Source organism: Burkholderia sp. Bp9143, from assembly GCF_003853645.1.
In the GTDB taxonomy this organism is placed as follows: Bacteria; Pseudomonadota; Gammaproteobacteria; order Burkholderiales; family Burkholderiaceae; genus Burkholderia.
On sequence record NZ_QTPO01000003.1, the window covers coordinates 1 to 54,715 of the forward strand.

Here is a 54,715-nt window from a genome sequence, read left to right on the forward strand (position 1 = left end):
AGAATCCCGGAGCGCGGGGAGAAGTTGAAGAACATCGGCAGCGTCGCGGCGCCGATCGCACCGGCGTCGGCGCCGAATGTGCCGCGCACGAGCGTCGGGGTGCCGCGGGCTTCCGGCGCGGTGGCGACGAGCGCCGCGCGCAGGCGGGTCGTCACCGCATCGAGCAGGCCGGCGTCGGTATCGGCGTCAAGCACGACCACCGGTGCATCGACGACGCACAGCACCGCGCGCAATGCCGGGGCGAGCGCGTCGACGCAGTCGTCGATCCATTCGTCGATCCATTCGTCGACGGCCGGCAGGCCGCGTGCGATGCAGGCCTCGAGGTCGGCGCGGTTCTCGACCGTCTCGCCGTGATGGCGCATGCAGCGACGCGCGGGCGAGCAGGATGTCCCACGGGCCGCGCGGCGGCGGCGCGGACGCCAGCCGGCTCGACGGCACGGGAATCACGGCGATGTCGCCGGCATTGCCGGTCACGCCGCGCGGGCAGTCACCGTCGATCGCGATCCCCCCACCGATTACCGGGCCGAGGAACAGATAGACGAAGTCGTCGCGCTGCCGGCCGTACCCGTAGAACAGTTCGGCGATCGCGGCCGCGTTGCCGTCGTTTTCGCCGAACACGGGCAGCGACAGCGTGCGCCCGAGGTCGCTCGCGAAGTCGACGTCTTCCCATGGACGGAACGTGTCGGGTGCGAGGCCGAGCTCGCGCATCCATGCGCCGAGGTTGTATGGCTGGGCGACGCCGACGCCAGTCAGGCGCGCGCGCTCATGCGCGGGGAGCAGATCCTGCATTGCATCGATGTCGCGCCGCACGATGTCGAGCACGTCGGCGGGCGGGGGAAGCAGCGTGTCGTGCGAGCGGCGGCCGAGCACGTCGCCCGCGAAATTGACGAGCGCCGTCTCGATGCGCATCCGGTCGAGATGGACGCCGATGCCGAACGCGCCGCGCGGATCGAGGCGGATCAGCGACGCGGGCTGGCCGCGCTGGCCTTCGGTGCGGCCGGCGAATTCGATCAGCTTCGCGTCGGCGAGCGACGCGATGATGCTGCCGACTGCCGTGCCCGTCATGCTCGCGAGACGGGCGAGGTCGGCCTTCGACGCGCTGCCCGCGCGGCGCAGCGTCTTCAACAGCAGGCGCTCGTTGTATCGGCGCACGTTGGCCGAGTCGCTTCCCTGGCCGATGTGCGGGCTTCTCATGGCGCCTCCTTCCATGGCGCATCGGTTGTCGACTCATTAAATAAATCACGTTGATTTATTTAGCCGCGTGAGCGACGGGATGTCAGCCTAGGGAAATCCCGATTTTGTTCGGGGATGAAGGCGGGGCTTGGGTTGGCTGGATGTGGGCGGCGACGCGCTACTGGAAATTTTCGAATTCGTCTGATGGATTTGCGGCTTGCAGCACGTCACGATTGCTGGCCGGGCTGCGTATGACACGACGGCCCGAACGCGGCGACGCCTGCCGGGCCGGGCAGAACCGGCTGCGTCGCATGTTCATTCGACACGGTGCGGCGGGCGCCGCCCCGCGTCTGCTTTATTCGGGAGAAAACACATGCATCGCGCGACACGTCCTTCGATATCGCTCCTCGATCCTTACACCGGCACCGAACCGCTGCCGCTTTACGCGACGACAGTGACCGTCACCGGTGGCGAATCGGCTCACGGACGATCGTCCGGACGTGCGCGATCCGTCACCGGCGAACTCGATGTGTCGTTGCGCCTGCCGGTTGAACTGGGTGGCGCGGGTGGCGGGACGAATCCGGAGCAGTTGTTCGCGGCCGGCTTCGCGGCATGTTTTCATGGCGCGTTGACGCTGGTTGCGACGAAACGCCGGATTCGACTGCCGGCCAATCTCGTGATCTCGGCCAATGCGACGTTTCAGCGCGACCCGGCGGATGGCTTGTTCGCGATCGCGCTCGATGTCGAGGTCGACATGCCGGGTGTTGGCGCCGATGATGCCCGTGAGCTCATCGCGGAGACCGAGGCGATTTGTCCTTACGCGAAAATGGCGAGGGAGGGGATTCGGCACACCGTGCGCGTTACCGGGGCGGTGTGAGTCGCGATGTGAGGGGATATTGCGTTTTCCGGAAGCGGAAATGAAAAAAGGTCGGCTAGAAGCCGACCTTTTCAAAAAACAGATGGTGCCCAGGAGAGGACTCGAACCTCCACGGTGTTGCCACCGCTAGGACCTGAACCTAGTGCGTCTACCAATTCCGCCACCTGGGCACGTTTCGCTTGCTGCGATGCGAAGACCGCTATTCTAGCGTGTCTGAAGGATCTGTCAACAGAATTTGAGGTCGCGAACGAAAATAATTTGATGGTTTGGTTGCGGTGCTGGAGGAGGGCGCATGCGGCAACGCATCGTGAATGCGTCGTGGTGTCGGGAGTGCGGACAAATGCTGCCGTGAGTGCTGCGCATCGCGATTCGGCGCCGGAAATGAAAAAAGGCCGGCTAGAAGCCGACCTTTTTAAAAACAGATGGTGCCCAGGAGAGGACTCGAACCTCCACGATGTTGCCACCGCTAGGACCTGAACCTAGTGCGTCTACCAATTCCGCCACCTGGGCACGTTTTGCAGTAGCTGCTTGCTGCAAAGAAATGAAATTATAGCGTGCTTGGAGAGTCTGTCAACACAATTTGGTCGATGGCGGTAGAAATATCGCGCGTTGCACGTTCGGGGTATCAGGCGCGGATCGGTTCCACGCGCTTTACGGTGAAATTCCAGCGCAGCGCTTCGCCCGTGTCGACGCGTGCGGGCAGCAAACCGGCTGCGAGGAACGTATCGGCGATCTTCTGCTGCTCGCCGAAGTTCTGCGTGACCACGTCGCGCACGAGATAGCTGCGTCGCGCGTTCGCGCGCGCGCTCGATCGTCTTCGCGTCGAGTCCCCAGATTGGCGCAAGGGTATCGGCAGCCTCTTGCTGGTGTTCGCGCAGCCATGTGCCAGCCTGCGACAGACGGTCGAAGACGACCCGGATGACGTCCGGACGCGCGGCAGCAAAGCTGCTTGATGCGAGGTAATAGCGCTGGTACGAAGCAAGCCCGTTGCCGTCGACCAGAATCCGCACGTCGGGATTCGCGTCGACGGACGCGACATACGGATCCCACGTGATCCACGCGTCGACGCTGCCGCGCTCGAATGCCGCGCGGCCGTCCGCCGGTGTCAGGTAGTGGATCGCCGTGTCGGCAGGGGCGAGCTTGGCGTGCGTGAGTGCGGCAAGCAGCAGGTAATGGCTGCCGGCAGCCTTCGTGACGGCGATGCGCTTGGCCCTGAGGTCGGCGAGCGTGCGCAGCGCGCTGTCGCGCTTGACGATAATGGCCTGCGCTTTCGGTGACGGCGCTTCCTGCGCGACGTACACGAAGCGCGCATGCGCGGCCTGTGCGAAGACAGGAACCGTGTCGGCCACGTCGGCGCTGAAATCGACTGCGCCGACGTTGAGAGCTTCGGTCAGCGGCAAGCCGCTCGCGAATTCATGCCACGACACGCGCAGGCCGAGCGGTGCGAGCGACTGCTCCAGCGTGCCGCGCGTCTTGAGCAGCGTAATGAGCGTCGACGATTTCTGGTATCCGATGCGCAGCGTGGATGGCGTGTTCTCTGCGTGCGTCCGGATGCCGGCGGCGCTCAGGCCGGCGGCCAGCATCGCGCGCGCGAACGCGCGGCGGTTCATCGACGTCATGGGGTGAACTCCTCGTTGGTTTCGTTGAAAGCAAGGCGGCTAACGTACCAACGGGGAGGGCAATCGATAACCGATTAATTCTGCTATCGATCGGAGCGGCGGGCATATGGCGCGGCCAGTACGCGCAATGTGAGGCCGGAAATGAAAAAAGGCCGGCTAGAAGCCGACCTTTTTAAAAACAGATGGTGCCCAGGAGAGGACTCGAACCTCCACGATGTTGCCACCGCTAGGACCTGAACCTAGTGCGTCTACCAATTCCGCCACCTGGGCACGTTTTGCAGTAGCTGCTTGCTGCAAAGAAGCGGAATTATAGCGCCCCAATTAATCGTGTCAACACTTTTTTGCGGTGCGCCGCAAACCGGCCGCTGCGGCGCCTGCACGCGGCATTCGCGTCATTTGGCAACACAGGCGGGTGATAGAATGGTCCGCCGCCGTCACTATAGAACTGTCTGACGGACACTTCTATGTTGATGCCGTGCACCATCAGTCAACGCAACGAGAACAATCATCGACAAACCCTTGAGCAAATATCCGTACCCCATTCCGAGCCGCGAAGAAATTCTCGGCGTGCTGCGTACGAGCGACGCGCCGCTGGCAGCCAACGACATCGCCGAAGCGCTGTCGATCAAGCGTCAGGAGCGCGAGGGGTTCTTCCGGCGTGTCGCTGCGATGGAACGCGACGGCCAGATCCGCCTCGACAAGCGGGGCCACTACCAGCTCACCCATCCGTCGAACTTCGTTGCCGGTCGCGTGCAGGGGCATCGCGACGGCTACGGGTTCGTGATCCGCGACGACGGCCAGGACGACCTGTTTTTGCCGAACGGCGAAATGCAGAAGGTCATGCACAACGACCGCGTGCTCGCGCGGATCGTCGGCTACGATCGCCGCGGCCGCCCGGAAGGGCACGTCGTCGAAGTCACCGAGCGCGCGAACAAGCGCGTGATCGGCCGCCTGCTCAACGAGAACGGCGCGCTGATCGTCGCCCCCGAAGACAAGCGCATCGGCCACGACATCCTGATCACGCAGAACGTGAAGAAGGCGAAGGTCGGGCAGGTCGTGGTCGTCGAACTGACCGACTTCCCGAGCCGCCATTCCCAACCGCTCGGCCGCGTCGTCGAAGTGCTCGGCGACATCGACGATCCGGGCATGGAAATCGAGATCGCCGTGCGCAAGTACGGCGTGCCGCACGAATTCAGCCAGCCGGCGCTCGACGAAGCCGCCGCGTTGCCGGACAAGGTACGGCCGGCCGACCTGCGCTTCCGCGTCGATCTGCGCGACGTGCCGCTCGTGACGATCGACGGCGAGGATGCCCGCGACTTCGACGATGCCGTCTACTGCGAGCCGACCAAGGTCGGTCGTGGCGACGGCTTCCGCCTGATCGTCGCGATCGCGGATGTGTCGCACTACGTGCAGCCGGGCAACGGCCTCGATACCGACGCGCTGGAACGCAGCACGTCGGTCTATTTCCCGCGCCGCGTGATCCCGATGCTGCCGGAGAAGCTGTCGAACGGGCTGTGTTCGCTGAATCCCCAGGTCGACCGCTGCGTGCTCGCGTGCGACATGGTGATTACCGCGCGCGGCGAGATCAAGGCGTACCAGTTCTATCCGGCCGTGATCCATTCGGCCGCGCGTCTGACGTACACCGAAGTCGCGGCCGTGCTGTCGAACACGAAGGGGCCGGAGGCCGCGCGCCGCGCGGACCTGCTGCCGCATCTGCAGGACCTGTACGGCGTCTACAAGGCGCTGTTCGCCGCACGCCAGAAGCGTGGCGCGATCGACTTCGACACGACCGAGACGTACATCGTCTGCAACTCGCAGGGCAAGATCGAACAGATCGTGCCGCGTCAGCGCAATGACGCGCACAAGCTGATCGAGGAATGCATGCTGGCCGCGAACGTCTGCGCGGCCGATTTCCTGAAGCGCAACAAGCACCCGGGCCTGTACCGCGTGCACGCGGGCCCGACGCCGGAGAAGCTCGAGAACCTGCGCGCGTTCCTGCGCGGCATGGGCCTGTCGCTCGGCGGCGGCGAAAAGCCGCATGCGAGCGACTACGCGGCGCTGATGGCGCAGATCCGCGACCGGCCCGACGCGCAGATGCTGCAGCCGATGCTGCTGCGCTCGATGCAGCAGGCCGTCTACAGCCCGGACAACATCGGGCACTTCGGTCTCGCATATGAGGCGTATGCGCACTTCACGAGCCCGATCCGCCGCTACCCCGACCTGCTCACGCACCGTGCGATCTACGCGATCCTGTCCGGCAAGAAGTACGCGCCGAAGGCGCCGGACGGCTTCGAGCTGAACACCGCGCTGTCGCCGCGCGCCCGCGCGATGCAGCAGGCCGACGAAGAAGCGCGCGGCCGTTCGCGCTCGAACACGGCGATCTGGGAAGAACTCGGCCTGCACTGCTCGGCGAACGAGCGGCGTGCCGACGAAGCGTCGCGCGACGTCGAGGCCTGGCTCAAGTGCTACTTCATGCGCGACAAGCTCGGCGAGGAGTATGGCGGGATGGTGAACGGCGTCACGTCGTTCGGCATCTTCGTGCAGCTCGATACGCTGTTCATCGAAGGGCTCGTGCACGTCACGGAACTCGGCTCGGACTACTTCCAGTACGACGAGATCAAGAACGAGCTGCGCGGCGAGCGCACGGGCATCCGTTATCGCCTGTCGGATCGCGTGCGCGTGCAGGTGAGCCGCGTCGATCTCGACGCGCGCAAGATCGATTTCCGCCTCGTGCGCGACACGCCGGTGAAGGCGCCGCGTCCGGCACCGGCACCGGCTGTCGCCGGCAACGGTAACGATCGCGGCGGCCCGCGCGTGCGCTCGTTGCCGCCGGTGGAGGACGCCGCGCCGCGCCGCAAGAAGGCGGCCAGCACACCGACCGCCGCGGTGAAGGAAGCGCGTGCTGCGCGCGCCGCGAAGAAGAAGGGCGGCGCGCCGGCGAAGACGGCCGCGAAGAAGACGCACGCCCGCAAGAAGTATTGAGCGTTGGGGCGGCGCACGCGCACGCCCTTGCAGTATCGAGAGACGCCGCGTTCTGCCGGTCACCGGCCGGCAACGCGGCGCTTTCCTTTTCCATGGATCGCGGCTGCGCACATCGCGCGGCCGCACGTTTGATCGAAGGTTGTTCCAGTCATGTCACGTCTGAAGGTTCTTTACGGTTTTCATGCGGTGACCGCACGTTTGCGGCACGATGCGTCGACGGTTGCGGAGGTGCTGTACGACCAGACGCGCCGCGATCGCCGCATGCAGGACTTCCTGCACACCGCGAAGGAAGCGGGCGTGCGGCTGATTGCGGCCGACGAAACCCGCCTGTGGGGCCTCGCGCATACCGAGCGCCACCAGGGTGTCGTCGCGCGCGTCGAGGACATCCCGCTCGCGCAGAACCTGTCCGAGCTGCTCGACGGCATCCAGGGCCCGGCGCTGCTGCTGGTGCTCGACGGTGTCACCGATCCGCACAACCTCGGCGCATGCCTGCGCGTCGCCGATTCGGCCGGCGCGCATGCGGTGATCGCACCGCGTGACCGCGCGGTCGGCCTGAACGCGACCGCGGCGAAGGTCGCGAGCGGCGCGGCCGACACGGTGCCATACATCACGGTCACGAACCTCGCCCGCGCGCTGCGCGAGCTGAAGGATGCGGGTGTGTGGATCATCGGCACGTCGGACGAGGCGTCGGGGACGCTGTACGACACGAAGCTCGACGGCCCCGTCGCCATCGTGATGGGTGCGGAAGGCGAAGGCATGCGTAGGCTCACGCGCGACACCTGCGACGAAGTGATGAGCATCCCGATGGCCGGCAGCGTGGAAAGCCTGAACGTGTCGGTCGCGAGCGGCGTGTGCCTGTACGAAGCGGTGCGGCAACGGCGCGTGAAGGGCTGACGCACGCGGTCTCGCGCGATGCGCGGGCCGCCACGACCCGAACGACGCGTGCCGCGACTACGCGCGGCACGCGCCTCACGGAACTCGCGGACCATGACCCTGTTTCGCCTCGGCGCATCGTGCGCCATCCTTGGCCTGCTGGCCGCCTGCACGTCGCCGTCGCTGGTCGAGCGCGGCACCTACTACGCCGATACGAGCCTGCATGCGCGCGGCGCCGATTCGCGGATTCGCTTTCTCGTGATGCATTACACCGAAAGCGACGAAGCGAAATCGCTGCGCACACTGACGGGCGATTCGGTCAGCGCGCACTACGTCGTGCCGCCGCAACCGCGCATCGAACACGGGATGCCGGTCGTCTACCAGCTCGTTCCAGAATCGAAACGCGCATGGCAGGCGGGCATCAGCGAATGGCAGGGCACGACTGAACTCAACGCAGCGTCGATCGGCATCGAGAACGTGAACCGCGGCCCGCTCGATCCGCAAAATAGCACCTGGCAGCCGTATCCACCCGAACAGGTCGACGCGCTGATCCGTCTGTCGAAAGACATCGTCGAGCGCTACCGGATTCCGCCGACGCGCGTGGTCGGACACAGCGATATCGCGCCGCAACGCAAGATCGATCCGGGGCCGTTGTTCCCGTGGCATGCGCTCGCGCAAGCCGGCGTCGGCGCATGGCCGGACGATGCGACCGTGGCCGCGCGGCTCGGCGGTCGCGATCCGTACGCGCTCGTCGACGTGCGCGAATTGCAGCTGAAGCTCGCGCGCTACGGCTACGAGGTGCCGACCGACGGCGTGCTCGACACACGGACGCGACGCGTATTCGCCGCGTTCCAGATGCATTTCCGTCCGTCCGACTATGCGGGCAATCCGGATGCCGGGACCGACGCGATCGCGCAGGCACTGCTCGACAAGTATTTCCCCGCGACGCCGGCAGTCGACAACGCGCCCGCCACCGGCGGGCCTTGACCGTCGGCGTGCCCGCGCCGCTCCCCGAGCGGAAAAAGCCCGGGCCGCCTTCCGAGTCCGGTAAACTGGCGGTTTTCCGCAATCCCGCTGTATTCCCACCTCATGACTCAAGACGAACTCAAACGCCTGGTTGGCCAGGCGGCCGCCGATTATGTGATCCAGAACGTGCCGGAAGGCGCCGTGATCGGCGTCGGCACCGGCTCGACCGCCAACTGCTTCATCGACGCGCTCGCGGCCGTCAAATCGCGCTATCGCGGCGCCGTGTCGAGCTCGATCGCGACGACCGAACGCCTGAAATCGCATGGGATCAAGGTGTTCGACCTGAACGAGGTCGAATCGCTGCAGGTGTACGTCGACGGTGCCGACGAGATCGACGCAAGCGGTGCAATGATCAAGGGCGGCGGCGGCGCATTGACGCGCGAGAAGATCGTTGCGTCGGTGGCCGATACCTTCGTCTGCATCGCGGACGGCAGCAAGCGCGTGCCGGTACTCGGCGCCTTCCCGCTGCCGATCGAGGTCGTGCCGATGGCGCGCACGGCGATCGGCCGGCGCGTGACCGCGCTCGGCGGCGTGCCGGTGCTGCGCGTGACGAAGGACGGCGCACCGTACATCACCGACAACGGCAACGAGATCATCGACGTGAAGGGGCTGCAGATCGCCGATCCGCGCGGTTTCGAAGCGCAGGTCAACGCATGGCCGGGCGTCGTGACGGTCGGCCTGTTCGCCGAGCGCGGCGCGAATCTGTGCCTGCTCGGCACGGCAAACGGCGTTGAAACGATCGTCTATCCCGATTAATCGCAACTGAATGAGAAGCAGTCCGTAATGGCGTCAAGATGCCGTAATGGATTGCATGTTTAAATTTGGCGATAATCGCGGCCCGGCAAGCGCAGAGCGCTTTCCGGGCTTTTTTTGAGGCCTTATAAATCACCCCGTCAAAAAGAGGGATAACCCTGTCAGGTGTTTACCAGATAGCGAAATATCCTCGAACTCATCAACTTATAGATCATAAGAACAGTCGTAACCAGGGCCGGCGGAACTGCGGAGCAGGTGTTCGCAAATCGACGCACGGGGAGGTGTCATGGAGCAGGGCAAAGACCGGTCACTGGTCGCCAAAGTGATGGATGGGCTTGTCGAAGGTATCGTCGAAGACAAGTATGGCGGCATTCTGCCGCCGCAGGACGTGCTGTCGAAAGAGTTCGACGTGAGCCGTACGGTGATGCGCGAAGCATTATCGATGTTGCTTGCGCGCGACATGCTCGACGTGCGTCCGAAAGTCGGCACGCGCGTTCGGCCGATGCGCGACTGGCGCATGATCGATGAAGACGTGGTGAGTTGGCGGTTTCGTGCGAAGCCGGATCCGCAGTTCATGCGTGACGTCATCGAATTCCGGATGCTGATCGAACCGCGCGCGACCGCGCAGGCGGCGGTCCGTGCGACGGCCGTCGACATCGCGGGCATCCGCGAGGCGTTCGAGGCGTTCAAGGTGTTGCAACCGGGCGACCCCGGCTACGACACGGCGGACGAACTGCTGCATACGCGGATCGTCCAGGCGAGCGGCAACCAGTTCTTCCAGCAGATGGCGGCAATCGTGCGCGGCGCGGTGCGGCTCGTGAATCCGCGCGTCGCGCAGAAGGATGGCGCGCACGACATCGCGGTCAAGGCGCACGCGCGCGTCGTCGATGCGATCGAACGTCGCGATCCGCGCGAAGCCGAAGCGGCGTCGCTCGCCCTGATCGATTTCAGCGCCGACGAGATCTCGCGCGATTTCTCCGTCGACGTGCCCGTACGCGCCTGAATCCGCTCGCGTCGCTTATCCGTGAGCCGGCGAGCCGTTTATCATGACGGCCGGCCGGCAGCGTGCCGGCCACCGTCCACGACCGACACGGAAGATCCGGATGAACGACCTCGACAATCGCCTGGTGCGCTTCGGCATCATCGGCGCAGGCAGCATTGCACGCCGTTTCGCGCAAAGCCTCGCTCACGTGCCCGGTGCCGTGCTCGCCGGCGTATGGGCACGCCGCGCCGACGCGGCGACCGCCTTCTGCGACAACTGCGGTGGCACGCCTGCCGCCAGCCTCGATGCACTTCTCGCGAGCGACATCGACGCGATCTACATCGCGACACTCCACGACAGTCACGCGCTCTACGCGCAGGCGGCGCTCGCCGCCGGCAAGGCCGTGCTGTGCGAAAAGCCGGCGACGCTGAACGCGGCGCAACTCGACGCGGTGCTGGATGCGGCGCACGCTGCCGGACGGCTCTTCATGGAAGCGATGAAGCCTCCGTTCTTTCCGTTGTACCGTCAGCTGCGTGCGCACCTGCATGACGATCCGATCGGCGAGATCCGGCTCGTGCGCGCGGGCTGCGCGTCGTCGTCGGTGCCCGGCGATCATTCCGTCTATCGTCTCGATCGTGCTGGCGGCGCGCTGCTCGATATCGGGATCTACGAAGCGTTTCTCGCGGTCGACTGGCTCGGTGCCGCACACGACGTGCAGACGCTCGGGCGCGTCGGCGCGACGGGCGTCGACGTATTCGCGAGCCTGAACAGTCGCCACGCGAACGGCGGCATTGCGCAACTCTTTTGCGGGCTCGACGTGATGGGACGCGGCGACGCGCTGCTCGCGGCGGCGGGCGGGCACGTGACGATTCACGAGAAGTGGTGGAACCCCGCGCGGGCGACGATTCGCTATGCCGATGGGCGTACCGTCGAACTCGATGTGCCGGTCGACGGCGGCGGCCTGAACTACGAAACCGCCCATTTCTGCGATCTGCTGCGCGCGGGCGAACTCGAGAGCCCGATCATGACGCACGACCATTCACGACAGATGATCGCGATGACCGATGCGGCACGCGCGGCGCTCGGCGTGCGCTATTCGGGCGAATAGGCAGGGAGGAAGGGGCCGGGCGCGCATCTGCGGCCCGGCGAAAGTGCAACGTGCTCAGTGCCGCGCGGGCAGCGACAGGCGCTTTTCGTACCAGCGCTGGACCCATTCGAGGATCTGGCACAGCACCCAGTAGACAGCGGCGGCGGCGAGGTACAGCGGCAACGGCTGATAGGTCGCCGCGATTACTTCCTGCGCGCTGCGCAGCAGCTCGGTCACGGTGATCACGGACACGAGCGATGTGTCCTTGATCAGGCTGATCAGGCTGTTCGATAGGCTCGGCACGGCGATGCGCAGCGCCTGCGGGCCGATCACGTAGCGCAGCGTCTGCCCCCACGACAGCCCGAGGCTGTATGCGGCCAGCCATTGGCCGCGCGCGATCCCGTTGATCGCGCCGCGCATGCTTTCGGACATGTAAGCGGCGACGTTCGCGGACAGCGCGATCACGCCGGCCGGCGTCGGATCGAGCGAGATGCCGAGGCTCGGCAGACCATAATAGATGACGAAGATCTGCACGAGCAGCGGCGTGCCGCGCATCAGGCTCACGTACGCGCGCGCGAGCCCCGCGAGCGCGTTGACCCAGATGCGTTCGAAGCCTTCGAGCGGCTCGCTTTGCCGGATGCCCATCATCGCGAGCACGACGGCGCCGAGCAGGCCGAACACCATCGACAGCACGGCGAACTTGACGGTCAGTACGGCACCCTGGGCGAGCACCGGCAGCGATTGGACGAGCAGGGACGTTGTCGACATGGAATACGAATCGAATGCGTGCGCGAAAGCGCAATCATAAACCGGACCAATAAAACAAAGGGCGGCATCGTTTCGGATGCCGCCCTTTCCGGCCCGCCATCAGGCGGGAAGCAGAGGCGTGCTTACTTGACCGGCTTCGTCACGTCGATGCCGAACCACGTGTCCGAGATCTTCGTGAACGTGCCGTCGGCTTCGAGTTGCGCCATCGCGTCGTCGATCGCCTTCTGGAACTTCGGGTTGCCCTTCTTGAACGGGATGCCCGACGGATTCGCCGAGCCGACGTTCGAGCCCGGGCGCAGCGGCAGCTGCGAGTTCTTCGTCAGGTACGCGAGCATCAGGCGGTCGTTCAGCGCCGCGTCGAGACGGCCGGCCGCGAGGTCGCGCAGGTACTCGGGCGCGCCCGGGTACGTCTTCACGTCGATGCCGGGCACCGACTTCGCCATGTCCATGTAGTTCGTGCCGAGCGCGACGCCGAGCTTCTTGCCCTTCAGGTCTTCGAGCGACTTGAACTGGCGCGTGTCGTCCTTGCGCTGGATCAGCTGCGCGGACGAGTACGTGTACGCGGGCGAGAAGTCGAGCGTTTCCTTGCGCTTGTCGGTGATGCCGACTTGGTTGGCGATCACGTCGAACTTGCCGGCCTGCAGGCCCGCGATGATGCCGCTCCATTCCGTCGTGACGAACTCGACCTTCACGCCGAGCTTCGCGGCGACGGCCTTCGCGATGTCGACGTCGAAGCCGACGAGTTCGCCTTGCGGGTTCTTCGAGTTGAACGGCGGGAACGTGCCTTCGAGGCCGACGCGCAGCGTGCCGCGTTGCTTCACCTGGTCGAGGAGGTCGGCCGCATGCGCGGTGGCGGCGGCGAACGACGTGCCGATCAGACCGGCGACCAGCAGCTTCTTCAGCAGCGAAATTTTCATCGTGTGAGTTTCCTTGCCCCAGCGGGGCGCTTGATTCTGACAGTGGGGTCGATCATAGCAAAAAAGCAATCGCCCACTAAATATCGTTTGTTTATGACTATATTACGCGGTGCCTTCGCGCGCGATGGCCTTCACGCATTCGGCCACCAGCGCGGGGCCGCGATAGATGAAGCCCGTGTACAGCTGGACGAGCGAAGCACCGGCCGCGAGCTTCGTGCGCGCGTCCTCGCCCGAGAAGATGCCGCCGACGCCGATGATCGGCACCGCGCTGCCGACTTCGGCATGCAGCTTGCGGATCACTTCGTTCGACGCGTCGAACACCGGGCGACCCGACAGGCCGCCTGCTTCGTCCGCGTGCGGCAGGCCCTGCACGGCCGCGCGCGACAGCGTCGTGTTGGTGGCGATGACCGCTTCGATCTTGTGGCGCAGCAGCGTGTCGGCGATTTCCTTGACCTGTTCGTCGTCGAGATCGGGCGCGATCTTCAGCGCGAGCGGCACGAGCTTGCCGTGCAGGTCGGCCAGACGCCGCTGCTTGTCCTTCAACGCGGCGAGCAGCGCATCGAGTTCGCCCGCGCCCTGCAGCTGGCGCAGGTTCTTCGTGTTCGGCGACGAAATGTTGATCGTCACGTAGCTCGCGAACGGATACACGCGCTCGAGGCAGTAGAGATAGTCTTCCGCGGCGCGTTCGATCGGCGTGTCGGCATTCTTGCCGATGTTCAGGCCGAGAATGCCGCGATAGCGGGCCGCCTGGACGTTCTTCACGAACTGGTCGACGCCGTGGTTGTTGAAGCCCATCCGGTTGATCAGCGCGTCGGCCTGCGGCAGGCGGAACATCCGCGGGCGCGGGTTGCCCGGCTGCGGGCGCGGCGTGACCGTGCCGACCTCGATGAAACCGAAGCCGAGCGACGCGAGGCCGTCGATGGCCGCGCCGTCCTTGTCGAGGCCGGCGGCGAGGCCGACCGGGTTGCGGAACGTGAGCCCCATCACGGTGCGCGGCGCATCGGGCACGCGAGCCGACAGCGCGCAGGCGAGGCCCGTGCGGCCGGCCGCGCCGAGCGCGCGCAGCGTGAGGTGGTGAGCGTCTTCCGCATCCATCTTGAACAGGGATGCGCGGGCCAGCGGATAGAGGGAACTGAACACGGGAATTGGGCGGACGGCCGGAATGAATGACAACCCGCTATTTTACCGGGAGTTGCGCGGCAAGGGCGGGCTTCGCTTCGCGCGCGCCGGCCTTGGCGCTTCTCGTGTGGTGCGGTGGCCCGCGCACGGGTAGAAACGGTGCCCGTTGCAACCGCGAAGCCGCGCCGCGGGGCGGCCTGTCAACCCGACCCGGAATGTCCGCCCGGCAGCGGCGCGCGGGCCAGTGCCGCATCGACCGGCGGCAGGTCGACCCGATCGGGATCGAGTACTTTCCAGCGGCCGTCGAGCAGTCCTTCGAGCGGATGGAAGTTCGCCTTGTAGGCCATCTTCGGGCTCTCGCGAATCCAGTAGCCGAGATACACGTACGGCAGGCCGAGGCTCTTCGCCTGCTCGATCTGCCACAGGATGTTGTAGGTGCCGTAGCTCGTGTGCTGGTCGTCGGGTTCGAAGAACGTATAGACCGACGACAGTCCGTCGCCGAGGATGTCGATCATGCTGACCATGCGCAGCTTGCCGGGCTCGCCGCCCGGTGCGTCGAGGTCGCGGAATTCGACGAGGCGCGAATTGATCCGGCTCTGCAGAAGGAACTGCTCGTACTGGTCGCGGCTGTCGCGATCCATGCCGCCGCCTGCGTGGCGCGCCGACTGGTAGCGCATGTAGAGCGCGTAGTGTTCCTCGTCGTAGTGCAGCGGCGAGACCGTCGCGACGAGCGCGCGGTGCCGCTTCCACATCCGGCGTTGCGTGCGCGACGGCGTGAACGCGCCGACCGGCACGCGCACCGGCACGCAGGCACGGCAGCCGTCGCAGTACGGGCGATAGGTGAACACGCCCGAGCGCCGGAAGCCGGCCTTCACGAGCTCGGTATAGATGTCGGAGTTGATCAGGTGGCTCGGCGTCGCGACTTGCGAGCGCGCGACGCGGCCGTCCAGATAGCTGCACGGATAGGGCGCCGTTGCATAGAATTGCAGCGCCGAAAGCGGTGAAAGCGGCAGCTCAGTCGGGTGAGTCATGGGCAGCTCTCGATGCAGGGAGGGAGTGCCGCGCTAGCGCTCGATCCCGGAGGGGGCCGCCGGTTCGGCAGGGCCCGTCAGTGCGGCGAGCACGCGCTTGTCGAACTGCCACGGAATCGGCGGTTCGGCTACCGCGCGGCGCACGTGAGCGACAAAGGCCTTGCGTGCGATCTCGCGGCCGCCGAGCGACGCTAGATGCGACGTATTCTGCTGGCAGTCTATCATCTCCAGCCCCTGCTCGCGAAGGTGGGCGACGAGCGTCGCCAGCGCAATCTTCGACGCATCGGTGGCATCGGCGTACATCGACTCGCCGAAAAACATCCGCCCGAACGCGACGCCGTAGAGTCCGCCCACGCGGCGCCCGTCGTGCCACGTCTCGATGCTGTGCGCATTGCCGGAACGGTAGAGCGACGTATACGCGTCGATGATCTCGGCCGTGATCCAGGTGCCGCGCTGCCCGCGGCGCGGCGCCTGCGCGCACGCGCGCATCACGCCCGGAAAGTCATGGTCGACACGCACTTCCCACGCGGGGTCGCGCAGCACGCGCTTGAGCGTCTTGCGCAGCGACGGGGACACCTTGAATTCGGCCGGCGCGAGGATCATCCGGGGGTCGGGGCTCCACCACAGCACGGGCTGGCCGTCCGAATACCATGGGAAGATGCCGCGCAGGTAGGCCTCGATCAGGCGGGACGGCAGCAGGTCGGCGCTCGCGGCGAGCAGCCCCGGTGCGCCGGTCGCCGGGCCGAGCGCGCGTTCGACAGGCGGAAACGGATCGTCCGGGCCGAGCCAGGGGACCATGGGTCGCGGGCTCAGCCGTTGCGCAGCGAGCGGAAGATATCGCCGGTGTGGACGCCGTAGCCGCCGGCGGCGCGATCGGCGAAGAAGAAGCGCAGCGTCTGGCTGACGGTCGGGAACGCAATTTCGTCCCACGGAATGTCGGCTTCGTCGAACAGCTTGACTTCGAGGCTTTCCTCGCCGGCCTCGTAAGCCGGATCGGTGAGCCGCGCCAGATAGAACAGGTGGACCTGATGCACGTGCGGCACGTTGAGCAACGTGAACAGGTTCTGCACCTCGACGCGTGCGCCGGCTTCCTCGAGCGTCTCGCGCGCGGCGGCCTCGGCCGTCGTCTCACCCATTTCCATGAAGCCTGCCGGCAGCGTCCAGAAACCGTAGCGCGGTTCGATCGCGCGACGGCACAGCAGGACCTGATCGCCCCAGACCGGCACCGTGCCCACCACGTTGCGCGGATTCTGGTAATGGATCGTGCCGCAGTGATCGCAGATGAAGCGCTCGCGGTTGTCGCCCGGAGGAATGCGCGCGATGACTTCGTGACCGCAGACGGAGCAGAATTTCATGACGAGTGGAAGGGACGAGGTGATGCGAGTGTATCACCCGGGCGGGGCATTCTCGAACGCGAGCGCATGTGCGCGGCATGCGGCTCGAAGCGCAACGTGCGATGTGCGGAATCGGGCGCGGAAAAACAAAAAGCCCGGCGTTGAGCCGGGCTTTTTGCATGAATCGGGACGTTGGTTGCGGGGGTAGGATTTGAACCTACGACCTTCGGGTTATGAGCCCGACGAGCTGCCAGACTGCTCCACCCCGCGTCCGTCGAAGAATTGAATTATATGGACTAACCCGAATGCTTGCAAGCACTTTCTGACAATCGCGCTGCAATCGCCGGCGGGACGCTTGCAGGGCCGGTACCGCAGGCGCGTGCGCTAGAATCGAGCGGTTTGCTTGTGTCGTTCATTCCTGCAGCGGAGTCGTGCGCGAAGCGCGTCGGTGCCGTTGCAATACTCACTCCTGCATCGACGGATTCATGGACATCGCTCACGATCTGCAATCGATCGGCGCGCAGGAACAGGCGCTCGTGTTTCCCCATTTCGACCCGGCTCGTGCCTGGGCGCTCGGCAACCGGATGCACGCGCTCGCGACGTCGCGCGGCCATGCGATCGCGATCGACATCGTCACGTTCGGTCAGCCGCTGTTCTACGCGGCGCTCGCCGGCGCGACGCCCGACAATGCCGACTGGGTGCGCCGCAAGCGCAACGTCGTCGCGCATTTTCGACGCAGCTCGTATGCGATCGGCCTGCGCATGCAGCAGGCCGGCGCCACGCTCGCCGACAAGCACGGGCTGCCGATCTCCGAATATTCGCCGCATGGCGGCTCGTTTCCGCTGACCGTCGCGGGGGCCGGTGTGATCGGCTCGATCACCGCATCGGGGCTGCCGCAGCGCGCGGATCACGAGTTCGTCGTCGAAACCCTGTGTGCCGAGCTCGGGCAGGACTATGCCGTGCTGGCACTTGCAAGGAGCTGAGCGATGCAGCTTCCGGGTTACGCATGGCTCGCGATCGCGATCGTCGCGGAAGTGGTCGGTACGTCCGCGCTGCGCGCGGCGGACGGTTTCACGCGCTTCTGGCCGTCGGTGCTCGTGGTGGCCGGTTACGGCATCGCGTTCTACTGTCTGTCGCTCACGCTGCGCACGATGCCCGTCGGCATCATCTATGCGGTGTGGTCGGGTGCCGGCATCGTGCTGATCACGCTCGTCGCGATGCTGCTCTATCGCCAGGTGCCGGACCTGCCGGCCGTGATCGGCCTCGGGCTGATCATCTCGGGCGTCGTGGTGCTGAACCTGTTCTCGAAGATGCAGGCGCACTGAGCGTGCGCCCGCGATACGCCGGATGGCTCTCATGACCGATTCCACCGCTGCTTCCGCCGAAGCCGCCCAGCCCGACGTGCGCGCGTATGTCGCGAACCGCATCGGCTATCTCGAACTGAACCGGTCGAAGGCGCTGAACGCGCTGTCGGTCGGGATGATCCGCCTAATGCAGCAGGCGCTCGATGCGTGGCGCGACGACACGGAGGTGGTCGCCGTCGTCGTGTACAGCCCGCATCCACGCGCGTTCTGCGCGGGCGGTGACGTGCGCTTCTTCCACGAAGCGTGGCAGCGCGGCGACCGCGATGCGGTCGACACGTTCTTCATCGAGGAATACACGCTCAACCATACGATCTTCACCTATCCGAAACCGTACATCGCGTTGATGCACGGCGTCGTGATGGGGGGCGGCATGGGCATTTCGCAGGCGGCGCGGCATACGGGCGGCCTGCGTGTCGTTACCGATTCGACGAAGATGGCCATGCCCGAAACGCGCATCGGCCTGTTCCCGGACGTCGGGATGAGCTGGTTCCTCGCGCGCACGCCGGGCGCGATCGGCCGCTATCTCGCGGTGACCGGCGCGACGCTGGACGCGGCCGGCGCACTGTATGCGCGGCTCGCCGACGTCTACCTGCCCGATGCCGCGCTGCCGGCGCTGCTCGATACGCTGCGCGGCGCGCACATCGACAACGGCGCGCAGGCCGTCGCGTGCGTGGCCAACGCGGCTGCCTCGCACAAGGTCGTGCCGACGCCCGACACGTCGGCGCTGGCCGACGCGCGTGCCGGGATCGACCGGTATTTCGCGCAAGCCGATATCGGTGCGATTCTTGCGTCGCTCGACGCCGAGCAGGATTGCGCCGAAGTCGACGGATGGGTCGAGAAGGCGACGCACGCGATGCGCAGCCAGCTGTCGCCGCTGTCGATGGCCGTGTCGCTCGAAGTCGTCGAACGGGCGCGCGGTGCGACGATGGCCGATTGCCTGCGGCGCGATCTCGACCTCACGCGTTCGACGTTCGCGCGCGGCGACGTGATCGAAGGCGTGCGCGCGCTGATCGTCGACAAGGACAACCAGCCGGTCTGGCGTTTCAGGTCGACTGCCGATATCGACCGGGCCGACGTGCTCGCGATGTTCGACAGCCCGTGGACGCCCGACACGCATCCGCTGCGCGACCTGAAGGACTGACGCGCCGCGGTATCGAAGCGAAAAGCAAAATGGCCGCCTGCATGTGCAGGCGGCCATTTCATTTGCGGATGCCGATCCGGCTCGGCGGCGGCGGGCCGGGGCCTCGCCGCAAGACGTGCATCATTCGTCGCCGGCGTCGTCCGACATGAACGCGCGCATGAACACGAGCGCGCCGAAGCCCCACACAGCGTTCGCCGCGAAACCGGCCGCGAGCACTGGCATCATGTTGCCCGACGGCCAGATCCCGCGCAGCGGATCGATCGCGAACACGCGGGCGGCCGTTAGCACGATGCCGCCGAACACCAGCGCGCCGATCCACGGCGCTTCGCGGTCAGGCGACACGCGCAGCAGCCACGCCATCGGGATCGCACAGCACGCACTGATCAGCGCGTTCGCGACAAATTCAGGAATGCCGAGCGGCGCGAACGGTTGCGTGGAGAACCCGGCGGCGGCGATCAGGTCGGCCGTGTGCAGGAGCGCGAGTGTCGCTTCGCGAAAGAAGAGGGCGGCCAGGAAGCCGGACAGGAACGGCAGGATGACTTTCTGCATCGATGAGTGCATTGCAGGCGCGGCCGGCCGGGGCTGTCCGCGCGAAGTTGTTCGGATAGGTGCGTCATTATAGGGCCCGGCCGACGCGATATTCGCTGGAGCGTCGTGCTAATCACGAAAGCGGAAAACCTAAGCTCAAAAAAATCGTTCCAAAGCCCTGCACCGATCCATAGACTGATTTCCCAGAAACAGCCGTGCAATCGCGTACTCGCCCGCGGCACGGCCTGACCGGCGAGCCATCCCGATTCGAACGCACACCATGCATGCGTCGCTCATTCGCGACGCGAGCAGGGCCTCGTTTTATCCAAATTCCGGCAAGGACAGTCAAGCAGGAGCAGCAGATGAATGTTTTCTGGTTTATTCCCACGCACGGCGACAGCCGTTACCTCGGCACCGCCGAAGGCGCGCGCGCCGCGGATTACGATTACTTCAAGCAGATCGCCGTCGCGGCCGACACGCTCGGCTATGAAGGCGTGCTGCTGCCGACCGGCCGTTCCTGCGAGGATGCGTGGGTCGTCGCGTCGAGCCTGATTCCGGCGACGCAGCGTCTGAAATTCCTGGTCGCCGTGCGTCCCGGCATCGCATCGCCCGGCCTTGCGGCGCGGATGGCCGCGACGTTCGATCGTCTGTCGGGTGGCCGCCTGCTGATCAACGTCGTGACGGGCGGCGATGCCGCCGAGCTCGAAGGCGACGGACTGTTCGCCGATCACGATACGCGCTACGAAATCACCGACGACTTCCTGAACATCTGGCGCGGGCTGCTGTCCGCATCGCACGACAACGGCGGGTTCGACTACATCGGCAAGCATCTTCAGTCGAAGGGCGGCAAGGCGCTGTATCCACCCGTGCAGCACCCGCATCCGCCGTTGTGGTTCGGCGGATCGTCGCCGGCCGCGCACGCGATCGCCGCGGATCACATCGACACCTATCTGACCTGGGGCGAGCCGCCCGAGGCCGTCGCGAAGAAGATCGCCGACATCCGTGCCCGCGCCGAGGCGCGCGGCCGCAAGATCAAGTTCGGCATCCGCCTGCACGTGATCGTGCGCGAGACCGAGGACGAAGCGTGGCGCGATGCCGAGCGCCTGATCAGCCGTCTCGACGACGAGACGATCGCCCGCGCGCAGAAGGCATTCGCGAACATGGATTCGGAAGGCCAGCGCCGGATGGCCGCGCTGCACGGCGGCAAGCGCGGTGGCCGCGAGGCCCTCGAGGTGTATCCGAACCTGTGGGCCGGTGTCGGTCTCGTGCGCGGCGGCGCGGGTACCGCGCTCGTCGGCAACCCCGAGCAGATCGCGGAACGCATGCGCGAATACGCGGATCTCGGCATCGAGACGTTCATCCTGTCCGGCTATCCGCACCTCGAGGAGTCGTACCGTTTCGCCGAGCTCGTGTTCCCGCTGATCAAGGGCAGCGGTGCGGCGCGGCCGTCCGGCCCGCTGTCGGGGCCGTTCGGCGAGATCGTCGGCAACAACTACCTGCCGAAGGCGAGCCAGAGCTGAACGAAGGAGGCCTGCGATGACAACGAAAACGTCGACGACGGGCGCCGCCGTGGCCGCCCGCGCCTGGCGCGGCATCGCGCCGTGGCTCGTGCCGCTCGCGCTGCTGGCCGCATGGGAGGTCGGCGCGCGCGTCGGCTGGCTGTCGACCCGCGTGCTGCCCGAGCCGGTGGCGGTCGTGCGTGCCGCGTGGTCGCTCGTGACGTCGGGCGAGATGTGGGCGAACGTGAAGGTCAGCACTTGGCGCGCGCTGTTCGGTTTCGCGATTGGTGGCGGCGTCGGCCTGGCGCTCGGGCTCGCGACCGGTCTGTCGAAAGCGGCGGAGGTCGCGCTCGATTCGACGATCCAGATGATCCGCAACATTCCCGCGCTCGCGATGATTCCGCTCGTGATCCTGTGGTTCGGCATCGACGAGAAGGCGAAGCTGTTCCTCGTCGCGCTCGGCGTGTTCTTTCCGGTCTACATCAACACGTATCACGGGATCCGCTCGGTCGACGCGAACCTGATCGAGATGGCGAAGAGCTACGGCGTGCGCGGCTTCGCGCTGTATCGCGACGTGATCCTGCCCGGCGCATTGCCGTCGATTCTCGTCGGCGTGCGCTTCGCGCTCGGGCTGATGTGGGTGATGCTGATCGTCGCGGAAACGATTTCCGCGCAGTCGGGTATCGGCTACATGACGATGAACGCGCGCGAATTCCTGCAAACCGATGTGGTGGTGGTCGGCATCCTGCTGTATGCGGTGCTCGGCAAGCTGGCCGACGTGCTGGCGAAATGGATCGAGCGCGTGACGCTGCGTTGGCATCCCGCTTATCAATCGGGAGCAAACGCATGAATGCGACGACTTCGGCGGCCGCCTACGGCCCGCTCGCCGGCGCAGACCTCGAGGCCGAACTTGCGCAGGCGCGCGTGACGGACGACGACGCACGGGATGCGGCGATCGTCGATCGGGACGGCGGTGCGTCCGTCGTTCCGCTTGCACGGCGGCGCACGGGCAGCCCGGCACAGGACGACGCGGTGACGCTGTCGGGTGTCGGCAAGCGCTACGGCACGCGCACCGTGCTCGACAACGTCGAACTCGGCATCGCGCGCGGCAGCTTCGTCGCGATCGTCGGCCGCAGCGGCTGCGGGAAATCCACGCTGCTGCGTCTGGTCGCCGGACTCGAAGCGCCAAGCAACGGGGCGCTCGTGACGCGCGGCGAGGGGGGCGGCACGCTCGACACGCGGATCATGTATCAGGATGCGCGATTGCTGCCGTGGAAGACCGTGCTGCAGAACGTGATGCTGGGCCTGGGTCGCGGGGCACGCGATCAGGCGCGTGCGGTCCTCGATGAAGTCGGGCTGCTCGAGCGCGCGAACGACTGGCCCGCGCAGCTGTCGGGCGGCCAGCGGCAGCGCGTCGCGCTCGCCCGTGCGCTCGTGCACCGGCCGCAACTGCTGCTGCTCGACGAGCCGCTCGGCGCGCTCGACGCGCTGACCCGCATCGAGATGCATGCGCTGATCGAGCGGTTGTGGCGCGAGCATCGGTTCACCGCGCTGCTCGTCACACACGACGTGCAGGAGGCCGTCGCGCTCGGCGACCGGATCCTGCTGATCGAGCAAGGGCGCGTCGCCCTCGATCAGTCCGTGCCGCTCGACCGGCCGCGTGCGCGCGCGTCGGCCGCGTTCGCGGCGCTGGAAGATCGCGTGCTGAAACGCGTGCTCGCCGGCCGCCCGAGCGGGGGCGATCAGGGCGCGGCGCCTGAAGTCGATGATGTACGACCGGTCGGGCAGATTCGCTGGGCCGTTTAAATCCGGGCGGCGCCGGCCGCCCGTTCTCAGACTTTTTTCTTCGGAGCGATCAACCCGATGAGCATCACTGCAATCAACGTACGCAACCAGTTCAAAGGCAAGGTGAAGGAGATCATTCGCGGGCCCGTGGTGTCCGAGGTCGACGTCGAGACGCCGTTCGGCATCGTCACGTCGGTGATCACGACTCGCTCGGTCGACGAACTCGAGCTGAAGGTCGGCGCGGAAGTCGTCGCGCTCGTGAAATCCACCGAAGTGTCGATCGCGCGCCTCTGAACGTGTTTTCGGTGCCGGCGCCGCGGACGGGCCGCCTGGTCGTCCGTGGCGCCCGGCTTTATTGTCGAGCGTTTGCCTCCGTATTCGGCGTCCGGACGAAGTGCTAGGATGGAGCGACACCGACGCCGGAGGCCAACGCATGACCCCCATCCTTTCTCCCGAAGCCATCGAGGCGCTGAAGTGGATCGACCAGTTCGGCGACAGCCGGCCGGTCCCCGCCGCGTTCGACGATGTCGTCTATGCGTTGCTGAACGAAGGGTTGATCTACCAGGCGGCAGCCGACCGTGTCGACCTGACCGCCGACGGCAAATCCATCTTGTCTAACGAATGCGATTGAGCGCACGGCACCGGCCGCCGAGGCGGCCGGGCGCTGCGTCGCCACGGAGCGAGCGATGGAACCGAGAGGCAGCGATCTCGGCGATTTCAGCGAGCCGTACCGCGGCTACGAGATCGAGGTGAAGACCGAGCAGGTGTGGGACGGCGAGCATGCGCACTACCGCGTGCTGCAGGGCGCGGCCGTGCGGATCGATTGGCGGCTCGTGAAAGTCGACGGGATTCTGCTGACCGAACGGCGCGTGATCGAGCGCGTACTCGACGAGGCGCGGCGGGCCGTCGACGCCGAACTGGGTGAGGGTGGGCCGGTCTAGTCAGGCTGCCGGGCCGGCCTGGTCGCGTTGCGGTAAAATGTTCGGTTGTTTCCCGCTCCGCTTGCTGCCCCGAATTCCATGTCCGCACCGTCCTCGCTTCCTCCCCGCCGCGTTTCCGTGGCGCCCATGCTCGACTGGACTGACCGTCATTGCCGGTCGTTCCATCGCACGCTGACGCGCGACACGTGGCTTTATACGGAAATGATCACGACGGGCGCGTTGCTGTTCGGCGACGCCCAGCGGCATCTCGCGTTCACGCCGAACGAATCGCCGGTCGCGTTGCAACTGGGCGGCAGCGAACGGGACGATCTCGCGCGCGCCGCGAAACTCGGCGAGCAATGGGGCTATGACGAGATCAACCTGAATTGCGGCTGTCCGTCCGAGCGCGTGCAGCGCGGTGCGTTCGGCGCGTGCCTGATGAACGAGCCGCAGCTCGTCGCCGACTGCGTGAAGGCGATGCGCGATGCGGTCTCGGTGCCGGTCACGGTCAAGCACCGGATCGGGGTCGACGCGGTCGAGGACTATGCGTTCGTGCGGGACTTCGTCGGCAAGGTGGCGGAGGCGGGCTGCGAGACATTCGTGGTGCACGCGCGCAATGCAATCCTGAAGGGGTTGTCGCCGAAGGAGAACCGCGAGATACCGCCGCTCAAGTATGACTATGCGTATCAGCTGAAGCGCGATTTCCCGTCGCTGGAGATCGTGATCAACGGCGGGATCAAGACGCTCGACGAAGTCGCGCAGCATCTCGAGCATGTGGACGGCGTGATGCTCGGTCGCGAGGCTTATCACAACCCGTATGTGCTCGCGGGCGTCGATGCGCGCTTCTATGGGTCGACCGCCGCGGTATCGACGCGCGAAGAGGCCGAGGCGAAACTGATTGAATACTGCGCGGCGGAACTGAAGCGCGGCACGTATCTCGGCGCTATCGTCCGGCACGCCCTCGGGCTGTATCGCGGTGTCGCGGGTGCGCGCGGCTGGCGTCGCGTGCTGTCGGACAACAAGAAGCTCGCGCGTGGCGATCTGGCCGTGTTCGACGAGGCGCGTACGCATCTGAACGACGCTCTCGAAAATTTTGAAAAAAATGCTTTGCAAGACGGAAAAGTCTTCGTATAATCTTGTTCTTCGCTGCTGAACACGAAACGAAACAGCGAAGAAACAAAGCAGTATCAGTGGTGGCTGTAGCTCAGTTGGTAGAGTCCAGGATTGTGATTCCTGTCGTCGTGGGTTCGAGTCCCATCAGCCACCCCAAAATTCTCAAACAAAACAGGCGCTTCGGCGCCTGTTTTGTTTTGCGCGGAAAACTTGAAGCAATAGCGTTAATTCGGGCCGCGTCATTTCCAGAGCATTCTGCTCGCAATCAATCCATCCATTTCGTCCAGGTCGATCGGCGTAGTCTCGATACTGCGATCGAGCGACTAGTCACGCCATTCGCGCAACGCCAAGCAATCAACGTTGCATCTGCTTGCGAGCCTGCACAGCAAAGCGACGGCCTTGTCACGTCCGCCGATTTGCAAATTGGCGGAATAAGCCAGCGACTTGGCGTGAACCGCCAATGCTTAACATGCTTTCATTCGTGTAATGTAATGACTTCCTCGTGCCCTCAGCTTTGCAGGGCCGTTCGGTCCCGATGAGCCGGAAGGCGTCGGGACATTTTTTTGCCGGCGGCGCTGATGCTCGACGGCGACGTCCGCGCGATCGGTTTCTACGAGCACAACGGCTGGCGACTGGCGGCCGTCGAAAGCCGCTTCATCGGTCGCACGGAGGTCACCGACCGGATCTACGTGATCGAGGTCCAGCAACTCGTCGGCACCGAATCCAAAGGCCATACGCTGCACGACCCGTTCCGGAGAAGATGAAGCGGCGCGTCCGTCACTCGCCGCAATACCGCACGAGCAAATCCGCCTCCGTTTCATGCACCTCGACAGGCAGGCTCGTCGCCCCTGCATACGCCAGATAGCGCGCGCGATGCTGACCGTTCCGGAACGACGCGATGCCGACTTTCGACAGGCCTGGAATGCCGAGCAGCGTCCGCGTTCTCGTCTCGCGAAACGTGATGAAGGGCATGTCGGGAATCCGGGCTGCGGCCGGGTCGAGGAAATCGCGGATGCCGGCGGCCTTGCCGGGCGCCCAGTACTGAACCGGCGGCAGCACATAGTCGGTCGTGTCGCGATCGGCGCACGCGAGCAGTTTCGTCAGGTCGACCGTCACGACGCGATGCCGCGAGTCGTCGGATGCGAATACCCGCTTGAGATGCGTATAGGCATAGGCGGCATGTCCCGGAAGCTGGATGATCCACACTTCGACGCCGTCATGTTGTGCCCGAGCGAGTGTCATTGTTTCCTTGGGTGGGCAAGCGATTTTTGTGGCCGGAGTGTAGCAGCGCGGCCGCGGCTACGGAGCCGGCAGATACCCGGAATCGACGGCGCGGAATCGTCCGCGAAAGAACGCGGCGCGAATCGGTTTCGGAGCGGGTACTGGACGGGCACTGGCCATGCATTTTCAATCGAGATCGACAGCTTGCGAGAATATCGCGATACTGCGAATCGGAATGACACGCGGTCCGGAATTCATACAAGATTCACGCAGCGCGTGACGCCGGACCGGCAAGTTGCATCATAAGAACCGAGAGGGCTGATTGGCCGGAGAAAATCATGTCGCCGGAACTTGAGATCGAATATCTCGATTACCGCTTCACCGCGACACTCGAAACCCGGGAAACGGGGCGGGTCGCCGCGGCCGACTGGCAACTGGATTCCGTTTCGCGAAGCAAGACGTTCGCGTGGGCCGTGTTCGACCGTTTTCTGAAGCGTAATGACTTCGCCGACGAGGATGACGCGCGCGCCAATATCGTCGACTGGCTGGAGCAGTTGGTCAGCCCGCAGGGCGCGCCGCTCGTCGAAATCACGGCGGCGAAGGCGGCTGCGGCCGGCGCTGTCGGTGCCTCCAGTGCGATCGCCAGCGATGCTTCCGCCGCGGAAATCGTCAGTGAGGTCGTCGTTGAAATCGCCAGCGATCTCGACTGGATCGATATGATTGCCGGATGGTTGACGGACGGCCCGGCATAGCGTCGGGTTCGCACCGTTCCGAAGCGCGCAATTTCGATCGTGAATCGTCGTTTCACGAAAATCCGGAAAGAAAGGCGCTGATTCAACGAAAAAATGGAATCACGCCGCTTTGACAGTGCAAGCGAGATACCGGTGACTGACGCGCGATTAAAAATCATCGATATAAATCAAAAAATCCGGATTCGAAACATGAACGGAAGAACGCTCTGACTGCCGGCGCGATCGTTGCTGCGGTCAGCGTGACAGGCTGTACCGCGATGCTGTTCGAAGATGGCCGATTCGGAGAGACGGTCGATCGATTCCTCGTCGACCAGGATGCCAAGAGTCCGATGGCGTGATGATGATCGGGGCCGTCGTTCTGGTTCCCGGTGATCGTCGTGGTTGCCGCGCCACTCGCCGGTGTCGCGCGCTCACCGTGACGTGATGCACGCGGCGCCAGGTACGCGGGCTTTGCGGTTGAAAGGGTGAGTTGCCGCACAGACGGTTGCATGGGCCACGATCACAATCTGGCCGGTTGACCGTTCTACCCCGGCCCGGTCAACCATTTCCCCGCTCGCTCGCGCAGGAGCGGGGGCTTTTTGCACGCACGGCGCATGCAAGCCGCGTCGGCGGAACCGGACAGGCGTTCGGCAGGGGGCGTTTCACGGGCGCCCCGGCATCCGTTCGCCTGATCCACATGAATCGCTTTCCTCGTAGCTGGGCGATTGCCTGGGCCCCTCGCCGGTTGCGGCTGGCGGCCTTGGTCCCGGCGGTACGCGGTCGCGCCGCCGGGATGCTTTTGCCCCGAACCCGTCGAGGTCCGACCGCGCGTAACGCGCGTGTCAGCGGGATCAGCCTGCCTGCTCGACGCTGGTTTCCCAACCGTCGTATTCGCCGCCGAGCGAGCGCACCTCGCGATTGATCTCGAGTGTATGGTTCGTGATGTCGGCCAGCGCCGTCGTTCCTTCGTGCGCGAACCGCACGGCCGATTTGCCGTCCTCGGTCGGCGCGACCGATTCGACCAGATAGCCTTTCGACTCGGCCCAGTCGGCGAACTGGTGCGCGTCGCTCGGTTCCGGGAAGTAGGCCCAGTGCATCACGCGCCGGCTCACGTCGCTCACGTCGCCTTTCTGCCGCAGCGCCTCGAGCACGCGCATGTCGCGCATCAGTCGCCAGTCGTCGTCGGTCGGGTAGAGCGTGCGCCAGTACGTTTCCTTGTCCGGATCGTCCTGATAGGCGTACTGAAGTGCGTAGGTCGTCTGTTCGGCCAGCGAGTCGACGATCTCGGCGGCGGCTGCTTCGTCGAACGGCACGTAGAACAGGAAGTCCTGGTTGCCGTCGACCGTGATGCGGCCGACCTGCACGCCGTTCTTCGCGGTCACTGCGGCGTCCAGCAGATCCTCGATCTTCGTGAGATCGGCGAACTCGTCACCGCTCGGCAGGCCGTCGGGCGTCGGATGTGCAAGCGTGACACGCACGTTGAGCAGCGAAGTGCGCGGGTCGTTTTCGGCGATTTCCGCAAAGCCGTGATTGAAGCTGATGAAGGCCTGATGGTCGCCCATTCTGGCAGGGAAGGTTCCCCAGGCGTCGGTCATGTGTTTCTCCCGTGCACGATTGTCTGTTGACGGTTGCAAAGCGTCCCAATGTATCATCGAAAATCGCGTTGGCCGAAGCCGCGTGCCTGGGTGATCGCGCGTCCGGCTGGCCCGGTGGCGGTTAGCATTCGCGTGCTGTCGCGCCATCGCCGGCTTCCATCGTCGGGCGCTCGTCCGGCCGCAACCGTTTCGAAGGAGATTCCGATGTCGATGTTCGCGGTGAATGGTGTCCGAATCGATGTGCTCAGTGCGCGTGTGACGCACGTTCGCTGGGCAGCCGTCAATCCGACGGACCGGTCTTGGGCGGCGACGCCGAGCGAGGCGTCGGTGGCGGAAGTGGCACGCGCGCTTGCGGCCGGCAACGACGTTCGCGCCGTCTTCGACGAAGTGGATGGGACGGCGGTGGGGCCGAGGCTGAAGCGCGTGCTGTATCGCGACGCGTCGGAAGGAATCGAACTGGACATCGATGCGACGAGCGAGGCGCGTACACTGCGTGACCTTCCGCAGATCTGAGCCGCGACCGGCGCGTGTTCCCGCGAGCCGATCACGAACGAATCATGCTGTCGCGTACGCATCCATGCCCGGATGCACCATCGCCCCGTGGGCGGCTGCGCTCTGTCTGATGCTCGCGGCCTGTCAGGCCGAAACCGCGCAGCCGTCCGTGCGGCCGTCGCCCGAGACGGCATCGGCTGCGGTTCCGGCATCGTCGCCGGCGGCGCCGATTCATGGGATCGGCCTCGCGTCGCACCTCGCCGGGCAGCGCCACCGGGCGGTCGATCAGTGCACGTCCGACGGCGCGGTCAGGGTGTGCAATCGACGGGGGTAGCCGACGCGATGAACGAAACAAGCGAAACGAACGATTCCGTCTGGCATGTCGATCCGGTTGCGGGAACGTTGACCGGCGCGTTGCCGGTGGTACTGTCGGTCGACAGCAGCAGTTTCAGGCGCAAGGCGATCGTCTGCGCGGTGCTGGCCGGGTTGGTCGCGTTCGGGTACGCGGCCGACCGGACGCTCTGGCCGGTGGCGGCACTGGCCGCGTTGCTCGCGCTCATCAGCGGCGGCTTCTTCTTCGTGTCGCGTCGCGAGATGGCGCTGCATATCGACGAAACCGGCTTCCGGCTGATCGGTTCCGTGCGCGAAAAGCCGGTCACGCCATGGCGCGACGTGACCGAGTTCGGGATCGTCAGCGTCGCGGGCAACCGTGACATCGGCTACCAGTTCTCGGCGCACTCGCCGCGCACCAAGGTGCCCGGCGGCGTGATGCTGCCGATCAACCGGTTCGCCGGCCTGCCGCTCGACGCGGTGGCCGTGTTGCTCGAAACGTGCCGCCGGCAGTTCGGCATGGCGGACGATCCCGTCGGCCGAACGGATTGATTCGGCATGCCGCGCGCGACCTGGCCGGCCTGTCGCGAACGAACACAAAAAATGTCGCCACGCGTGTCGATTTCCGTCGAGCCCGTCCGTCGTAGCATCGGAGGCGTGCGCATCGTGCGTCCGTCCCGATTTCCGACACGACAACCGACTGAAGGAGCGACACCCATGGCAACGTCCGTCAATCCGATCCCGGAAGGGATGCGCACGCTGACGCCGCATCTGATCTGCGCCGGCGCAGCCGCAGCCATCGACTTCTACAAGCGTGCGTTCAACGCAACCGAACGGTTCCGCCTGCCGGCCCCGGACGGCCGGCTTGCGCACGCGTGCCTCGCAATCGGCGATTCGACGCTGATGCTCGTGGATGAAATGCCGGAACACGGCGCACTCGGGCCGAAGACGCTGAAAGGCACGCCGGTCTGCCTGCACCTGTTCGTGCAGGACACCGATGCGGCGATCGCGCAGGCCGTCGCGGCCGGCGCGACGGTCACGATGCCGGCCGCCGACATGTTCTGGGGCGATCGCTATGGACAGGTGGAGGATCCGTTCGGCCATCGCTGGTCGATCGCGACCCACCAGTGCGATCTGACGCCCGATCAGATCGCGGAAGCGATGGCGAGCGCGCCGCCGTGCGGAGGCTGACCAAGCCGAGCGCATCGGACTGAACGCGGCTGCACGTATCGGCGCGCGGTTCGTCCGCGCTCAGGCGCCGGCGGCCTTGCCGCGCCGCTTGTCCTCGTACATGCGCCGATCAGCCGATTCAAGCAGGTCGGCCACCGCGCGATGTCGCGCGGGATCGTATGCGACGTGGCCGACACTGAACCGGATCGCATAGCCGCGTGCGTCGGCCGCGTTACGCCGATCGAGCGCCAGCGTGACGCGCTCGATCGGCTCGCCGACGTCGGCCGCGTCGGTAGCGCTCAGCAGCACGACGAATTCGTCGCCGCCGAGTCGGGCGATCACGTCGCTGTCGCGTAGCGCGCCGGTCAGCGTGTCCGCGAAAGCCTTGAGCGCGCGGTCGCCTTCGGCGTGGCCGAAGCGGTCGTTGATCGCCTTGAAGCCGTTCAGGTCGAAAAACAGCAGTACCGCGTGCCGGCCCATGCGCTCGCACAGGCTCAGCACGTGGCGCGCGAGAATCTCGAAGCCGCGCCGGTTCGTCAGTTGGGTCAGCTCGTCGGTTGTTGCGAGATGCAGCGCCGCGATTTCGCGTTCGGTCATGTGCGCGAGATCGCCGAGCAGCGCGAGTTCGTCGGCGGAGAGTTCGCGCGGCCGCGTGTCGATCAGGCACAGGGTGCCGACGGGTGCGCCGTTCGGCGCGGCGAGCGGCCGGCCCGCGTAGAAGCGGATGCCGGGCTGGCCGGTGACGAGCGGATTGTCGTGGAAGCGATCGTCGTTGCGCGCGTCCTGGATCACCATCGTATCGTTCGCGAGCAGCGCATGCGCGCAGAACGATACGTCGCGCGAAGTCTGCGTGGCGTCGAGACCCGGATGGCTCTTGAACCACTGGCGATTCTCGTCGACGAGGCTGACGAGTGCGATCGGGACGTCGAACAGCCGGCGCGCGAGGCGCGTGAGACGGTCAAACCGTTCTTCCGGCGGGGTGTCGAGGATCGACAGTGAATGAAGCGTCTCGAGCCGGGCCGCCTCGTCGACCGGTTTGGAAGCAATCTGCATGGGTCTTTGTCTCTGGTCCCGGCTGTGGAGCCGGTCATCGATCGGTTGTTGCGCGGCGCTTGTGCAAGCCGGACGGCACGCTCCTGTCGAGGCTGCTGCGCTAGACGAGCGTACGTCGAACAGTATCGCGCATTCTCCATTGCGCTGCCACGATGGATCGTGCGGGCTTGCCATGTCGATACGATGCGAACGCTTCACGTGTCGTGCGTTGCTGCCGCACATGCAATTTGATGTCCGGTGCCTCAAGCTGTTCGACGCGATGCCGTAAACAGGGCGAGATCAATCGTTCATCTATCGCACCATGGTTCGAATTCTGTACGCGGGGTATCTCGCGTTGGCGCTGTATCTGCTCTATCCGATGGTTCAGAACACGCTGACCGTCAGTGCGGACTGCGTACTCGGCGCGCTGCCTGACGGTACGCGCGATCGACCGAAGCCTTCGGCAAGCGATGCGCGTGCGCATGCGAGCCGGTGTGTCGCGACCACGCAGATCACGGAGCGATCGCCCGAGATCCACTGATTTCGACTGATGCCACCGATCGCGGCGCCGTCACGCCCGGTGTGCAGGCCATTCGGCCAGGTTGATCGGCACGTCATGTGCGCCGATCATTGACGACATCACGGCGCGAATGCATGCAACGACGCGTGTCGGCGGCGCCGCATGCGAACGGCGCTTGCGATCGCGTGCGGACGAAGCGTCAGTACGACGAGCGGTACGGGGTGCCCTGGTCGAAGCGGCTTTGCCAATGCGCAAGGTAGCGCGACGCGAGTTGCGCATTGTTCCAGACCACGACGACGTTTTCGGAGTTGCGGCTGGCCGCCGAAGCACTGTAATTGAACGAGCCGGTCTCGACATGCTCGGCATCGATCACGAGGTACTTGTCGTGGTGGATCGCATAGGCGTCGATCGTGCGCGTCGGAATGCCCGCGTTGACGAGCAGGTTCAGCGCCTGCTTGCTGCTCTTCGCGCGATTGCCCTTGTCGTCCACCACGACCGCGACATTCACTCCGCGCCGCTTCGCGGCGAGCAGCGCGCGCGTGACGGGCGGCGACGTGAACGAGTAGGCGGCCACGCGAATCGAGGTGCGCGCGGCGCCGATCGCCTTCAGCACGAGCGCCTCGGCACCGCCATCGGGCGAGAACGCCGATTCGACGACCTGCGTGGCGGGCGCTTCATGGGTCGGGGTCGGCAGCAGTTGCGCAATGAAGTCGATCGCCTGCTGCAGCAGCGATTCGTTGTGCGTCTTGCCGAAGGCGGCGAAGGGTGTGGCGAGCAGGGAAGCGGCGAGGCAGGCGGTGGCGAGGCGTTTGCGCGACAACATCTTGGACAGCGAATGATTTTGAGACAGCGGGCCGTGAGTGTAACGCAGACACGGCGGCGCGGTCACGCCCGGATGCGAATGGAAGGCATGATGCGGCAGCCCGTAGCGGTCGATGCTGTGCGGTTCATCATGCCGTGCGATACCTGCATCGGCTCGGTGGTCGTGCAGGGTGACGGAAGTCGATGATCGGCACGTGCGTGCGCAGACGGTACGGCAAGGTCCCCGCGTGACGGAATGCGCATACGTGCCGGTGCAGGTTCAATGCGCCGTGCGCTCGATGAGATTGGAACGGCAGACAGGGCGCGGCCACACGAATGAATGCGGCTGGGCAGGCGGAAACGCATGCAACACACGCACGCATGATAGCCGCGCCGCGCCGCCACGCGCGCGCAACAGGCGCTTTGCGTGACGCGTCAGGCATCGAGCGGTCCGGCCGCCTCGCGGGCGACCCATCCGGGCCCGGGTTCCGGCTGCACGTCGTGCGCGTCGAGCGGCTCGCCGCACGCCGAGCACACCGCGACCGCCTGCATCAGCTGACCACAGGTGCGATGACGCAATTGCACCGGCGGTCCCTGGCCGTCATCCTTCCAGCGGTCGCCCCAGGTCATCAGCGCGAGCAGGGCCGGGTAGAGGTCGAGGCCTTTTTTCGTCAACCGGTACTCGAAGCGCGGCGGGCGTTCCTGATACGCGCGCTTGACCAGCACGCCTTCGTCGACGAGGCGCGCGAGCCGCTCGGCCAGCACGTGGCGCGTGAGGCCCAGTTGCGTCTGGAATGCATCGAAGCGGCGGCAGCCGAGAAAGGCGTTGCGCAGGATCAGCATGGTCCAGCGATCGCCGAGCACGGCGAGCGTGCGCGCGACCGAACAGTTCAGCGTACCGATGTCATCCCATTTCATGATCGAGTCTCGTGCGACAGTTCAGCGGAGAAGCGGGTTCGATTATAGAACTTACCTTCGGTTGCAGCGGGCGTCGGCTGCGTTGACAAGCCCGGCGCGGTTGTCAATAATTAGTTCCAATTTAGAACTTACTAGCGCGGCGACGCACCTTCAACCCGGAGACAACCTGATGAATCCGCTTTCCCTGTCCGGTCTCGATCTGCTGCGTGCCGCGGCGGCCGGCGACGCGCCGCTCGCGTCGATTTCCGAAACGATTCCGATGCGTCCGCTGGGCGTTGAGCTCGGCTATGTGAAGTTTTCGGCGCGTGCGGACGGCCGGCACCTGAATCCGCTCGGCGGCGTGCACGGCGGGTTCGCCGCGACGGTGCTCGACTCGGTCACGGGCTGCGCGGTGCACTCGATGCTCGATGCGGGCGTCGGCTACGGCACGGTCGACCTGCACGTGAAGATGCTGCGTCCCGTGCCGCGAGACGTCGACCTGATCGCGGAAGGGCGCGTGATTCACCTGTCGCGTTCGCTCGGCGTCGCCGAAGGCACGCTGAAGACGCCGGACGACAAGATCGTCGCGCACGCATCGGCGACCTGCTTCATTCAGCGGCCGCAATGACGGAGGGCGTGGCGTCATCACGTCGGCTCGGCCATCCACCGTGGCCCGAACGACGCACACTCGCACGCGGAGCCGGCGTACCTGCACGAGCGAGTGCCGCGCACATTGAAGGCCGCCTGTAAGCGCACGCATAGGCCATCTGAGGCGTTCGCTTGAATGTGATAGCGTTTCTGCTTTCCACTGACGCCACAGGAACAGCATGGAATACCGCACACTCGGCGACTCGGGCATCGAGGTCAGCCTGATCGGTCTCGGCACGATGACGTGGGGCGAGCAGAATTCGGAGCGCGACGCCCACGAGCAGATCGATTACGCGCTCGGGCAGGGCGTCACGCTGATCGACGCTGCGGAGATGTACCCGGTGCCGCCGAAGCCCGATACCCAGGGCCGCACGGAGCAGTACATCGGTACCTGGCTCGCGCAGCATCGTGCGCAGCGCGACCGGATCGTGCTCGCGACGAAGATCGCCGGACCGGCACGGCAGCCGCACAATCCGCGCCATATTCGCGGCGAAGGCAACCAGTTCGATCGCAAGAACCTGACCGAGGCGCTCGACGGCAGCCTCAAGCGCCTGCAGACCGATTATGTCGACCTGTACCAGCTGCACTGGCCCGATCGCAGCACGACGACGTTCGGCCGCCCCGTGTATCCGTGGGTCGACGATGCGTATACGGTGCCGATCGAGGAAACGCTGGGCGTGCTCGCGGAATTCGTGAAGGCCGGCAAGGTCCGCGCGATCGGCGTGTCGAACGAAACGCCGTGGGGCGTCGCGCAGTTCCTGCGCGCGGCCGAGAAGCTCGGGCTGCCGCGCATCGCGAGCATCCAGAATCCGTACAGCCTGCTGAACCGCACGTTCGAGAACGGCCTGTCCGAATTCACGCATCGCGACGGCGTGGGCCTGCTCGCCTATTCGCCGCTCGCGTTCGGCTGGCTGTCGGGCAAGTACGAGAACGGCGCGCGTCCGGCTGGCGCGCGCATCACGCTGTTCGAGCGCTTCCAGCGTTACAGCAAGCCGCAGGCCGTTGAAGCGACGTCGCGCTACGTCGCGCTCGCGAAGCGCCACGGGCTGTCGCCCGCGCAGTTCGCGCTGGCGTTCGTCAACAGCCGGCCGTTCGTGCGCAGCAACCTGGTCGGCGCGACGTCGCTCGCGCAACTGAAGGAGAACATCGGCAGCATCGACGTGAAGCTGTCCGGCGAGATCCTCGCCGAGATCGACGCGCTGCACGAACGGCAGCCGAACCCCGCGCCGTAAACGGCGAGCGGCCCGCGCGGCATGGGTGCCGCGACGGGCCGCGTCCGGCGCGCATGGTCGCGCCGTCGTTTCCTGCATGAGCGCGGTCAGCGCATCCCGAGCCGCGTGCGCGCGACCAACAGTGCGATGAGACTCAACACCGCGCAACCCATCAGGTACAGCGCCGGCGACAGCCGGTTGCCCGTCGCGCTGATCAGCCAGGTGATCACGAACGGCGCGAAGCCGCCGAACAGCGTGACACCGGTGTTGTAGCTGACGGCGAGACCAGTCGCGCGGGTCTGCGACGGAAACAGCTCGGCCATCAGCGCCGGCAGCGCGCCGCAGTACGTCGCTTTCAGCAGCCCGATCCAGACCAGCGCGGCGAGCATCGTCGCGAACGACGCGTGATGCGTGAGCCATGCGAACGTCGGCCAGACGGTGGCGAGCATCAGCACGGCGGCCGCCGCCATCACGCGAATCCGTCCGGTGCGATCGGACAGATGGCCCACGAGCGGCGTGACGAGCGTCAGCACGAAGCCGGTCGCGAGCGTCGCCGCGAAGCCCGTCGATGCCGGCAGCCCGAGCTGCTTGATCGCATACGTCGGCATGTACAGCACCATGTAGTTGATCGCGGTCGAGATCACGAGCACGCCGATCGACAGCAGCACGCGCATCTTCTGGTCCGCGAACAGCTCGCGCACGGGCGCTTCGGAGCGCGCCTGCGTCTTGAACTCGATCCCCTCGTCGACGTAGCGCCGGATGTAGAGCCCGACCGGGCCGATCGCGAGGCCGAACAGGAACGGCACGCGCCAGCCCCAGCTTTCGAGTTGCGCGGTGCTCAGCGTCGACGTCAGCAGCGCGCCGAAGCCCGAGGCGAGTAGCGTCGCGAGCCCCTGGCTCGCGAACTGCCAGCTCGACATGAAGCCGCGCCGCTGCGGCGCGTGTTCGACGAGGAATGCGGTCGAGCTCGCGAATTCGCCGCCGGCGGAAAAGCCCTGCATGAGCCGCGACAGCATGATCCCGAGCGGCGCGAGGATGCCGATCGACGCATAGGTCGGCATCAGCGCGATCAGCAGCGTGCCGACCATCATCATCCCGATCGACAGCAGCAGCGACGCCTTGCGCCCCGCGCGGTCGGCGTAGGCGCCGAGCACGAAGCCGCCGATCGGCCGGATCAGATAGGACAGCCCGAACGTGCCGAGCGTGAGCAGCAGCGACGTCGCCTCGCTGGTCGTGGGGAAGAACAGCTTGGCGATCGTCACCGCGAAAAAGCCGTAGACGATCAGGTCGAACCATTCGAGCGCATTGCCGATCGACGCGGCGAAGATGATGCGCCGGATCTTCGCGGCGCTGGGTCGCGCGGCGTCCTGCGAGGTCAGGGTGGTCGTATTCATCGTGTGAGCAGGTCCCGAGAAAGGGGGGCGAAGCGCGTTACAGGGCGGCGCCGGCCGCGGCGGGTGCCGCGCGGCGAATGGGCGGCGCGGCCTCGCCGAGATCCCAGAAGAGGCCGGCCATCAGCTGCAGTCCTTCGCGCACGACGCTCGCGAGCAGGTGCTCGTCGGGCGCGTGCTGCGAGCACGCCGGATACGAGTGCGGTACCCACAGCGTCGGCAACCCGAGCGTATCGGCGAACACTTCGTTCGGCAGCGTGCCGCCGAGGTTCGGCAGGATCGCGGGCTTCTTGCCGGTCGTGTGCGCGAGCGACGCGACGGCCCAGCGTACCCACGGATCGTCCGGCGACAGGCGCGTCGCGGGTGCGCCGCGTTCGACGTCGATCTCGATGTCGGGGAAGCCGTGCGCATCGAGATGCGCGCGCAGGTGCGCATGCAGCGCCTCCCAGTCGGTGCCGACCACGAAACGCAGCTGGCAGTGCGCATACGCGACGGGCGGAATCGCATTGACCGGATGTTCGGGATTGCCGGCCTTGAACGCGAGGATCTCGAACGTGTTCCAGCCGAACACGCGCTCGGCGGCGGAGAGGCCTGGCTCGCCCCAGTCGGCGTCGAGCGCCGGATCGCCGGGGCCGCCGCCAACAGAGAGGTCGGCGAGCGCGGCGCGCACGGCGGCTGGAATCGGCGGCGGGCGCAGCCCCGCGACGCGGATCGCGCCGCGCGCGTCGACGAGGCTTGCGAGCGCGTTCGCGAGCACGGTCGCCGGGTTGCGCAGCAGGCCGCCCCAGTTGCCCGAGTGATGGCCGCCGTCGCGGGCGCGCAGGCTGAGCTTGAAGTTGACGGCGCCGCGCGAGCCGAGGAACACGGTCGGCCGTTCGGCGGTGACACGCGGCCCGTCGGACGCGATCAGCACGTCGGCCGCGAGCGCGTCGCGCTCCTGGCGGCACAGTGCGTCGAGGCCCGGCGACCCCGTTTCCTCGCCCATCTCGATCAGCAGTTTCGCGTTGAAGCCGAGCCGGCCGTCGCGCGCGTCGAGCACGCTTGCCAGTGCGGCCAGGTTGATCGTGTGCTGGCCCTTGTTGTCGGCGCTGCCGCGGCCGTACCAGCGATCGCCGTCGACGGTCAGCGTCCACGGCGACAGCGGCGCGCGCCATTGCGCGTCGTAGCCGCGCACGACGTCGCCGTGACCATAGATGAGCACGGTCGGAAGCGCGTCGTCCTCGTGTCGCGACGCCAGCAGGAACGGGCCGCCGCCGTCGACGGGGTTCTCGACGATCCGCGACGTGAAACCCAGGCGCGCGGCCTCCGGCGCGATCTCGTCGGTCAGATAGGCGCGCAGCGCGGCGCCCGAGCCGCGGTCCTGGCTCTCGGTGCGCAGGCCGACGCGGCGGCTCAGGGTCGTGAAGAACGCGCCCGATTCGAACTGGGTCAGCGCGTGCTGGATGGCGGCGGTACGGCTCAAGACGGGTCTCCTGTATCGGTTTTCCGGCGGGCGCGGCGCGCACGACCGAGAGTGCGATCGATTCTAGGAAGCCGTTTTTTTTGTCACAATGATCGAATTTCGAACATTTCGTTGCCGAAAAGGCAAAGCGGATCGGCCTGGACGACGGGCTCGGGGACAGAACGATGGCGGCTTTCCTGCATGGTCTTGCGCTGCGGTATTTCGTCGAAGTGGCGCGCACCGGGTCGATCAGTGACGCATCCGCGCGGCTGCACGTGGCCGTCTCGGCGATCAGCCGGCAGATCGCGAAGCTCGAGAGCGAGCTCGGCGCGCCGCTGTTCGAGCGCCGGCCGCGCGGGATGGCGCTGTCGGAGGCCGGCGAGCGGCTGCTGGGCTTCGCGCAGCGCAGCCTGCTGGAGGCCGAGCACGTGATGAAGGAAATCGGCGGGCTGGAGGCGCTGCACGGCAGCCTGCTGAAGGTCGCCTGCTCGGAAGGGTTCGCGATCGATTTCCTGCCGGGCGCGCTCGCGGGTTTCAAGGCGCGCCACCCGGGCGTCGATTTCTCGGTGTGGGTCGTGTCGCCGGCGGAGGCGACGCGGCGCGTGCGCGACGGCGATGCCGACATCGGGCTGACGTTCAGCCTGGCGCCGGAGCAGGGCGTGCGCGTCGAACACACGGAGCGTGCGCCGGTCTTCGCGCTCGTGCGGCTCGATCATCCGCTCGCGGCGCGCGACTCGGTGTCACTCGCCGATGTCGCACGGCACCCGCATGTGCTGCCCGAGGCCGGCACGACGGTGCGCCAGCTGATCGACATCGCATGCGTGCTCGACGGGCTCATGCTCGAGCCGGAGCTGACCAGCAACAACACCGCGGTGATGTACCGCTACGCGCAGCGTACCGGTGCGGTGATGTTCACGGGGCTGCTGTCGGTGCGGGACCGTATCGACGCGGACGGCTTTGTCGTCGTGCCCGTCACGAACCCCCAGCTGCGCGAGCGCAGCATCCAGGTGCAGACCATGGCGGGGCGCGATCTGCCCGCGTCGGTGCGCGCGTTTCGCGACCATCTGATCGACGTGATGAGCGCCGCGTCGCCCCCGCCGGTTGCCGCGCGCGGCCCGAGACGCCCGGGCGTGAGATAATCGCGAATCCGCCTTCCGTGCCCGTGCGGCTCGCCGAGCCGCATCGCCCCTGTTCGACGCCAAATTGAAGAACCTGATTGTCACCCTCGATCGCGCCGGCGAGTTCGACGAGATCATCGACGTGCGCACGCCGCTCGAATTCGCCGAGGACCATCTTCCCGGCGCGCTGAACGCGCCCGTGCTCAGCAACGAGGAGCGCGTGATTGTCGGCACGATGTACCGCCAGGTGTCGCCGTACGAAGCGACACGCGTCGGCGCGGCGATGGTCGCACGCAACATCGCGCGTCATCTCGACACCACGTTTGCCGACCGTCCGCGCAACTGGCGGCCGCTGATCTATTGCTGGCGCGGCGGCAAGCGCTCGGGGTCGATGACGACCTGGTTCAACCTGATCGGCTGGCAGGCGCGCCAACTCGACGGCGGCTACAAGGCGTACCGCCGCTCGGTGTGCGCGACGCTCGACACGTTGCCGACGCGGTTTCGCTACATCGCGCTCGTCGGTCATACGGGTTGCGGCAAGACGCGACTGCTGAACGCGCTGCGCGACGTGGGTGCGCAGACGCTCGATCTCGAGGCGCTCGCGTGCCACCGCGGCTCGCTGCTCGGCGCGCTGCCGGGCAAACCGCAGCCGTCGCAGAAGGGGTTCGATTCGGGGCTCGTCGAGACACTCGGGCGTTTCGACCCCGAATGGCCTGTGTTCGTCGAATCGGAAAGCCGCAGGATCGGGCTCGTGCACCTGCCGATCGCGTTGATCGACGCGTTTCACGCCGGACCTTGGGTGCAGGTCGACGCGGCGCACGACGAGCGCATCGCCTTCCTGCTTGAAGACTACGCCCACCTGTTCGACGATCCGGCGGCGTTCAAGGCGCAGCTCCATCGGCTGATCGGCCTGCACAGCCGTGACGAGGTGGCGCACTGGAATGCGCTGATCGATGCCAATGCGCGGGCCGACCTGTTCACCGAACTGATCGACAAGCATTACGATCCCGCCTATGCGCGCACCTACCGCGCCACGTACAACAAGCCGAACCGGGCGCTGACGTTCACGTTCCAGCCGAACGCGGCCGACGTGCGCGATCAGGCGCGCACGCTGCTGGCCCGGCTCGCGCAAGCGGGGCTGCCTGCGTCGGCCGCGCTGGCGGCGGGCACGGAATCCGCAACCGTTAAAAACCAATCGACCACCACACGATGACGACCACACGCACCCAACCCAGTCCGGCGCTCGGCTGGATGACCTTTCTGCTGATCGCGGTCGCGGGACTGTTCTACGTGAAATGGTTCCCGTACTACAACAAGGCATTCGTCGCCGCCGAGCATCATTCGATCGGCCAGTCGATCCTGATGGGCACGTCGGCGAGCGCCCCCGAGCCGTCGCTGAAGGCCGCGCTCGATTACGCATGGGCGTACGGCAAGGCGATCTGGCAGGCCATGGTGCTCGGCCTGCTGCTCGGTTCGGCCGTGCAGGCGCTGCTGCCCGCGCACTGGGTTGCGCGTGTGCTCGGTCGCACGGGCTTCGGCAGTGTCGCCGCGGGCGGCCTGCTGTCGCTGCCCGGCATGATGTGCACGTGCTGCGCGGCGCCGGTCGTCGCGGGCCTGCGCGCGCGGCACGCGTCGCCGGGCGGCGCGGTCGCGTTCTGGCTCGGCAACACGGTGCTGAATCCGGCCGCGCTGGTGTTCATGGGCTTCGTGCTCGGCTGGCACTGGAGCGCGCTGCGGCTCGTGCTCGGTATCGCGATGGTGTTCGGGATCGGCTATCTGCTGAACCGTATCGCGCGTCCCGAGGACCGCAGCATCGACGATGCGCAACTCGCCGCGCTGGTGGCTGAACAGGCCGCCGCAGGCAATCCGTTCGTCCGCTGGCTGAAACTGCTCGCACGCATGGCCGTGCGCCTCGTGCCCGAATACATCGTGCTCGTGCTGCTGCTCGGCGCGGCGCGCGCGTGGCTGTTCCCGCATATCGGCCCGGACATCGGCAACCACCTCGGCTGGATCATCGCGTTCGCGGTCGCGGGCACGTTGTTCGTGATCCCGACGGCAGGCGAGGTGCCGATCATCCAGGCGATGCTGTCGCTCGGCATGGGTGTCGGCCCGGCCGCCGCGCTGCTGATGACGCTGCCGCCGATCAGCGTGCCGTCGCTCGCGATGCTCGCGCGTTCGTTCAAGCCTTACATGCTGGCCATCGTCACGGGCCTCGTCGTCGTGTTCGGGATCGCGAGCGGGCTGCTCGCGATCGCGTTCGGGTTCTGACGAACACGCGGCCAGGACGGCGATCGGGCAGCGAGGCGCGACATGCCCGGCTGCCGGCGACCGGACCTGCGTGACGGCCGCCGCGGCGCGCGCTGACCGATCCCGCCGCGCGACCGTCGTATTCATCCGGCGCCGCCGCCTCACGCGTGCGGTGCCCTTTACAAGAAGCAAACAGGAAAACGCATGACCCAACCGAAGATTCATCCTCGACTCGAAAAGGCGCTGACGCGCGGCGATCTCGCGATCCGCCAGGCCAATTCCGCGCGGGCGACTGCCGTGCTGAATGCGCTCGGCACGATGATCATCGAAGCCTCCGCCACGATCGGCGTCGAGGCCAGCATCGAGATTCCGCAGGGCGATCGCATTTACGATCCGGTGAACGGCCTGTGGCCGCAGAAGATGCTGGTGTCGTTCGACGGTCCGGTCGACGAAGCCGACGCGGAAGAACTGCGTGCGGTGTATCTGGTCGCGGACGATCCGGGTACGCAGTTCCGCGTCGAATGGCATCGCGCGGACGGCAAGCTCGGCCGTCAGGAAGGCGGCCCGCTGGCGACCGTCGCGTTCCTGACCGACGTCGAGATTCCGTGGAGCGACGACGACGAGTAACGTCGCCGCCACTTCGTCACATCGAGCCGGCGCCGTGCGCGCCGGCCGTCAGCGCATCATCCGCCGCCGGAACAGCCACGCGGAGACGATGAATCCGCCGACCGCATAGCCGGCGAGCACCGCGAGGTGCAGGCCGACGTCCGTCGCCGGCCGGCCGAGCATCGCGGGCCGGATCAGTTCGACCGCGTTCGCGAGCGGCAGCACGTGTGCGGCGTGCTGCGCGATCGGCGGCAACTGCGTGATCGGGAAGAACACGCCCGACAGCAACAGCATCGGCGTCAGCACGAGCGTCTGATAGAACATGAAGAAGTCGTAGGATGGTGCGAGCGCGGTGACGATCATCGCGGTGCTCGCGAACGCGAGGCCGGCGAGTGCGATCACGGGCAGCGCCGCGAGCATCGACGGAAACCGCGCATAGCCGAGCAGGCCCGCGACGAGCATGATCGCGACACCCGACAGCAGCGCCTTGCTCGCTCCCCAGACAATCTCCCCGAGCACGATGTCGCCCAGCGCGAGCGGCGTGTGCATGATCGCTTCCCAGGTGCGCTGCACGTGCATCCGCGAGAAGCCCGAATACATCGACTCGAAGCTCGCGGACATCATCACGCTCGATCCGACCGTGCCGGCCGCGAGGAACGCGATATAGGACACGCCGTCAACGTGGCCGAGCATCAGGCCGAGCCCGAACCCCAGCCCGAACAGGTAGATCATCGGATCGGCGAGATTGCCGAACAGCGAGGCGAGCGCGAGCTTGCGCCACACGAGGTAGTTGCGCCGCCACACGGCGATCCAGTTGGTGGCATTCGCGGGCAGCGCGATTGCGAAGCGTGATTCGCGTGGCGGTGCGGACGGCGCGGCGGCGGAATAGTTGCGTACGTCCATGATCGATCAGTCCTGCATTTCGCGGCCCGTGAGCCGCAGGAACACGTCTTCCAGATTGGCCGGGCGATGCAGATAGCGCAATCCCGTGCGACCCTTGAGTCGCGCACTGAGCGGCTCGGGATCGGTCACGTAGCAGAACAGCGTCTCGCCGCTGATCTCGGTGTGCTTCGCGAACGGCGCCAGCTCGTCGCGCAGCGCGACCGGGTCGGGCCCGTAGATCTCGATCACGTCGCAGCCGATCTCCGATTCGATCAGCGCGTGCGGCGCGCCTTCCGCGATCTTGCGGCCTTCCTCGATCACGCACAGCCGGTCGCACAGGCGCTCGGCTTCCTCCATGAAGTGCGTGGTGATCAGGATCGTCTTGCCGCGCGCGAGCAGCGAACGCAACCGCTCCCACATCAGGTGCCGCGCCTGCGGATCGAGACCTGTCGTCGGCTCGTCGAGCACCAGCACGTCGGGATCGTTGACGAGCGCGCGGGCGAGCGTCAGACGGCGCTTCATCCCGCCCGACAGCTCGCCGACCTTCGCATCGGCCTTGTTCTCCAGCTTCGCGAATTCGAGCAGCGGCTGCACGAGCGCCCGGGAAGCCTGTGCCGACATCCCGAAATAGCGGCTGAACACGAGCAGGTTTTCGCGGACCGTGAAGTCGGGGTCGAGGTTGTCGAACTGCGGGACGACGCCGACGCGCTGGCGCGCATGCCGCGCGCGCGACGGAACCGGTTCGCCGCACAGCGAAATGGTGCCGGCGTCGGGATACGCGAGGCCGAGCAGCATCTTGAGCGTCGTGGTCTTGCCGGCGCCGTTCGGCCCAAGCAGGCCGTAGCATTCGCCGGCCTGCACGTGGAAGGACAGGTCGTTGACGACGAGCTTGTCGCCATAGCGCTTTTCGACGTTCCGGAAATCGATCGGTGCAACGGACATGGGCAGGTTGTCGCTGTGAGCGGGAGCGGACACATTTTGCGGCCGGCCGGATGGGCATGCCGGCCGGCGAACGGATCGGGCGAATGCGTGTCACATGGGCATGATCGAGGCGAACGCAGTCGAGGGCACGAACGGGCCATTCTAGTGCATCGGCGGCGTCTCTTCCGGGCATGCCCGCGCGGCACGGTGCATGCGCACACGGATCGTGCACCGCATCATCGCCGACGCGCCCCGCGCGGCGAATCAGCGTTTTCCATCCCTTGCGTCCGGAATTGCGGCGCACCATGATGAGTGCATAGGGTACGTAGTCGCGATAGGGAGGTTTCATGGCTAGCTACAACAAGATTCTGCTGTGCTACGACGGCACGCTCGAAGGACGCAAGGCATTGCGGTGCGGTGCCAATCTCGCGCTCGATCTGAAGGCGGAAACGCATTTGCTGTCGGTCGTCGACATGCGCTCGAGCATCGCGCAAAGCGCAGGGCTGCTGACCGACGTCGCGTGTGGCCGCTTCGAGGAAACCGCACGCGAGATTCTGCAGGAAGGCGTGAACTGGTTGCGCGAGCGTGGCGTTCAGGCGGAAGGCCATTTCGCATTCGGCTATCCGATCGACGAAATCGCGAATCTCGCGACGGAGTTGAAGGCCGACCTCGTCGTCGTCGGTCATCGGTGCCGCAGCGGATTGTCGAGATGGTGGATGGGGTCGGGCAACACGCAACTGCTCGATCGCGTGAACTGCAGCATTCTGGTCGCGTGTTCGTCGGCGGAAGAGCAAAAGGCCGAGATGGCGCGCGAACGCGAGGCGGCCACCGCGAGCGGCAAGTGACGCAGTGATCGTGTGACCGGCCGGGTTGTCCTGCGATCCGCGCCGGTTGCTCGCCGTGCCGCCCAGCGGCATCTACCCCGATCGCAACCGCTCAGGCGTGCAGGTCGATCGCGGACAGCTTCCACGAGAACAGGCCGAAGCGGTGGAAGATCGCCGCATAGCGCGTACCATCGACGCTGCGCCGGTAGGTCACGACAAATTCATCGATATTCCGGTAGCCGGCACTCGTTTGCTGCGGATGGCCCGCGTCGCCCGGGCTGGCCGGCGCGGGTGCGGGCGCGGCGGCCGGCGCAGATGTGGCCGAGACGGACGCATTGCTGCCCGGCACCGGGAGGCTCGCCGGATTGACCGGCGGGGCGGCCGGTGCGTTGCCAGGCACACCACCCGACGGCGGGCCCGACCATTCGGGTGGCCGTTCGCCTGGATTGCCACGCGGGGGAATGCCGCTCATCAGCGCCGCCACACCTTCCGGTGTCGCGTACGCATCGACGAGCGGGCCAATCAACGCAGATCCGATCAGCGCGCCAATCACCGCGAACGGATTGTCCTTCTTCACAGCGTCGATCCGGCGCATCAACTCTTCCGTGACCTGCTGCTTCAGGCTGATGCGCAGCGACGGAAAATCGACATATTCGCTGACCGATTGCGCATCGCGCGCATCGATCGCCGATTTCAGGCGACCGAGCGCGACATACGGCGATGCGTATGCATAGCCGATCGCCACAAGTACGGCGACGGCCAGCAGGATGATCAGCAGGGGCTTGAGCCGCCACGCGCGGCCCGAAGATCCAGTCACGATGCCTCCGGTGCGGACAGGTTCCGCAATCAGAGACCGCCGTGCGTGGCCGATCGTTCCTCGGCGATGCAGCGATCGATCATCCGGCACACGGCATCGATCGTCCCGACCATGATCAGGCGCGACCGGCCGTGATAGACGCGCACGGGCGCACGGCGCGCCGGTTCCGCGTGATTCAGGCCGGCGTTCAGCGAGACCCGCGCGAATGCGGGAAGCGCTGACGGCAGCAGCGACGCCTGCCGTTCAACTGCGACTTCTTGGCTCACCACGGGCGCCGCGGCGGACAGCGGCGCGCAGGGCGTGCGGCCGCGCAGGTGACGCAGGCGACCGAATTGACGGAAAGGCAGCAGACGGGAAAGGCGTTCCATGATGTTCTCCTCAGCGAGACCGATTGTCAGAGTTCGCCCGAGCGGATCAGCCCGACGGCGATGCCTTCGAGCGCGAATTCCGCGCTGCCGGCCTTGACGAAGATGTTTTCGTAATCCGGGTTTTCGGCGATCAGCTCGAGGCCGCCGGGCCGGCGCATCAGGCGCTTGACCGTGACGTCGTCGCCGAGCCGCGCGACGATGATCTGGCCGTCCTTTGCTTCCGTGCGCTTCTGCACGGCGAGGAGGTCGCCGTCGAGAATGCCGGCGTCGCGCATCGACAGGCCGCGCACCTTCAACAGGTAGTCTGGCTTGCTGGTGAACAGCGCGGGATCGCACGCGTAATGCTGCGAGATGTGCTCCTGCGCGAGGATCGGGCTACCGGCCGCCACTCGGCCGACGAGCGGCAGCGACAGTTGCATCAGGCCGGCGTGCGGAAGCGTGAACTGGTGCGGGGCGTCGTCGATGCCGAGCAGGCGGATGCCGCGCGACGCACCGGCGGCCAGCTCGATCACGCCCTTGCGCGCCAGCGCGCGGAGGTGTTCCTCGGCCGCATTCGGCGAGCTGAAGCCCAGCTCTGCCGCGATCTCGGCGCGCGTGGGCGGGAAACCGGAGCGCTCGATCGCGCGGCGGATCAAGTCGAACACTTGCTGCTGACGGGCGGTGAGTTTGGTCATGGCTGAACTGTATGGATAGACAGTGAGCTGTATTTTTATACAGTACTTCGCGAATTTCAAGTGTTACTTGAGGTTCGACGCGATCGCGCCGGTTCCGGCGCGATTTCGTGGCGTCCGGACGCCGGTTCGTCTGCCGCAACCGTCCATCCCGTCTGCGTTAGCACTTTTGAATATTAAAAAATGAAGAACGATTATTTTTAATCATGTAACCCGTTCGCTAGACTGGCCCGACATCGCAATACCGACAACACTGGAGAACCAAGGATGGCGAAGCGCAATACGGGGCTGGCGGGCGGAGTGGGCCGCCTGATCGCAACACTCGCGCTGGGCGCGGCGACGGCGCTGGGCATCGCGGCGCATGCCGAGGCCGATACGACGTTCCTGAACGTGTCCTACGACCCGACGCGCGAGCTGTACCAGGACTTCAATCAGGCGTTCGGCAAGGAGTGGAAGGCGAAGACGGGCGAGACGGTCAACTTCAAGCAGTCGCACGGCGGCTCGGGCGCGCAGGCGCGCTCGGTGCTCGACGGCCTGCAGGCCGACGTCGTGACGCTCGCGCTGGCCTACGACATCGACGCGCTCGCCAGCAAGGGGCTCGTCAACAAGGACTGGCAGAAGCGCCTGCCGGACAACGCGTCGCCGTACACGTCGACGATCGTGTTCCTGGTGCGCAAGGGCAACCCGAAAGGGATCAAGGACTGGGACGACCTGACGAAGCCGGGCATCTCGATCGTCACGCCGAACCCGAAGACGTCGGGCGGTGCGCGCTGGAACTACCTGGCCGCGTGGGCGTACGCCGTCCACAAGCCGGGCGGCAACGAGCAGGTCGCGAAGGAATTCGTGACGAAGCTCTACAAGAATGCGGGCGTGCTCGACTCGGGCGCGCGCGGTGCGACGACGAGCTTCGTGCAGCGCGGGATCGGCGACGTGCTGATCGCGTGGGAGAACGAGGCGTTCCTGTCGATCAAGGAATTCGGCACCGACAAGTTCGAGATCGTCGTGCCGTCGGTGAGCATCCTGGCCGAGCCGCCCGTTGCCGTGGTCGACAAGGTGGTCGACAAGAAGGGCACGCGCAAGCTGGCCGAGGCCTACCTGAAATTCCTGTATAGCCCGCAGGGCCAGGAGATCGCGGCGCGCAACTACTACCGTCCGCGTTCGAGGAACGTGCCGGCGAACCTGACGAAGCAGTTCCCGAAGCTGAAGCTGTACACGGTCGACGACACGTTCGGCGGCTGGACGAATGCGCAGAAGACGCATTTCGCGGACGGCGGTGTGTTCGACTCGATCTACAAGCCGCAGTAACGCCAGGCAGCAACCCATAACGACAGCGGTGCGCCACGATAGCGCGCCGCATCCCCGATTGCCCGCCGGCGCGACGCCTCGCGCCCGCGTTTGCGTCGGACCCGTGAGCAGCAACGACCCAGCAAGAGCATCCGATGACGACGTACACCTTTCGCAAGCCGAGCGCGCTGCCCGGTTTCGGCGTGACGCTCGGCATCACGGTGGCCTATTTGAGCCTCGTGGTGCTGATCCCGCTCGCCGCCACGTTCCTGAAGACCGCGACGCTGTCGTGGGACCAGTTCGTCACCGCCGTCGCGTCGCCGCGCGTACTCGCGTCGTACCGGCTGACGTTCTCCGCCGCGCTCGGCGGCGCCTTGATCAACGCCGTGTTCGGCTTTCTCGTCGCGTGGGTGCTGGTGCGCTACACGTTTCCGTTCAAGCGCCTCGTCGACGCGATCGTCGACCTGCCGTTCGCGCTGCCGACGTCGGTCGCCGGCATCTCGCTCGCGGCGGTCTATGCGACCAACGGCTGGGTCGGCCAGTATCTCGCGCCATTCGGCATCAAGATCGCGTTCACGCCGGCCGGCGTGCTGGTGGCGCTGACCTTCATCGGGCTGCCGTTCGTCGTGCGCACCGTGCAGCCGGTGCTCGAGGATTTCGAGCGCGAGCAGGAAGAGGCCGCCGCGTGCCTTGGCGCAACGCGCTGGCTGACGTTCCGCCGCGTCGTGCTGCCGGCCGTGCTGCCGGCGCTGCTCACCGGCTTCGCGCTGGCGTTCGCGCGCGCGCTCGGCGAGTACGGGTCGGTGATCTTCATTGCCGGCAACGTGCCGATGAAGTCCGAGATCACGTCGCTGCTGATCATCACGAAGCTCGAGCAGTACGACTACGCGGGCGCGACCGCGCTGGCGGTCGTGATGCTGGTCGTGTCGTTCCTGATGCTGCTCCTGATCAACACGCTGCAGTGGTATCTGCAGCGCCGCACGAGCAAGGGCGCGAGCGGCCCTGTGCCGGCGACCGTCACCGTTGCCGCCGCCGCAGGAGGCCAGCAATGAGCCAGGAGTCCAGTGCCGTGCTGAACAACCCGTCCGCCGCGCGCGTGCGCGCCACGAAACAGCTCGACCCCGTCAGCGAGCCGCGCGCCGTGCGCTGGCTGCTGATCGGCGTCGCGCTGGCGTTCCTCGCGTTCTTCCTCGTCGTGCCGCTCGCCGCGGTGTTCTTCGAGGCTCTGCGCAAGGGCGTCGGTTTCTATCTCGAGTCGCTCGCCGATCCCGACGCATGGTCGGCGATCAAGCTGACACTGACCGTCGCCGTGATCGCGGTGCCGCTGAACCTCGTGTTCGGCGTGTGCGCATCGTGGGCGATCGCGAAATTCGAATTCCGCGGCAAGGCGTTGCTGACCACGCTGATCGACCTGCCGTTCTCCGTGTCGCCGGTGATCTCGGGTCTCGTCTACGTGCTGCTGTTCGGCGCGCAGGGCTGGCTCGGGCCGTGGCTGCAGGACCACGACGTGCAGATCATCTTCGCGGTGCCGGGCATCGTGCTCGCGACGATCTTCGTCACGTTCCCGTTCGTCGCGCGCGAACTGATCCCGCTGATGCAGGCGCAGGGCACCGACGAGGAAGAGGCCGCGCGCGTGCTGGGTGCATCGGGCTGGCAGATCTTCCGGCGCGTGACGCTGCCGAACGTGAAGTGGGGCCTGCTGTACGGCGTGATCCTGTGCAATGCACGTGCGATGGGCGAGTTCGGTGCGGTGTCGGTCGTGTCCGGCCACATCCGCGGCGTGACCGACACGATGCCGCTGCACGTCGAGATTCTGTACAACGAATACAACTTCGCGGCGGCGTTCGCGGTGGCGTCGGTGCTGGCGCTGCTCGCGCTCGTCACGCTCGCGCTGAAGCTGCTCGCCGAGCGTCACCTCGCCGCCGAACTGGCCGGCGCACGCGATGACGTTCCCGCTCATGCCGGCCCCGTCGCCGCCATTTCGTCGAAATCGTAAAGAGGCAACCAGAATGGGTATCACCGTCCGTCACCTTCAGAAGCGCTTCGGCGATTTCACCGCACTCGACAACGTGTCGCTCGACTTCCCGCCGGGCGAACTCGTCGCGCTGCTCGGGCCGTCCGGCTGCGGCAAGACCACGCTGCTGCGCGTGATCGCGGGCCTCGAGCACGCGGACGCCGGACAGGTCGTGCTGCAGGGGCTCGACGTCGCGTCGGTCGGCGCGCGCGATCGCCAGGTCGGTTTCGTGTTCCAGCATTACGCGCTGTTCCGCCACATGACCGTGTTCGAGAACGTCGCGTTCGGGTTGCGCGTGAAACCGCGCCGCGAGCGGCCGTCGGAAGCCGTGATCCGCGACAAGGTGCACGAGTTGCTGAAGCTCGTGCAGCTCGACTGGCTCGCGCAGCGCTACCCGTCCGAGCTGTCGGGCGGCCAGCGCCAGCGGATCGCGCTGGCCCGCGCGCTCGCGGTCGAGCCGAAGGTGCTGCTGCTCGACGAGCCGTTCGGCGCGCTCGACGCGAAGGTGCGCAAGGAGCTGCGCGGCTGGCTGCGGCGCTTGCACGACGACCTGCACATCTCCACGATCTTCGTCACGCACGACCAGGAGGAGGCGCTGGAAGTGGCCGACAGGATCGTCGTGCTGAACCGCGGTCACGTGGAGCAGGTCGGCAGCCCGCAGGACGTCTACGATCATCCGCAAAGCGCATTCGTCTACGAGTTCCTTGGTGCGGCGAACCGGCTGCCGGGCACGGTAGCCGGGCGCGGCTTCGTCGCCCAGGGGGCGGCGGCGCCGATCGCGGTCGACGCCGATTTCGCGGGCCCCGCGAACGCGTACGTGCGGCCGCACGACCTGCAGCTGTGGCCGGCCGGCGACGGCCATCGCGACGGCATCGCGGTCGACGTGCGCCGCGTGATCCCGCTCGGCGGCTCGGTGCGGGTCGAACTCGAGGCGCGTACCGGCGGCGCACTCGAAGCGGAACTCGATCGCGACGCATGGCGTGCGCTCGCGCTGCAGGTCGGCGACGGCGCGACGGCCGTGCCGCGCGCGGTCCGCGTATTTCCCGCACACTGACGCCCGAACCCGGTCAAGAGAAGAGGGCGGCTACCGCTCCGAATCGACATTCGAACAACGACAGCCCAAGAGGCATACCCATGAATTTTCAGCAATTGCGTTTCGTGCGCGAAGCCGTGCGCCAGAACATGAACCTGACGGAAGTCGCGAACGTGCTGTATACGTCGCAGTCGGGCGTGTCGAAGCAGATCAAGGATCTCGAGGATGAACTGGGCGTCGACATCTTCATCCGGCGCGGCAAGCGGCTCACGGGGCTCACGGAGCCCGGCAAGGCCGTGCACCAGCTGATCGAGCGGATGCTGCTCGACGCGGAAAACCTGCGCCGCGTCGCACGCCAGTTCGCGGATCAGGACAGCGGCCACCTCGTCGTCGCGACGACGCACACGCAGGCGCGCTATGCGCTGCCGAAGGTGATCCGCCAGTTCACCGACGTGTTCCCGAAGGTGCATCTCGCACTGCGCCAGGGCAGCCCGCAGCAGATCGCGCAGATGATCCTGAACGGCGAAGCCGACCTCGGCATCTCGACCGAGGCGCTCGATCGCTATCCGGACATCGTCACTTTCCCGTGCTATTCGTGGCACCACACGGTCGTCGTGCCGAAGGGGCATCCGCTCGTCGGCCGCGAGAACCTGACGCTCGACGAGATCGCCGAGTACCCGATCATCACGTACGACCAGGACTTCACGGGCCGCTCGCACATCGACCAGGCATTCACGCAGGCCGGCGCCGTACCCGACGTGGTGCTGACCGCGATCGACGCGGACGTGATCAAGACCTACGTCGAGCTCGGGATGGGGATCGGCGTCGTCGCGGCGATGGCCTTCGATCCGCAGCGGGACACCGGGCTCGTCGCGCTCGACACGCAGCACCTGTTCGAGGCGAGCACGACGCGCGTCGGGTTGCGCAAGGGCGCGTTCCTGCGCGCGTATGCGTACCGGCTGATCGAGATGTTCGCGCCGCACCTGAACGAAGCGGAAATCGCCGGACTGCTGCGCGAAGCGGTCTGACGGCCGGACGCGTTGCATGGGGTCGCCATGACGGCGGCTTTGTATCCGCCATGTCGTGGTGTGCCGACCCGTCGAACCTTCGATCGAAGTCGTCGCTGACAATCCGGGTTGCCGCGAGCGGCGACCGTCATGCATTCGCCGAGCAACAGAAAAACAAGATGCGCGTGCGAATGCGCGCTTCGACCACGTCGAGCGCGTCATTTGTATGATTTAATGCGCCGGAACGCCGGTCGGCAAACTGCGTCGGCGCTGCCGCGCGGCCGGTATCACGCGCCGCAGTCGGCACGTGCAACCGCACGCTCCGAATAAACCCTTAAATATTGATCAGACGGGTTGCGCGTCGAACCGAAACGGTACAGCATAGCTTCCACTTCGCTGGCGTCCCGCCGGCGGTGGCGCGTCGACGACAGCACGCGCCAGGCAGTCGGCCGTCTGCCTCGCTTCCATCCCGTGGTACCGACAAGCAGCATCGATGGCCAATGTCCGGGTAGTGTGACGCAAACGTTTGCTCGCATTAAAACAACAATCCGGCCCGTCGGGCCAGCCGCCAGGAGATGTGTATGAATGTCCTCTTTCGCCGTCGCTTCCTGACCGCCGCGCTTGCCGCCGTCGCGGTCGCTGCCGCACCGGCCGTCCATGCGCAAGCTACGGCCAAGCCGAAGGTCGCGCTCGTGATGAAGTCGCTCGCCAACGAGTTCTTCCTGACGATGGAAAACGGCGCGAAGGAATACCAGAAGCACAACGCCGGCCAGTTCGACCTGATCACGAACGGCATCAAGGACGAGACCGACACCGCGAACCAGATCCGCATCGTCGAGCAGATGATCGTGTCGAAGGTCGATGCGATCGTGATCGCGCCGGCTGATTCGAAGGCGCTCGTGCCGGTCGTCAAGAAGGCGGTCGACGCGGGTATCACCGTCGTGAACATCGACAACCGGCTCGACCCGGACGTGCTGAAGTCGAAGAATCTGAACGTGCCGTTCGTCGGCCCCGACAACCGCAAGGGCGCACGCAAGATCGGCGACTACCTCGCGAAGCGGCTGAAGGCGGGCGACCAGGTCGGCATCCTCGAAGGCGTGTCGACGACGACCAATGCGCAGCAGCGCACGGCCGGCTTCCAGGATGCGATGAAGGCGGGCGGGATGAAGGTCGTGTCGGTGCAGTCGGGCGAATGGGAGATCGACAAGGGCAATGCGGTCGCGTCCGCGATGCTGAACGAATACCCGAACCTGCGGGCGCTGCTGTGCGGCAACGACAACATGGCGATCGGCGCCGTGTCGGCCGTGCGGGCGGCGGGCAAGCAGGGCAAGGTGTTCGTGGTCGGCTACGACAACATCAACGCGATCAAGCCGATGCTGAAGGACGGCCGCGTGCTCGCGACTGCCGACCAGTACGCGGCGAAGCAGGCGGTGTTCGGCATCGACACGGCGCTCAAGGCGATCGCCGAGCATCGCAAGCAGGCCGACATGTCCGGCGTGGTCGAGACGCCCGTGGATCTCGTGACGAAGTAACGCCGCCCCGTCACGGCCGCCGCCCTCAAGAATCCGGGCCGGCGGCCGTTATACGGAGTGAGCGCGATCACGGCCACTGCATGCACTTGTGAGCGTCATACCCGCGCGCCGCGTGCGCGCGGCCGCAACCAGGATCGCGATGGAACCGACCTTCCAACCCTCCCGTTCAGCCGTTCCCGTGCTGTCCGTCTCCGGTGTGGGCAAGACCTACGCCGAACCGGTACTCGCCGACGTCTCGCTGACGCTCGCGCCGGGTGAAGCGCTCGCGCTGACGGGCGAGAACGGCGCCGGAAAGAGCACGCTGTCGAAGATCATCGGCGGGCTCGTCGATCCGACGACCGGCACGATGCAACTCGGCGGCCAGGCCTATGCGCCGGCGAGCCGCACGCAGGCCGAGGCGCTCGGCGTGCGCATGGTGATGCAGGAGCTGAACCTGCTGCCGACGCTGACGGTCGCCGAAAACCTGTTCCTGAACCGTCTGCCGCGGCGCTTCGGCATCATCGATCGCGCGCGCCTGCGCGACGATGCGCGTGCGGCGATGGCGCAGGTCGGGCTCGACGCGGTCGACCCCGATACGCCGGTCGGCGCGCTCGGCATCGGCCACCAGCAGATGGTCGAGATCGCGCGCAACCTGATCGGTGACTGTCGTGTGCTGATCCTCGACGAGCCGACCGCGATGCTGACCGCGCGCGAGGTCGAGCTGCTGTTCGAGCAGATCGACCGGCTGAAGGCCCGCGGCGTGGCGATCGTCTACATCTCGCACCGGCTCGAGGAGCTCGCGCGCGTCGCCGAGCGTGTCGCGGTGCTGCGCGACGGCCGGCTCGTGCACGTCGGCGACATGGCCGCGACGACGTCCGACGGGCTCGTCACGCTGATGGTCGGGCGCGAGGTCGGCGAGCATATCGATCTCGGCGCGCGCCATATCGGCGCGCCGCGACTCGTGGTGTCGGGCATGACGCGCGGCACGGCCGTGCAGGACGTGTCGCTCGAAGTGCGCTCGGGCGAAATCTTCGGCATCTC

Annotated in this window: 55 protein-coding genes, 5 tRNA genes and 3 pseudogenes (1 of these 63 cut by a window edge); 38 read left to right on the forward strand and 25 right to left on the reverse strand. The window is 66.2% G+C overall.

Features of this window, described 5'->3' with window-relative positions:
* A pseudogene (locus DIE23_RS02630) lies at positions 1–1,194 on the reverse strand (ROK family protein); the annotation flags it as partial.
* Positions 1,195–1,546: 352 nt separating this feature from the next.
* Between DIE23_RS02630 and DIE23_RS02635 the strand changes: the two are divergent.
* Positions 1,547–2,050, forward strand: a complete 504-nt coding sequence (locus DIE23_RS02635; protein WP_124610670.1) for an Ohr family peroxiredoxin — start codon at positions 1,547–1,549, stop codon at positions 2,048–2,050.
* 83 nt (positions 2,051–2,133) lie between these two features.
* On the opposite strand, the gene DIE23_RS02640 is transcribed toward DIE23_RS02635, so the two are convergent.
* The 4 genes and pseudogenes from DIE23_RS02640 to DIE23_RS02655 all read right to left on the reverse strand — a co-directional run bounded on the left by DIE23_RS02640 (position 2,134) and on the right by DIE23_RS02655 (position 3,939).
* A tRNA-Leu gene (locus DIE23_RS02640) sits at positions 2,134–2,220 on the reverse strand.
* 253 nt (positions 2,221–2,473) lie between these two features.
* Positions 2,474–2,560, reverse strand: a tRNA-Leu gene (locus tag DIE23_RS02645).
* Positions 2,561–2,675: 115 nt separating this feature from the next.
* Positions 2,676–3,669: pseudogene (locus DIE23_RS02650) on the reverse strand (aliphatic sulfonate ABC transporter substrate-binding protein).
* A 183-nt stretch (positions 3,670–3,852) separates the two neighbouring features.
* Positions 3,853–3,939, reverse strand: a tRNA-Leu gene (locus tag DIE23_RS02655).
* Positions 3,940–4,188: 249 nt separating this feature from the next.
* On the opposite strand from DIE23_RS02655, the gene rnr reads away from it, so the two are divergent.
* The 6 genes from rnr (at position 4,189) to DIE23_RS02690 (ending at position 11,393) form a co-directional block, all read left to right on the forward strand.
* Positions 4,189–6,651: a ribonuclease R gene (rnr, locus tag DIE23_RS02660; RefSeq protein ID WP_124610671.1), complete on the forward strand. Its 2,463-nt coding sequence runs from the start codon at positions 4,189–4,191 to the stop codon at positions 6,649–6,651.
* A gap of 150 nt (positions 6,652–6,801) precedes the next feature.
* On the forward strand, positions 6,802–7,545 hold the full coding sequence (gene rlmB, locus DIE23_RS02670) for a 23S rRNA (guanosine(2251)-2'-O)-methyltransferase RlmB (protein WP_124610673.1): 744 nt from the start codon (positions 6,802–6,804) through the stop codon (positions 7,543–7,545).
* Between the two features lie 93 nt (positions 7,546–7,638).
* On the forward strand, positions 7,639–8,511 hold the full coding sequence (locus tag DIE23_RS02675) for an N-acetylmuramoyl-L-alanine amidase (protein ID WP_124610674.1): 873 nt from the start codon (positions 7,639–7,641) through the stop codon (positions 8,509–8,511).
* A 102-nt stretch (positions 8,512–8,613) separates the two neighbouring features.
* Positions 8,614–9,306 carry a ribose-5-phosphate isomerase RpiA gene (gene rpiA / locus DIE23_RS02680; protein WP_059467600.1) on the forward strand — a complete coding sequence of 231 codons (693 nt, stop codon included), beginning with the start codon at positions 8,614–8,616 and terminating at the stop codon, positions 9,304–9,306.
* 283 nt (positions 9,307–9,589) lie between these two features.
* Entirely contained in the window at positions 9,590–10,306 is a 717-nt protein-coding gene (locus DIE23_RS02685) for a FadR/GntR family transcriptional regulator (RefSeq protein WP_124610675.1), read from the forward strand.
* Positions 10,307–10,406: 100 nt separating this feature from the next.
* Entirely contained in the window at positions 10,407–11,393 is a 987-nt protein-coding gene (locus DIE23_RS02690; protein ID WP_124610676.1) for a Gfo/Idh/MocA family protein, read from the forward strand.
* Positions 11,394–11,447: 54 nt separating this feature from the next.
* Here DIE23_RS02690 and DIE23_RS02695 read toward each other — a convergent pair whose 3' ends face one another.
* From DIE23_RS02695 to DIE23_RS02725, 7 genes are all read right to left on the reverse strand, one after another.
* A complete protein-coding gene (locus tag DIE23_RS02695; RefSeq protein ID WP_124610677.1) occupies positions 11,448–12,140 on the reverse strand; it encodes an amino acid ABC transporter permease in 693 nt (230 codons plus the stop codon).
* 122 nt (positions 12,141–12,262) lie between these two features.
* Positions 12,263–13,057 carry a cystine ABC transporter substrate-binding protein gene (locus DIE23_RS02700; RefSeq protein ID WP_124610678.1) on the reverse strand — a complete coding sequence of 265 codons (795 nt, stop codon included), beginning with the start codon at positions 13,055–13,057 and terminating at the stop codon, positions 12,263–12,265.
* Between the two features lie 102 nt (positions 13,058–13,159).
* On the reverse strand, positions 13,160–14,197 hold the full coding sequence (locus tag DIE23_RS02705; RefSeq protein ID WP_124610679.1) for a quinone-dependent dihydroorotate dehydrogenase: 1,038 nt from the start codon (positions 14,195–14,197) through the stop codon (positions 13,160–13,162).
* 179 nt (positions 14,198–14,376) lie between these two features.
* Positions 14,377–15,207, reverse strand: coding sequence for an arginyltransferase (locus DIE23_RS02710; RefSeq protein ID WP_124610680.1), 831 nt, complete (start codon positions 15,205–15,207; stop codon positions 14,377–14,379).
* 33 nt (positions 15,208–15,240) lie between these two features.
* On the reverse strand, positions 15,241–16,005 hold the full coding sequence (gene aat, locus DIE23_RS02715; protein ID WP_124610681.1) for a leucyl/phenylalanyl-tRNA--protein transferase: 765 nt from the start codon (positions 16,003–16,005) through the stop codon (positions 15,241–15,243).
* A gap of 11 nt (positions 16,006–16,016) precedes the next feature.
* Positions 16,017–16,562, reverse strand: coding sequence for an NUDIX hydrolase (locus tag DIE23_RS02720; RefSeq protein WP_124610682.1), 546 nt, complete (start codon positions 16,560–16,562; stop codon positions 16,017–16,019).
* A 172-nt stretch (positions 16,563–16,734) separates the two neighbouring features.
* A tRNA-Met gene (locus tag DIE23_RS02725) sits at positions 16,735–16,811 on the reverse strand.
* A gap of 215 nt (positions 16,812–17,026) precedes the next feature.
* Between DIE23_RS02725 and DIE23_RS02730 the strand changes: the two genes are divergently transcribed.
* From DIE23_RS02730 to DIE23_RS02740, 3 genes are read left to right on the forward strand one after another with little or no spacing between them, the layout of a single operon-like run.
* Entirely contained in the window at positions 17,027–17,524 is a 498-nt protein-coding gene (locus DIE23_RS02730) for a heme-degrading domain-containing protein (protein ID WP_124610683.1), read from the forward strand.
* A gap of 3 nt (positions 17,525–17,527) precedes the next feature.
* Positions 17,528–17,866, forward strand: a complete 339-nt coding sequence (locus tag DIE23_RS02735) for a multidrug efflux SMR transporter (RefSeq protein ID WP_124610684.1) — start codon at positions 17,528–17,530, stop codon at positions 17,864–17,866.
* 31 nt (positions 17,867–17,897) lie between these two features.
* Positions 17,898–19,046, forward strand: coding sequence for an enoyl-CoA hydratase/isomerase family protein (locus tag DIE23_RS02740; protein WP_124610685.1), 1,149 nt, complete (start codon positions 17,898–17,900; stop codon positions 19,044–19,046).
* Between the two features lie 120 nt (positions 19,047–19,166).
* Here DIE23_RS02740 and DIE23_RS02745 read toward each other — a convergent pair whose 3' ends face one another.
* Positions 19,167–19,595 (reverse strand): hypothetical protein, encoded by a 429-nt coding sequence (locus tag DIE23_RS02745; RefSeq protein WP_124610686.1) that lies wholly within the window; start codon positions 19,593–19,595, stop codon positions 19,167–19,169.
* Positions 19,596–19,936: 341 nt separating this feature from the next.
* On the opposite strand from DIE23_RS02745, the gene ssuD reads away from it, so the two are divergent.
* The 9 genes and pseudogenes from ssuD to DIE23_RS40675 all read left to right on the forward strand — a co-directional run.
* Entirely contained in the window at positions 19,937–21,094 is a 1,158-nt protein-coding gene (ssuD, locus tag DIE23_RS02750; RefSeq protein ID WP_124610687.1) for an FMNH2-dependent alkanesulfonate monooxygenase, read from the forward strand.
* A 16-nt stretch (positions 21,095–21,110) separates the two neighbouring features.
* Positions 21,111–21,923, forward strand: a complete 813-nt coding sequence (gene ssuC / locus DIE23_RS02755) for an aliphatic sulfonate ABC transporter permease SsuC (RefSeq protein ID WP_124610688.1) — start codon at positions 21,111–21,113, stop codon at positions 21,921–21,923.
* Positions 21,920–22,879: an ATP-binding cassette domain-containing protein gene (locus tag DIE23_RS02760; protein ID WP_124610689.1), complete on the forward strand. Its 960-nt coding sequence runs from the start codon at positions 21,920–21,922 to the stop codon at positions 22,877–22,879. Before ssuC ends, DIE23_RS02760 begins: the two co-directional genes overlap by 4 nt.
* Before the next feature lie 57 nt (positions 22,880–22,936).
* Positions 22,937–23,152, forward strand: coding sequence for a molybdopterin-binding protein (locus DIE23_RS02765; protein ID WP_006400187.1), 216 nt, complete (start codon positions 22,937–22,939; stop codon positions 23,150–23,152).
* Between the two features lie 139 nt (positions 23,153–23,291).
* On the forward strand, positions 23,292–23,489 hold the full coding sequence (locus DIE23_RS02770; protein ID WP_124610690.1) for a hypothetical protein: 198 nt from the start codon (positions 23,292–23,294) through the stop codon (positions 23,487–23,489).
* A gap of 55 nt (positions 23,490–23,544) precedes the next feature.
* Positions 23,545–23,799 carry a hypothetical protein gene (locus tag DIE23_RS02775; RefSeq protein WP_124610691.1) on the forward strand — a complete coding sequence of 85 codons (255 nt, stop codon included), beginning with the start codon at positions 23,545–23,547 and terminating at the stop codon, positions 23,797–23,799.
* A 126-nt stretch (positions 23,800–23,925) separates the two neighbouring features.
* Positions 23,926–24,912, forward strand: a complete 987-nt coding sequence (dusA, locus tag DIE23_RS02780; protein WP_260435942.1) for a tRNA dihydrouridine(20/20a) synthase DusA — start codon at positions 23,926–23,928, stop codon at positions 24,910–24,912.
* A gap of 59 nt (positions 24,913–24,971) precedes the next feature.
* A tRNA-His gene (locus tag DIE23_RS02785) sits at positions 24,972–25,047 on the forward strand.
* 422 nt (positions 25,048–25,469) lie between these two features.
* A pseudogene (locus DIE23_RS40675) lies at positions 25,470–25,589 on the forward strand (GNAT family N-acetyltransferase); the annotation flags it as partial.
* A gap of 79 nt (positions 25,590–25,668) precedes the next feature.
* On the opposite strand, the gene DIE23_RS02795 reads toward DIE23_RS40675, so the two are convergent.
* Complete coding sequence (locus DIE23_RS02795; protein WP_124610693.1) at positions 25,669–26,133, reverse strand: plasmid fertility inhibition factor family protein; 465 nt, start codon at positions 26,131–26,133, stop codon at positions 25,669–25,671.
* A 317-nt stretch (positions 26,134–26,450) separates the two neighbouring features.
* Here DIE23_RS02795 and DIE23_RS02800 point away from each other — a divergent pair, with 317 nt between their 5' ends.
* On the forward strand, positions 26,451–26,864 hold the full coding sequence (locus DIE23_RS02800) for a hypothetical protein (protein WP_124610694.1): 414 nt from the start codon (positions 26,451–26,453) through the stop codon (positions 26,862–26,864).
* A gap of 830 nt (positions 26,865–27,694) precedes the next feature.
* Here DIE23_RS02800 and DIE23_RS02805 read toward each other — a convergent pair.
* Positions 27,695–28,438, reverse strand: coding sequence for a DUF695 domain-containing protein (locus DIE23_RS02805; protein WP_124610695.1), 744 nt, complete (start codon positions 28,436–28,438; stop codon positions 27,695–27,697).
* A 204-nt stretch (positions 28,439–28,642) separates the two neighbouring features.
* Here DIE23_RS02805 and DIE23_RS02810 point away from each other — a divergent pair, with 204 nt between their 5' ends.
* From DIE23_RS02810 to DIE23_RS02825, 3 genes are all read left to right on the forward strand, one after another.
* Entirely contained in the window at positions 28,643–28,951 is a 309-nt protein-coding gene (locus DIE23_RS02810) for a phosphatidylserine/phosphatidylglycerophosphate/cardiolipin synthase (RefSeq protein ID WP_124610696.1), read from the forward strand.
* Between the two features lie 321 nt (positions 28,952–29,272).
* Positions 29,273–29,812, forward strand: coding sequence for an aspartyl-tRNA synthetase (locus DIE23_RS02820; RefSeq protein WP_124610698.1), 540 nt, complete (start codon positions 29,273–29,275; stop codon positions 29,810–29,812).
* A gap of 165 nt (positions 29,813–29,977) precedes the next feature.
* Positions 29,978–30,451, forward strand: coding sequence for a VOC family protein (locus tag DIE23_RS02825; RefSeq protein WP_124610699.1), 474 nt, complete (start codon positions 29,978–29,980; stop codon positions 30,449–30,451).
* Between the two features lie 60 nt (positions 30,452–30,511).
* Here the strand turns inward: DIE23_RS02825 and DIE23_RS02830 are convergent, their stop codons facing one another.
* Positions 30,512–31,483 carry a diguanylate cyclase gene (locus tag DIE23_RS02830; protein ID WP_124610700.1) on the reverse strand — a complete coding sequence of 324 codons (972 nt, stop codon included), beginning with the start codon at positions 31,481–31,483 and terminating at the stop codon, positions 30,512–30,514.
* A gap of 301 nt (positions 31,484–31,784) precedes the next feature.
* On the opposite strand from DIE23_RS02830, the gene DIE23_RS02835 reads away from it, so the two are divergent.
* Positions 31,785–32,003, forward strand: a complete 219-nt coding sequence (locus DIE23_RS02835) for a hypothetical protein (RefSeq protein ID WP_124610701.1) — start codon at positions 31,785–31,787, stop codon at positions 32,001–32,003.
* 178 nt (positions 32,004–32,181) lie between these two features.
* Here DIE23_RS02835 and DIE23_RS02840 read toward each other — a convergent pair whose 3' ends face one another.
* Together DIE23_RS02840 and DIE23_RS02845 are read right to left on the reverse strand one after the other, a co-directional pair.
* The gene (locus tag DIE23_RS02840) at positions 32,182–32,805 is read right to left on the reverse strand and encodes a phospholipase D family protein (protein WP_409364218.1); all 624 of its coding nucleotides are present in this window, start codon (positions 32,803–32,805) and stop codon (positions 32,182–32,184) included.
* Positions 32,806–33,218: 413 nt separating this feature from the next.
* Positions 33,219–33,701: a helix-turn-helix domain-containing protein gene (locus DIE23_RS02845; RefSeq protein ID WP_124610703.1), complete on the reverse strand. Its 483-nt coding sequence runs from the start codon at positions 33,699–33,701 to the stop codon at positions 33,219–33,221.
* 169 nt (positions 33,702–33,870) lie between these two features.
* Here DIE23_RS02845 and DIE23_RS02850 point away from each other — a divergent pair, with 169 nt between their 5' ends.
* Positions 33,871–34,308, forward strand: coding sequence for a PaaI family thioesterase (locus DIE23_RS02850; protein WP_124604768.1), 438 nt, complete (start codon positions 33,871–33,873; stop codon positions 34,306–34,308).
* Positions 34,309–34,507: 199 nt separating this feature from the next.
* Complete coding sequence (locus DIE23_RS02855) at positions 34,508–35,560, forward strand: NADP(H)-dependent aldo-keto reductase (RefSeq protein WP_124610704.1); 1,053 nt, start codon at positions 34,508–34,510, stop codon at positions 35,558–35,560.
* A gap of 86 nt (positions 35,561–35,646) precedes the next feature.
* On the opposite strand, the gene DIE23_RS02860 is transcribed toward DIE23_RS02855, so the two are convergent.
* Together DIE23_RS02860 and DIE23_RS02865 are read right to left on the reverse strand one after the other, a co-directional pair.
* Positions 35,647–36,933: an MFS transporter gene (locus tag DIE23_RS02860; RefSeq protein ID WP_124610705.1), complete on the reverse strand. Its 1,287-nt coding sequence runs from the start codon at positions 36,931–36,933 to the stop codon at positions 35,647–35,649.
* A gap of 37 nt (positions 36,934–36,970) precedes the next feature.
* Positions 36,971–38,392, reverse strand: a complete 1,422-nt coding sequence (locus DIE23_RS02865) for a M20 family metallopeptidase (RefSeq protein WP_124610706.1) — start codon at positions 38,390–38,392, stop codon at positions 36,971–36,973.
* Between the two features lie 164 nt (positions 38,393–38,556).
* On the opposite strand from DIE23_RS02865, the gene DIE23_RS02870 reads away from it, so the two are divergent.
* From DIE23_RS02870 to DIE23_RS02885, 4 genes are all read left to right on the forward strand, one after another.
* Positions 38,557–39,510, forward strand: coding sequence for a LysR family transcriptional regulator (locus DIE23_RS02870; RefSeq protein ID WP_124610707.1), 954 nt, complete (start codon positions 38,557–38,559; stop codon positions 39,508–39,510).
* A 64-nt stretch (positions 39,511–39,574) separates the two neighbouring features.
* Positions 39,575–40,702 carry a tRNA 2-selenouridine(34) synthase MnmH gene (mnmH, locus tag DIE23_RS02875; RefSeq protein WP_124610708.1) on the forward strand — a complete coding sequence of 376 codons (1,128 nt, stop codon included), beginning with the start codon at positions 39,575–39,577 and terminating at the stop codon, positions 40,700–40,702.
* The gene (locus tag DIE23_RS02880) at positions 40,699–41,757 is read left to right on the forward strand and encodes a permease (RefSeq protein WP_124610709.1); all 1,059 of its coding nucleotides are present in this window, start codon (positions 40,699–40,701) and stop codon (positions 41,755–41,757) included. The genes mnmH and DIE23_RS02880 overlap by 4 nt, the downstream gene beginning before the upstream one ends.
* A 183-nt stretch (positions 41,758–41,940) precedes the next feature.
* Positions 41,941–42,363, forward strand: coding sequence for a hypothetical protein (locus DIE23_RS02885; protein ID WP_185646374.1), 423 nt, complete (start codon positions 41,941–41,943; stop codon positions 42,361–42,363).
* A 48-nt stretch (positions 42,364–42,411) separates the two neighbouring features.
* Here DIE23_RS02885 and DIE23_RS02890 read toward each other — a convergent pair whose 3' ends face one another.
* A complete protein-coding gene (locus DIE23_RS02890) occupies positions 42,412–43,245 on the reverse strand; it encodes an ABC transporter permease (RefSeq protein WP_124610711.1) in 834 nt (277 codons plus the stop codon).
* Positions 43,246–43,251: 6 nt separating this feature from the next.
* Positions 43,252–44,166: a nodulation factor ABC transporter ATP-binding protein NodI gene (nodI, locus tag DIE23_RS02895; RefSeq protein ID WP_124610712.1), complete on the reverse strand. Its 915-nt coding sequence runs from the start codon at positions 44,164–44,166 to the stop codon at positions 43,252–43,254.
* 326 nt (positions 44,167–44,492) lie between these two features.
* Between nodI and DIE23_RS02900 the strand changes: the two genes are divergently transcribed.
* The gene (locus DIE23_RS02900) at positions 44,493–44,990 is read left to right on the forward strand and encodes a universal stress protein (RefSeq protein ID WP_124610713.1); all 498 of its coding nucleotides are present in this window, start codon (positions 44,493–44,495) and stop codon (positions 44,988–44,990) included.
* Positions 44,991–45,081: 91 nt separating this feature from the next.
* On the opposite strand, the gene DIE23_RS02905 is transcribed toward DIE23_RS02900, so the two are convergent.
* From DIE23_RS02905 to lexA, 3 genes are read right to left on the reverse strand one after another with little or no spacing between them, the layout of a single operon-like run.
* Positions 45,082–45,786, reverse strand: a complete 705-nt coding sequence (locus tag DIE23_RS02905; RefSeq protein ID WP_124610714.1) for a DUF2939 domain-containing protein — start codon at positions 45,784–45,786, stop codon at positions 45,082–45,084.
* Between the two features lie 29 nt (positions 45,787–45,815).
* A complete protein-coding gene (locus DIE23_RS02910; RefSeq protein WP_040144136.1) occupies positions 45,816–46,154 on the reverse strand; it encodes a hypothetical protein in 339 nt (112 codons plus the stop codon).
* 26 nt (positions 46,155–46,180) lie between these two features.
* Positions 46,181–46,828 (reverse strand): transcriptional repressor LexA, encoded by a 648-nt coding sequence (lexA, locus tag DIE23_RS02915; RefSeq protein WP_006754655.1) that lies wholly within the window; start codon positions 46,826–46,828, stop codon positions 46,181–46,183.
* Between the two features lie 264 nt (positions 46,829–47,092).
* Here lexA and DIE23_RS02925 point away from each other — a divergent pair, with 264 nt between their 5' ends.
* From DIE23_RS02925 to DIE23_RS02955, 7 genes are all read left to right on the forward strand, one after another.
* Positions 47,093–48,130 carry a sulfate ABC transporter substrate-binding protein gene (locus DIE23_RS02925; RefSeq protein ID WP_124610715.1) on the forward strand — a complete coding sequence of 346 codons (1,038 nt, stop codon included), beginning with the start codon at positions 47,093–47,095 and terminating at the stop codon, positions 48,128–48,130.
* Positions 48,131–48,264: 134 nt separating this feature from the next.
* Positions 48,265–49,161 (forward strand): sulfate ABC transporter permease subunit CysT, encoded by an 897-nt coding sequence (gene cysT, locus DIE23_RS02930; RefSeq protein WP_124610716.1) that lies wholly within the window; start codon positions 48,265–48,267, stop codon positions 49,159–49,161.
* Positions 49,158–50,105, forward strand: a complete 948-nt coding sequence (gene cysW / locus DIE23_RS02935; RefSeq protein ID WP_124610717.1) for a sulfate ABC transporter permease subunit CysW — start codon at positions 49,158–49,160, stop codon at positions 50,103–50,105. Before cysT ends, cysW begins: the two co-directional genes overlap by 4 nt.
* 13 nt (positions 50,106–50,118) lie before the next feature.
* Positions 50,119–51,177, forward strand: coding sequence for a sulfate/molybdate ABC transporter ATP-binding protein (locus DIE23_RS02940; protein WP_124610718.1), 1,059 nt, complete (start codon positions 50,119–50,121; stop codon positions 51,175–51,177).
* An 80-nt stretch (positions 51,178–51,257) separates the two neighbouring features.
* Positions 51,258–52,184, forward strand: a complete 927-nt coding sequence (locus DIE23_RS02945) for a CysB family HTH-type transcriptional regulator (RefSeq protein WP_124610719.1) — start codon at positions 51,258–51,260, stop codon at positions 52,182–52,184.
* A gap of 560 nt (positions 52,185–52,744) precedes the next feature.
* Positions 52,745–53,695, forward strand: a complete 951-nt coding sequence (locus tag DIE23_RS02950; RefSeq protein WP_124610720.1) for a sugar ABC transporter substrate-binding protein — start codon at positions 52,745–52,747, stop codon at positions 53,693–53,695.
* A gap of 139 nt (positions 53,696–53,834) precedes the next feature.
* A protein-coding gene (locus tag DIE23_RS02955; protein ID WP_124610721.1) for a sugar ABC transporter ATP-binding protein crosses the window boundary here: on the forward strand, positions 53,835–54,715 show its 5' portion. 733 nt of this gene lie beyond the right edge of the window; 881 of the gene's 1,614 nt are visible here — the first part of the coding sequence; it begins with the start codon at positions 53,835–53,837; the stop codon falls past the right edge of the window.

What these genes read in the sequence shown, in the direction of transcription:
- DIE23_RS02635 (WP_124610670.1), top strand. Translation starts at nt 1,547, where the DNA reads ATGCATCGCGCGACACGTCCTTCGATATCGCTCCTCGATCCTTACACC.
- rlmB (WP_124610673.1), top strand. Translation starts at nt 6,802, where the DNA reads ATGTCACGTCTGAAGGTTCTTTACGGTTTTCATGCGGTGACCGCACGT.
- DIE23_RS02675 (WP_124610674.1), top strand. Translation starts at nt 7,639, where the DNA reads ATGACCCTGTTTCGCCTCGGCGCATCGTGCGCCATCCTTGGCCTGCTG.
- rpiA (WP_059467600.1), top strand. Translation starts at nt 8,614, where the DNA reads ATGACTCAAGACGAACTCAAACGCCTGGTTGGCCAGGCGGCCGCCGAT.
- DIE23_RS02685 (WP_124610675.1), top strand. Translation starts at nt 9,590, where the DNA reads ATGGAGCAGGGCAAAGACCGGTCACTGGTCGCCAAAGTGATGGATGGG.
- DIE23_RS02690 (WP_124610676.1), top strand. Translation starts at nt 10,407, where the DNA reads ATGAACGACCTCGACAATCGCCTGGTGCGCTTCGGCATCATCGGCGCA.
- DIE23_RS02695 (WP_124610677.1), bottom strand. Translation starts at nt 12,140, where the DNA reads ATGTCGACAACGTCCCTGCTCGTCCAATCGCTGCCGGTGCTCGCCCAG.
- DIE23_RS02700 (WP_124610678.1), bottom strand. Translation starts at nt 13,057, where the DNA reads ATGAAAATTTCGCTGCTGAAGAAGCTGCTGGTCGCCGGTCTGATCGGC.
- DIE23_RS02710 (WP_124610680.1), bottom strand. Translation starts at nt 15,207, where the DNA reads ATGACTCACCCGACTGAGCTGCCGCTTTCACCGCTTTCGGCGCTGCAA.
- aat (WP_124610681.1), bottom strand. Translation starts at nt 16,005, where the DNA reads ATGGTCCCCTGGCTCGGCCCGGACGATCCGTTTCCGCCTGTCGAACGC.
- DIE23_RS02720 (WP_124610682.1), bottom strand. Translation starts at nt 16,562, where the DNA reads ATGAAATTCTGCTCCGTCTGCGGTCACGAAGTCATCGCGCGCATTCCT.
- DIE23_RS02730 (WP_124610683.1), top strand. Translation starts at nt 17,027, where the DNA reads ATGGACATCGCTCACGATCTGCAATCGATCGGCGCGCAGGAACAGGCG.
- DIE23_RS02735 (WP_124610684.1), top strand. Translation starts at nt 17,528, where the DNA reads ATGCAGCTTCCGGGTTACGCATGGCTCGCGATCGCGATCGTCGCGGAA.
- DIE23_RS02740 (WP_124610685.1), top strand. Translation starts at nt 17,898, where the DNA reads ATGACCGATTCCACCGCTGCTTCCGCCGAAGCCGCCCAGCCCGACGTG.
- DIE23_RS02745 (WP_124610686.1), bottom strand. Translation starts at nt 19,595, where the DNA reads ATGCAGAAAGTCATCCTGCCGTTCCTGTCCGGCTTCCTGGCCGCCCTC.
- ssuD (WP_124610687.1), top strand. Translation starts at nt 19,937, where the DNA reads ATGAATGTTTTCTGGTTTATTCCCACGCACGGCGACAGCCGTTACCTC.
- ssuC (WP_124610688.1), top strand. Translation starts at nt 21,111, where the DNA reads ATGACAACGAAAACGTCGACGACGGGCGCCGCCGTGGCCGCCCGCGCC.
- DIE23_RS02760 (WP_124610689.1), top strand. Translation starts at nt 21,920, where the DNA reads ATGAATGCGACGACTTCGGCGGCCGCCTACGGCCCGCTCGCCGGCGCA.
- DIE23_RS02765 (WP_006400187.1), top strand. Translation starts at nt 22,937, where the DNA reads ATGAGCATCACTGCAATCAACGTACGCAACCAGTTCAAAGGCAAGGTG.
- DIE23_RS02770 (WP_124610690.1), top strand. Translation starts at nt 23,292, where the DNA reads ATGACCCCCATCCTTTCTCCCGAAGCCATCGAGGCGCTGAAGTGGATC.
- DIE23_RS02775 (WP_124610691.1), top strand. Translation starts at nt 23,545, where the DNA reads ATGGAACCGAGAGGCAGCGATCTCGGCGATTTCAGCGAGCCGTACCGC.
- dusA (WP_260435942.1), top strand. Translation starts at nt 23,926, where the DNA reads ATGCTCGACTGGACTGACCGTCATTGCCGGTCGTTCCATCGCACGCTG.
- DIE23_RS02795 (WP_124610693.1), bottom strand. Translation starts at nt 26,133, where the DNA reads ATGACACTCGCTCGGGCACAACATGACGGCGTCGAAGTGTGGATCATC.
- DIE23_RS02800 (WP_124610694.1), top strand. Translation starts at nt 26,451, where the DNA reads ATGTCGCCGGAACTTGAGATCGAATATCTCGATTACCGCTTCACCGCG.
- DIE23_RS02805 (WP_124610695.1), bottom strand. Translation starts at nt 28,438, where the DNA reads ATGACCGACGCCTGGGGAACCTTCCCTGCCAGAATGGGCGACCATCAG.
- DIE23_RS02810 (WP_124610696.1), top strand. Translation starts at nt 28,643, where the DNA reads ATGTCGATGTTCGCGGTGAATGGTGTCCGAATCGATGTGCTCAGTGCG.
- DIE23_RS02820 (WP_124610698.1), top strand. Translation starts at nt 29,273, where the DNA reads ATGAACGAAACAAGCGAAACGAACGATTCCGTCTGGCATGTCGATCCG.
- DIE23_RS02825 (WP_124610699.1), top strand. Translation starts at nt 29,978, where the DNA reads ATGGCAACGTCCGTCAATCCGATCCCGGAAGGGATGCGCACGCTGACG.
- DIE23_RS02830 (WP_124610700.1), bottom strand. Translation starts at nt 31,483, where the DNA reads ATGCAGATTGCTTCCAAACCGGTCGACGAGGCGGCCCGGCTCGAGACG.
- DIE23_RS02835 (WP_124610701.1), top strand. Translation starts at nt 31,785, where the DNA reads ATGGTTCGAATTCTGTACGCGGGGTATCTCGCGTTGGCGCTGTATCTG.
- DIE23_RS02840 (WP_409364218.1), bottom strand. Translation starts at nt 32,805, where the DNA reads ATGTTGTCGCGCAAACGCCTCGCCACCGCCTGCCTCGCCGCTTCCCTG.
- DIE23_RS02845 (WP_124610703.1), bottom strand. Translation starts at nt 33,701, where the DNA reads ATGAAATGGGATGACATCGGTACGCTGAACTGTTCGGTCGCGCGCACG.
- DIE23_RS02850 (WP_124604768.1), top strand. Translation starts at nt 33,871, where the DNA reads ATGAATCCGCTTTCCCTGTCCGGTCTCGATCTGCTGCGTGCCGCGGCG.
- DIE23_RS02855 (WP_124610704.1), top strand. Translation starts at nt 34,508, where the DNA reads ATGGAATACCGCACACTCGGCGACTCGGGCATCGAGGTCAGCCTGATC.
- DIE23_RS02860 (WP_124610705.1), bottom strand. Translation starts at nt 36,933, where the DNA reads ATGAATACGACCACCCTGACCTCGCAGGACGCCGCGCGACCCAGCGCC.
- DIE23_RS02870 (WP_124610707.1), top strand. Translation starts at nt 38,557, where the DNA reads ATGGCGGCTTTCCTGCATGGTCTTGCGCTGCGGTATTTCGTCGAAGTG.
- DIE23_RS02880 (WP_124610709.1), top strand. Translation starts at nt 40,699, where the DNA reads ATGACGACCACACGCACCCAACCCAGTCCGGCGCTCGGCTGGATGACC.
- DIE23_RS02885 (WP_185646374.1), top strand. Translation starts at nt 41,941, where the DNA reads ATGACCCAACCGAAGATTCATCCTCGACTCGAAAAGGCGCTGACGCGC.
- DIE23_RS02890 (WP_124610711.1), bottom strand. Translation starts at nt 43,245, where the DNA reads ATGGACGTACGCAACTATTCCGCCGCCGCGCCGTCCGCACCGCCACGC.
- nodI (WP_124610712.1), bottom strand. Translation starts at nt 44,166, where the DNA reads ATGTCCGTTGCACCGATCGATTTCCGGAACGTCGAAAAGCGCTATGGC.
- DIE23_RS02900 (WP_124610713.1), top strand. Translation starts at nt 44,493, where the DNA reads ATGGCTAGCTACAACAAGATTCTGCTGTGCTACGACGGCACGCTCGAA.
- DIE23_RS02910 (WP_040144136.1), bottom strand. Translation starts at nt 46,154, where the DNA reads ATGGAACGCCTTTCCCGTCTGCTGCCTTTCCGTCAATTCGGTCGCCTG.
- lexA (WP_006754655.1), bottom strand. Translation starts at nt 46,828, where the DNA reads ATGACCAAACTCACCGCCCGTCAGCAGCAAGTGTTCGACTTGATCCGC.
- DIE23_RS02925 (WP_124610715.1), top strand. Translation starts at nt 47,093, where the DNA reads ATGGCGAAGCGCAATACGGGGCTGGCGGGCGGAGTGGGCCGCCTGATC.
- cysT (WP_124610716.1), top strand. Translation starts at nt 48,265, where the DNA reads ATGACGACGTACACCTTTCGCAAGCCGAGCGCGCTGCCCGGTTTCGGC.
- cysW (WP_124610717.1), top strand. Translation starts at nt 49,158, where the DNA reads ATGAGCCAGGAGTCCAGTGCCGTGCTGAACAACCCGTCCGCCGCGCGC.
- DIE23_RS02940 (WP_124610718.1), top strand. Translation starts at nt 50,119, where the DNA reads ATGGGTATCACCGTCCGTCACCTTCAGAAGCGCTTCGGCGATTTCACC.
- DIE23_RS02945 (WP_124610719.1), top strand. Translation starts at nt 51,258, where the DNA reads ATGAATTTTCAGCAATTGCGTTTCGTGCGCGAAGCCGTGCGCCAGAAC.
- DIE23_RS02950 (WP_124610720.1), top strand. Translation starts at nt 52,745, where the DNA reads ATGAATGTCCTCTTTCGCCGTCGCTTCCTGACCGCCGCGCTTGCCGCC.